At 38.5% G+C, this 48,192-nt stretch carries 36 protein-coding genes and 2 pseudogenes; 26 read left to right on the top strand and 12 right to left on the bottom strand.

The annotated features are described in order from the left end of the window. Positions 1-1,262: 1,262 nt before the first annotated feature. Positions 1,263-3,470 (bottom strand): primosomal protein N', encoded by a 2,208-nt coding sequence (locus tag ACFILW_RS07125; protein WP_375645942.1) that lies wholly within the window; start codon positions 3,468-3,470, stop codon positions 1,263-1,265. A gap of 886 nt (positions 3,471-4,356) precedes the next feature. Between ACFILW_RS07125 and fsa the strand changes: the two genes are divergently transcribed. Beyond that, entirely contained in the window at positions 4,357-5,010 is a 654-nt protein-coding gene (fsa, locus tag ACFILW_RS07120; RefSeq protein WP_375685424.1) for a fructose-6-phosphate aldolase, read from the top strand. Here fsa and lptE read toward each other — a convergent pair. After that, the gene (gene lptE / locus ACFILW_RS07115) at positions 5,007-5,615 is read right to left on the bottom strand and encodes an LPS assembly lipoprotein LptE (RefSeq protein ID WP_375622525.1); all 609 of its coding nucleotides are present in this window, start codon (positions 5,613-5,615) and stop codon (positions 5,007-5,009) included. The genes fsa and lptE overlap by 4 nt on opposite strands. Continuing rightward, positions 5,602-8,244 carry a leucine--tRNA ligase gene (gene leuS / locus ACFILW_RS07110; RefSeq protein ID WP_375685425.1) on the bottom strand — a complete coding sequence of 881 codons (2,643 nt, stop codon included), beginning with the start codon at positions 8,242-8,244 and terminating at the stop codon, positions 5,602-5,604. Before leuS ends, lptE begins: the two co-directional genes overlap by 14 nt. 166 nt (positions 8,245-8,410) lie before the next feature. On the opposite strand from leuS, the gene ACFILW_RS07105 reads away from it, so the two are divergent. From ACFILW_RS07105 to ACFILW_RS07080, 6 genes are all read left to right on the top strand, one after another. Continuing rightward, a complete protein-coding gene (locus tag ACFILW_RS07105) occupies positions 8,411-9,100 on the top strand; it encodes a YggS family pyridoxal phosphate-dependent enzyme (protein ID WP_375666211.1) in 690 nt (229 codons plus the stop codon). Between the two features lie 1,192 nt (positions 9,101-10,292). After that, positions 10,293-10,469, top strand: a complete 177-nt coding sequence (locus ACFILW_RS07100; protein ID WP_375622521.1) for a hypothetical protein — start codon at positions 10,293-10,295, stop codon at positions 10,467-10,469. 1,135 nt (positions 10,470-11,604) lie between these two features. Next, positions 11,605-13,548: an acetate--CoA ligase gene (gene acs / locus ACFILW_RS07095; RefSeq protein ID WP_375685423.1), complete on the top strand. Its 1,944-nt coding sequence runs from the start codon at positions 11,605-11,607 to the stop codon at positions 13,546-13,548. A 534-nt stretch (positions 13,549-14,082) separates the two neighbouring features. Then, positions 14,083-14,742, top strand: a complete 660-nt coding sequence (ftsE, locus tag ACFILW_RS07090; protein WP_273723097.1) for a cell division ATP-binding protein FtsE — start codon at positions 14,083-14,085, stop codon at positions 14,740-14,742. Continuing rightward, positions 14,735-15,688 carry a cell division protein FtsX gene (locus ACFILW_RS07085; protein WP_375622516.1) on the top strand — a complete coding sequence of 318 codons (954 nt, stop codon included), beginning with the start codon at positions 14,735-14,737 and terminating at the stop codon, positions 15,686-15,688. Before ftsE ends, ACFILW_RS07085 begins: the two co-directional genes overlap by 8 nt. 4 nt (positions 15,689-15,692) lie before the next feature. Further along, on the top strand, positions 15,693-16,358 hold the full coding sequence (locus ACFILW_RS07080; protein WP_375622514.1) for a YdcF family protein: 666 nt from the start codon (positions 15,693-15,695) through the stop codon (positions 16,356-16,358). Between the two features lie 1,342 nt (positions 16,359-17,700). On the opposite strand, the gene ACFILW_RS07075 is transcribed toward ACFILW_RS07080, so the two are convergent. Beyond that, positions 17,701-22,659, bottom strand: a complete 4,959-nt coding sequence (locus ACFILW_RS07075; protein ID WP_375685422.1) for a DEAD/DEAH box helicase — start codon at positions 22,657-22,659, stop codon at positions 17,701-17,703. Positions 22,660-23,391: 732 nt separating this feature from the next. Between ACFILW_RS07075 and ACFILW_RS07070 the strand changes: the two are divergent. Next, positions 23,392-23,602: pseudogene (locus ACFILW_RS07070) on the top strand (integrase); the annotation flags it as partial. Between the two features lie 1,152 nt (positions 23,603-24,754). On the opposite strand, the gene ACFILW_RS07065 reads toward ACFILW_RS07070, so the two are convergent. The 7 genes and pseudogenes from ACFILW_RS07065 to ACFILW_RS07035 all read right to left on the bottom strand — a co-directional run bounded on the left by ACFILW_RS07065 (position 24,755) and on the right by ACFILW_RS07035 (position 34,498). Continuing rightward, complete coding sequence (locus ACFILW_RS07065) at positions 24,755-26,743, bottom strand: MacB family efflux pump subunit (RefSeq protein ID WP_375622508.1); 1,989 nt, start codon at positions 26,741-26,743, stop codon at positions 24,755-24,757. Between the two features lie 3 nt (positions 26,744-26,746). Further along, positions 26,747-27,973, bottom strand: a complete 1,227-nt coding sequence (locus ACFILW_RS07060; RefSeq protein ID WP_375622506.1) for an efflux RND transporter periplasmic adaptor subunit — start codon at positions 27,971-27,973, stop codon at positions 26,747-26,749. Next, positions 27,970-29,451, bottom strand: coding sequence for an efflux transporter outer membrane subunit (locus tag ACFILW_RS07055; protein ID WP_375622504.1), 1,482 nt, complete (start codon positions 29,449-29,451; stop codon positions 27,970-27,972). Before ACFILW_RS07055 ends, ACFILW_RS07060 begins: the two co-directional genes overlap by 4 nt. Positions 29,452-29,512: 61 nt before the next feature. Continuing rightward, positions 29,513-30,328, bottom strand: a complete 816-nt coding sequence (locus ACFILW_RS07050) for an exodeoxyribonuclease III (protein ID WP_375622502.1) — start codon at positions 30,326-30,328, stop codon at positions 29,513-29,515. A gap of 33 nt (positions 30,329-30,361) precedes the next feature. Further along, the gene (locus tag ACFILW_RS07045) at positions 30,362-30,970 is read right to left on the bottom strand and encodes an outer membrane lipoprotein carrier protein LolA (protein WP_375622500.1); all 609 of its coding nucleotides are present in this window, start codon (positions 30,968-30,970) and stop codon (positions 30,362-30,364) included. Between the two features lie 157 nt (positions 30,971-31,127). Beyond that, positions 31,128-31,343 (bottom strand): annotated as a pseudogene (locus ACFILW_RS07040) (DNA translocase FtsK); the annotation flags it as partial. A 707-nt stretch (positions 31,344-32,050) separates the two neighbouring features. After that, on the bottom strand, positions 32,051-34,498 hold the full coding sequence (locus ACFILW_RS07035; protein WP_375685421.1) for a DNA translocase FtsK 4TM domain-containing protein: 2,448 nt from the start codon (positions 34,496-34,498) through the stop codon (positions 32,051-32,053). A 731-nt stretch (positions 34,499-35,229) separates the two neighbouring features. On the opposite strand from ACFILW_RS07035, the gene ACFILW_RS07030 reads away from it, so the two are divergent. Further along, the gene (locus ACFILW_RS07030) at positions 35,230-36,507 is read left to right on the top strand and encodes a ubiquinone biosynthesis hydroxylase (protein ID WP_375622496.1); all 1,278 of its coding nucleotides are present in this window, start codon (positions 35,230-35,232) and stop codon (positions 36,505-36,507) included. 1,564 nt (positions 36,508-38,071) lie between these two features. Here ACFILW_RS07030 and ACFILW_RS07025 read toward each other — a convergent pair. Beyond that, entirely contained in the window at positions 38,072-38,359 is a 288-nt protein-coding gene (locus ACFILW_RS07025; protein ID WP_015857007.1) for an H-NS family nucleoid-associated regulatory protein, read from the bottom strand. Positions 38,360-38,487: 128 nt separating this feature from the next. Between ACFILW_RS07025 and ACFILW_RS07020 the strand changes: the two genes are divergently transcribed. From ACFILW_RS07020 to ACFILW_RS06940, 17 genes are all read left to right on the top strand, one after another. After that, positions 38,488-39,102 (top strand): hypothetical protein, encoded by a 615-nt coding sequence (locus ACFILW_RS07020; RefSeq protein ID WP_375622494.1) that lies wholly within the window; start codon positions 38,488-38,490, stop codon positions 39,100-39,102. Then, entirely contained in the window at positions 39,102-39,725 is a 624-nt protein-coding gene (locus ACFILW_RS07015) for a TrwN protein (protein WP_375645950.1), read from the top strand. The genes ACFILW_RS07020 and ACFILW_RS07015 overlap by 1 nt, the downstream gene beginning before the upstream one ends. Before the next feature lie 124 nt (positions 39,726-39,849). Further along, on the top strand, positions 39,850-40,149 hold the full coding sequence (gene korA / locus ACFILW_RS07010) for a KorA family transcriptional regulator (RefSeq protein WP_015857010.1): 300 nt from the start codon (positions 39,850-39,852) through the stop codon (positions 40,147-40,149). Continuing rightward, positions 40,112-40,423: a VirB2 family type IV secretion system major pilin TrwL gene (trwL, locus tag ACFILW_RS07005; RefSeq protein WP_375685420.1), complete on the top strand. Its 312-nt coding sequence runs from the start codon at positions 40,112-40,114 to the stop codon at positions 40,421-40,423. The genes korA and trwL (ACFILW_RS07005) overlap by 38 nt, the downstream gene beginning before the upstream one ends. A gap of 73 nt (positions 40,424-40,496) precedes the next feature. Then, the gene (gene trwL / locus ACFILW_RS07000) at positions 40,497-40,808 is read left to right on the top strand and encodes a VirB2 family type IV secretion system major pilin TrwL (protein WP_375685419.1); all 312 of its coding nucleotides are present in this window, start codon (positions 40,497-40,499) and stop codon (positions 40,806-40,808) included. Positions 40,809-40,889: 81 nt separating this feature from the next. Then, positions 40,890-41,207 carry a VirB2 family type IV secretion system major pilin TrwL gene (gene trwL, locus ACFILW_RS06995; protein WP_375685418.1) on the top strand — a complete coding sequence of 106 codons (318 nt, stop codon included), beginning with the start codon at positions 40,890-40,892 and terminating at the stop codon, positions 41,205-41,207. A 73-nt stretch (positions 41,208-41,280) separates the two neighbouring features. Next, a complete protein-coding gene (gene trwL / locus ACFILW_RS06990) occupies positions 41,281-41,607 on the top strand; it encodes a VirB2 family type IV secretion system major pilin TrwL (RefSeq protein WP_375685417.1) in 327 nt (108 codons plus the stop codon). A gap of 57 nt (positions 41,608-41,664) precedes the next feature. Further along, positions 41,665-41,988, top strand: a complete 324-nt coding sequence (gene trwL, locus ACFILW_RS06985) for a VirB2 family type IV secretion system major pilin TrwL (RefSeq protein ID WP_375685416.1) — start codon at positions 41,665-41,667, stop codon at positions 41,986-41,988. Between the two features lie 56 nt (positions 41,989-42,044). After that, positions 42,045-42,365: a VirB2 family type IV secretion system major pilin TrwL gene (gene trwL / locus ACFILW_RS06980; protein ID WP_375685415.1), complete on the top strand. Its 321-nt coding sequence runs from the start codon at positions 42,045-42,047 to the stop codon at positions 42,363-42,365. Between the two features lie 52 nt (positions 42,366-42,417). Further along, positions 42,418-42,732: a VirB2 family type IV secretion system major pilin TrwL gene (gene trwL, locus ACFILW_RS06975; RefSeq protein WP_375685414.1), complete on the top strand. Its 315-nt coding sequence runs from the start codon at positions 42,418-42,420 to the stop codon at positions 42,730-42,732. A gap of 126 nt (positions 42,733-42,858) precedes the next feature. Continuing rightward, the gene (gene trwL, locus ACFILW_RS06970) at positions 42,859-43,170 is read left to right on the top strand and encodes a VirB2 family type IV secretion system major pilin TrwL (protein ID WP_375685413.1); all 312 of its coding nucleotides are present in this window, start codon (positions 42,859-42,861) and stop codon (positions 43,168-43,170) included. 121 nt (positions 43,171-43,291) lie between these two features. Continuing rightward, a complete protein-coding gene (gene trwL, locus ACFILW_RS06965; RefSeq protein ID WP_375685412.1) occupies positions 43,292-43,606 on the top strand; it encodes a VirB2 family type IV secretion system major pilin TrwL in 315 nt (104 codons plus the stop codon). A gap of 125 nt (positions 43,607-43,731) precedes the next feature. Further along, positions 43,732-44,040 (top strand): conjugal transfer protein, encoded by a 309-nt coding sequence (locus ACFILW_RS06960; RefSeq protein WP_375685411.1) that lies wholly within the window; start codon positions 43,732-43,734, stop codon positions 44,038-44,040. A 12-nt stretch (positions 44,041-44,052) separates the two neighbouring features. Next, positions 44,053-44,361: a type IV secretion system protein VirB3 gene (locus tag ACFILW_RS06955; RefSeq protein ID WP_175869113.1), complete on the top strand. Its 309-nt coding sequence runs from the start codon at positions 44,053-44,055 to the stop codon at positions 44,359-44,361. Between the two features lie 2 nt (positions 44,362-44,363). Then, positions 44,364-46,835, top strand: coding sequence for a VirB4 family type IV secretion/conjugal transfer ATPase (locus ACFILW_RS06950; RefSeq protein ID WP_375685410.1), 2,472 nt, complete (start codon positions 44,364-44,366; stop codon positions 46,833-46,835). After that, positions 46,832-47,599, top strand: coding sequence for a type IV secretion system protein (locus ACFILW_RS06945; RefSeq protein WP_375685409.1), 768 nt, complete (start codon positions 46,832-46,834; stop codon positions 47,597-47,599). Before ACFILW_RS06950 ends, ACFILW_RS06945 begins: the two co-directional genes overlap by 4 nt. A gap of 191 nt (positions 47,600-47,790) precedes the next feature. Beyond that, positions 47,791-48,192 (top strand): type IV secretion system protein (locus ACFILW_RS06940; RefSeq protein WP_375685408.1); only part of this gene is annotated, 402 nt, incomplete at its 3' end.

Here is a 48,192-nt window from a genome sequence, read left to right as displayed (position 1 = left end):
GACTGCGACTGCGACTGCGACTGCGACTGCGACTGCGACTGCGACTGCGACTGCGACTGCGACTGCGACTGCGACTGCGACTGCGACTGCGACTGCGACTGCGACTGCGACTGCGACTGCGACTGCGACTGCGACTGCGACTGCGACTGCGACTGCGACTGCGACTGCGACTGCGACTGCGACTGCGACTGCGACTGCGACTGCGACTGCGACTGCGACTGCGACTGCGACTGCGACTGCGACTGCGACTGCGACTGCGACTGCGACTGCGACTGCGACTGCGACTGCGACTGCGACTGCGACTGCGACTGCGACTGAAAAAATGTATTATTTCAAACTCATAAGCAAGAAAAAATAACGGATATCCCCCTTAATATTAAGAAAAATTTGATCTTTTTTCTTCAAATACCCACGCTTTTGAAAACATTTCACCAAATATATTTCCTTTTAAAAACACTTTTAAAATATACAACTTAAATATACAACACATTGATTTATAATGATAACATATCTTTCTTCATACTGAAGTCCTCCCAACATCATTCTCTCATTTCAAGTTCTTTGATCAAAATCATTCCTTTGCTCCATTACAAGTAAGGAAGAGGGATAAAATGATTAAAGACAAAACATCTCTTATAAACGCTCTCAAGGACCAAGAGCTTTCGTAACACTCAGAGCGAAAATAATATAATGGTGCCAACCGGTATCTTTATAAAATAAAGATGGTACTCCCTAACGGCTTCTGTATTCATAAAACCTTGTACATTATATTACTCAATGATATTATTCACACGGGTAACATCATAAAATGAATTCGAGCGTGCTGAGAAATATTCACTTAAACAAGCATATATAATGTAACAATACAATGATATTCTGTTTTGGCTGCTCTGCTTTGCATGAAAAACGCAGCCCCATTAAAGAACAAGAGTAACAAAAGCTTGAAGAGCTAGGGCAGCTCCATAATTAAAAAATATTGCTATGAACGCTTTTAAAAACAAAAAAATCAAATAAAAAAGATGATAACGGTAAACACTTGTTTTTACCTTTACGCTCCAAAATGAATCTATGTTCTCATCAAAGATAAACAAAACAGATATAATATGTTCACTCTAATTTGGCATAACATCAAAACGACTCATACAGCACAAAAACATTTTATTTTCTATTACATGCTGCTGTATGAGGTTTGAACGTCAAACAACATCAAAACCACGACCTTCATTAAACCCACACCCCTTCATTGTAATATTGCACGGGTTTTAGAAAAAGCTTTGCGGATCAATATCAATTTGAACCCGAACGGAACTGGGCATTTTGGGTGTCCCGCTAAGCATGGCACGTATAAAACCTTGTATATCAAAAGAGCGCTGTCCTTGCAGCAAAAGCCGAAAACGATAACGCCCCCGAACTAAAGCCAAAGGCGCTTCTGCTGGTCCCATAACCGAGATATTTTTTTCCCGTGGCGCTGCTTGACGCAATGCGCGCGCATAATATTCTGCTTCTTGACGCTGTTGTGCAGATACGATCAAAGAGGCAAGCCGCCCATAGGGAGGCAAATGATAATGCTGCCGTGCCGCAATCTCACGTGTGTAAAAATCTTCTGGTTGACATGAAAGTAAGGCTTTGATGACCGGATGATCTGGTTGATAGGTTTGCAATAATCCTAAACTCTTCAATCCCACACGCCCTGCTCTTCCGGTAACTTGAGAAAGCAGCTGGAAGGTACGTTCACTTGCGCGTAAATCGCCATTGGCAAGACCAAGATCAGCATCAATAACGCCAACCAGAGAGAGCTTGGGAAAATGATGTCCTTTAGCGACCAACTGTGTTCCAATAATAATGTCCACATCGCCATTGGCAATGGCTTGCAATTCGCTGCGCAACTGTCCAATCCCTCCTTTGAGATCTGTTGAAAGGATCAATGATCGCGCCTGAGGAAAAAGCATTTGTGTTTCTTCGGCAATTCTTTCCACACCCGGTCCGCAAGCCACAAGATGATCTAATGTCCCGCATTCAGGACAGGCTTGAGGAAGTGGTTCATGATATCCACAATGATGACATTTCAGTTGCCCTTGCGCACGATGTTCTACCAGCCAACTTGAACAATCGGTACAATGAAAACGATGTCCGCAAATTCGGCATAAAGTCAAAGGTGCATAACCACGACGATTAAGAAAAAGAAGAGCTTGTTCGCCCTTATCAAGCGTTTGTTTTAAAGCCCTTTCAAGAGAAAAGGAAATAAAGCGCCCCTTTTGCACTCCTCCTTGGCGCATATCAACCACCCGCAACTGTGGAAGTGCAACTTCTTTAAAACGGGAAGGTAAATGCACCTTTTGATAACGCCCTTTTAAAACATTGGCTTGGCTTTCAATCGACGGTGTTGCTGAAGATAAAATAACAGGAAAATGCTCAAAAGAGCCCCGTGCAACAGCCATATCACGAGCATGATAAAAAATGCGCTCTTCTTGTTTATAAGCGCTATCATGTTCTTCATCGACAACAATCAAGCCAAGCTTAGGAAAGGGAAGAAAAAGTGCCGAACGAGCCCCCGCAACGACACGCACCCGCCCTTCTGCGACTTGCCGCCAGACGCGTTCTCTACGACGCGGTGTTAAATCGGAATGCCATTCTGCTGCCGCAGCGCCAAAGCGTGCATAAAAACGATCTAAAAACTGCTGAGTTAAAGCAATTTCCGGCAACAAAATTAAAACCTGCTTGTCCCCTTTGAAGGCTTGAGCAACCGCTTCAAAATAAACTTCTGTCTTTCCAGACCCAGTCACACCATCAAGCAAAAAAACTTGAAACTGAGAAGATAAAACACCTTCCCGCAATACTGTTGCTGCTTCATTTTGTGCTCCCTGCAACTGAGGAGGACAAAAATCAGGATCAGGCATTTCCACAAGATCAGGAGCAGGAACCATAACATCTTCGAAAACCCCTAGAGCTTTTAAACCTTCAACAACAGAAACCGAAGTTCCAGCCGCATGCGCAAGACCAGAACGTGTCCATATTTTCTCATCACGTACCAATTCCAAAATCCGTGATCGTGCTGGTGTGAGACGTTCTACATTGCCACCACAATATCGCAAACCCAGCATCTGCGCTTCCGGCTCTAAAGCAGCCGGTACAGACAAAACCAATCGTGCAACAAGACCAAAAGGTGCCATTGTATAGCGACTAACAAAACGCAAAAATGTGATCATTTCTGACTTTAATGGGGGACAATCAAAAACATGAAGAAGAAAGCGTAATTTTTCACGTGCCACATGAGCAGCCCCTTTCCCATCCGCTATTTTTTCTCCAACATCCACAACAAAACCGCAAAGTTCACGCCCCATCACCGGAACTCGAACAAAAGAACCAATATTCACTTCCATAGAAGACGGAACTTTATAACTATAAGGGTGAGCAACAGGAAGAGGAACCAATACGGATACAATCTTTTCCTCTATCATGTTTGAATTCATCTTTTTAACCAATCTACGACCTATTGAGCACCAACAGATCTACAGCTTATCTTTAAACACTCTTATAAAATTCATTGCAGGATTCAATCCCCCCGATCACAACACTTTTCTAACAAAAATTCTTTTTAACACGCATTCCATCACCAAAGTGCCAATATAAAGAACCAATCTCTTCTTCTATAGCAAAAAAACAGCGCCATCCTTCTGTGCAAATAAAGCTCATCACGCATTCAACATGATATCGTAAGTGCGTCCTTCAACAAAGCGATCCCATAGTGTGACTTCTTCCCAATGCACACTTTTATTTTTTTTACTGCCTCATATCTCAATTTATCTTCAACAAACTGATTTATAAAGATATAATCATCATTTTACATATTGTAACAAAAACCTTCAATACGAGAATTTTTTTCGTTATAAACAAATTCTTTGAGCACAGAAAAACTTCATGCATAAAACGCATATTTTCATCAACGGTGTTTTGCGACACAAAAATCCATTCACTGACACGCAACAAGAAAAACTAAATGTAAACCTCGTGAAAAAAGGAAACGTCTTATAAAAATTCTCAAATATCAAGAGCAATCACCAATGGGAAATGAGCACAGTGTATGATAATACTGGCTTATTGCCATAAGCATAAAGATATCATCAAGCAAAGATGCTAAGATACAAAGATGGTAGTGCGAAATGAATCCTACGCCTTATTACGAGCAACACCATGAAATGGACGTGAAAACAATAAGAGAGCTTTCTTTACAAAAAGTAGATACATAATTAATACCCTAGCATTTTTGTTCTTTATATTAATTCTTGCTCTTGCTTTTGCCGTCAACAATAGCGCATAACAAAAAATAGGGTAAAAGCTAAAAAGAAGAGGTTAGAGATGAAGTTTTTTGTGGATAGCGCCAATATTGAAGAAATCCAAGAGTTACAGAATTTAAGTCTTGTTGATGGTGTTACCACCAATCCCTCTCTTATCCTAAAATCAGGACGCAATATTCTTGATGTTACAAAAGAAATTTGTGCTCTCGTTAGCGGACCTGTTTCTGCTGAAGTTGCCGCAACTCAATTTGAAGACATGATGAAAGAAGCGGCTGTTTTAGCAAAGGTTGCCGACAATATTTGCATCAAGCTTCCTTTAACACTTAATGGATTAAAAGCCTGTAAAGCCCTCACAAAAGAAGGATTAAAAACAAATCTCACCCTTTGTTTTTCTGCCAATCAAGCCTTACTTGCCGCCAAAGCAGGTGCGACATTCGTTTCACCTTTTATCGGAAGACTTGATGATTGCGGAAATAATGGCAGTGAACTGCTTCATGAAATACGCACAATTTATGATAACTATAACTTTGAAACACAAATCTTAGCTGCTTCAATCCGTACCGTTAATCATGTCAAAGAAGCAGCACTAAGCGGTGCTGACGTTGCAACAGTTCCACCAACAGTCTTAAAAGCCCTAGTCAAACATCCTCTCACTGATAAAGGGTTGCAAATATTTCTCGACGACTGGAAAAAAACAGGACAAAATATTGTTTAATATCTAGACGTTGTATTGGAAAGATCTTTTGAAAGTAACAAAAAAATCTGTTCCGCCAACTCTTCCGCAACACGTTTTTTTGCATCTTCTTCTGCTTGCATCGTTGCATATTCTTGACGAAGGCGTTCAAAAGAGGCGTTCAGTGTTGCAGTTCCTTTTACAATAAGAGTATTTTTCATATCCTGCAAAGTATAAGAAGCTCTGCTCATAATAGTTCCAACAGAAGATCGTCCCTCTCTCTTTTTATCATAATCAACCTCTATCTGCATCGATTCTCTTGTAAATACGGACGTCTGCAATGCCAATCGATAAGCCGGTAGAGAAGATTTACCCCCATTCCCATACAAAAGAAACAGTAAATGATTGCGCACCATTTGACCAAAACGATCCGAAGGTTCTTCCACAACAATAGAGGCAAGCTTTTGCGCAAGCCCCAAAGAAGCTTGTCCAGAAGGATATGCAGAAGAAGAATTCCCATAAGAAGCAGCATCCATCGCCATTGAACTCTGCAATTCTTGACGGTAAAGCGGCTCAACTTTGCATCCACACAACAGTGTGAATACACCAGCTAAAACGAAAAGAATAAAACTTTTAAAGAACGACATTCACAATCCTTTTTGGAACAACAATGATTTTTTTCATAGGCTTTTCAATCAGCTGCGCCTTTACAAAGTCTAAAGCCAAAACCGCTTCTTTAATCATCGTCTCACTCGCTGTTGCTGCAACAGTCACTTCACCACGTTTTTTACCATTAATTTGCACCGGCAAAGTGTAACATTCTTCAACAATTAATGCGGGATCATAAACAGGCCAAGCAAGCGTAGACATTAAAGTTTCTTCCCCTAAAACAGCATGACATTCTTCTGCTAAATGAGGCATCATTGGTGCAATCATGGCAAGAAAAAAATCCATGGCTTGACGTAAAGAAGCTTTCATTTCATCGTCAACACTTGCTATCCTGTTTAACAACGGTGCCATAATATTCAAGAATTCATAAAGCCGTGCAATAGCCCGATTAAAAGCAAATTTTTCCAAATCATCTTCTACAGCGTGGAGCGTACGATGAGCTGCTTTTGAGAGTTCCAAAGCCGCTCCCTGATGCCCTGCACAAGGGGATATATCCTTTAAAACAGAAGCACTCAAAGCCACATGGCGCCAAACACGCTGGACAAAGCGATGAGCCCCTTCAACACCAGATTCTGTCCAGATAACATCCCTCTCAGGAGGAGAATCTGACAACACAAACCAGCGCACAGTATCAGCACCATAAGATGCAATAATATCATCAGGATCAACGACATTCTTTTTTGATTTAGACATTTTTTCAATCAAACCAATCGTCACTTCACTTTGATCGGTTAATTTATAAGCTTGACGCTTTCCATCTTTTTCAACAATCGAAATTTCTGCTGGAGAAACCCAACCCTGTTCATCCCGATAGGTTTCATGCACCACCATCCCTTGGGTAAAAAGCCCCTTAAAAGGCTCATCGACCGTCACATAACCTAGCAATTTCATGGCACGCATAAAAAAGCGCGCATAAAGAAGATGCAAAATCGCGTGCTCAATTCCACCAATATATTGTTGCACCGGCAACCATTCAGCTGTTGCTTGTTTGTCAACCGGTTCCTGCGCAAAAGGAGCCGTAAAGCGTGCATAATACCAAGAAGAGTCAACAAATGTATCCATGGTATCGGTTTCACGTTTGGCAGGTTGACCACAGATCGGGCAAGCAACATTCTGCCATGTTTCATGCCGTGCAAGAGGGTTGCCCGGTTGATCAAAAGTAATATCCTCAGGTAATACAACCGGCAAATCAGCACGTGGAACAGGGACAACCCCACAAGTTGTACAATGGATCATGGGAATGGGGCACCCCCAATAACGTTGCCGCGAAATCCCCCAATCACGCAAACGAAATTGCACTGTTTTTTTCCCTTGCGGTTGCCCATTGAGCATTTGTTTTTCAAGCCTTTTCGCTGCCTCTTCAAAGGCTTGTTGGGGTGTTAAACCATCCAAAAATCTAGAATTAATCATCACCCCATCACCAACATAAGGGGTTTCAGGTGTGACAAAATCTTCTTTCTCAACTCCTAAAGGCAAAACCACTGGTTTTATTGGAAGGTCATATTTACGTGCAAAATCAAAATCTCTCTGATCATGGGCCGGACAACCAAACACAACCCCTGTTCCATAGTCCATAAGCACAAAATTAGCGATATAAACGGGAATATGCATCGTTGAATCAAAAGGATGCACCGCTAAAAGAGGAGTGAGAAACCCTTGTTTTTCAGCCGTTTCAAGTGCTGCTGTTGTCGTTCCACCACACCGACAATTTTCGATAAAAGCACTCAACGCTTTGTCTTTTTTTGCCAAAGCTTGTGCAATAGGATGATCAACAGACAGAGCCAAAAAGGAGGCACCAAAAAGTGTATCAGGGCGCGTTGAATAACAAACAACCTCATCAAATTTCTCACAAACATCATCAGTATCACCTATCGACTTTAAAGCCCAACGAATCAGCAAACCTTGTGATTTTCCAATCCAATTTTTTTGCATGGTGCGAACTTTTTCAGGCCACTGTTCAAGCTCTTCAAGCCCAGTCAAGAGATCTTCACTAAAGTCGCTAATTTTGAAAAACCACTGGGTTAATTCCCGCTGTTCAACCAACGCACCAGAACGCCATCCCCGTCCATCAACCACCTGTTCATTGGCCAAAACAGTATGATCAACGGGGTCCCAATTCACCTTAGCCACTTTACGCGCAACCAACCCCTTTTGATAAAAATCAAGAAACAGCATTTGCTGGCGGTGGTAATATTCCACATCACAAGTCGCAAATTCCCGAGTCCAATCTATCGAGAGCCCTAATTGTTTTAATTGCCCCCGCATCACTGCAATATTTTGATAAGTCCAAGTTTTAGGGTGCACTTTATTTTGCATAGCAGCATTTTCAGCCGGCATCCCAAAAGCGTCCCACCCCATGGGATGAAGCACATTAAACCCCTTGGCGCGTTTATAGCGTGCAACCACATCCCCCATGGCATAATTGCGCACATGCCCCATGTGAATGCGCCCAGAAGGATAAGGAAACATCTCTAAAACATAATATTTTTCACGAGCATCTTCTTGGACAGTCTGAAAAATTTTCTTTTCATCCCAAATTTCTTGCCATTTTTTTTCTCTCGCCCGTGGATTATAGCGTTCGCCTATCTTATAATGCTCAATCGTCATTCCCATTATACTCTTTTAATAAAACTGAACCAAAAAACTTGTTTTATTATGCTTGACCATGGATTAACCTCATCGTCAACATTTTCGTGAAATATTTCCCTAAGTATTTTATAAAACTTTTAAAAAAACGACCAACTCTTGAACAAAAACGGTAAAGCACAAAAACATGAATACACAAACACCCTTTGATACCCCTTCCATTGAAGCATGGCAAAACCTTCAAAAAGACATTGCTGAAACATGTCAAGAGTTACAACGCCCTGTAGAAGAAATTGAACTTATCGCTGTTTCAAAAACTGTTTCTGCTGTTGATATACGCCCCATTTTACAAGCAGGGCAACGTCTTTTTGCAGAAAACCGCGTACAAGAAGCGGCACAAAAATGGCTCGGGTTACGTCAACAATTTGAAAATATTAAACTCCATCTCATCGGTCCCCTACAATCAAATAAAGCCGCTGAAGCTGTAAAGATTTTTGATGTCATTCAAACGGTTGATCGTGAAAAAATAGCCAAAGTTTTGATGGAAGAAATGCAAAAGCAAAAAAGGCATCTTCCCTGCTATGTTCAAGTCAACACTGGGTTAGAACCGCAAAAAAGTGGTGTTGCACCCCAAGAAGTGATCCCTTTTGTTTCTCTATGCAAAAACAATTATGGACTTGATATCATCGGTCTTATGGGCATCCCCCCTGTCGACGAAAACCCCGGCCCCTATTTCGCATTGTTAGCAAAGCTGGCAAAACAAGCCGGTCTTCCAAAGCTTTCCATGGGCATGTCCAATGACTTCAAAACAGCCTTACAGTTTGGCTCTAATGTCCTTCGCATTGGCTCTGCTTTATTTGGAAAACGCCCTGTGTAAAGCAATTTCCCCTCATATAAATTCATTCCCCCCTTCATATAAATTCCCATTGAAGATTCTACGAACAAGACCAAAACAGCAGAAATGAGAAAAAATATTTCCTTCAATATCAACAAAAGAGCAATTCTAGCAAAAAAGATTCTAGCCCCTCTTTCATCCTGTTAGCAAAATTAGCAAAAAAGCTGGTTTCTCAAATTTCTCACCGGCACATCCACAACACATACAATAACTTCAAATTAGCATTGCAATTTGGCTCTCATATTCTCGCACATTGGCTCTACTTTACTCCCCTCTGACCGCCTCTCCAGCAAAAGCAACATAAAAAATAAATCCTTATATAAAGGCAAAATGATAAGAGGAGCGTTGCGCATGAATGAAAAAACTGTCGCAAAATCACTAATAGCAAAAGAATATTGAATAAGATCATCGCAATGATTTCCATTGAAAATCATGAATTCTCTTAACTTCTCCAACACGCGTACACAATTTCCCCACATGCCAATGGCATAAAGCAGACAAAAAGAGGCTTATGGTTATAATACAGTAACAAAACTCTTTCATGTAAGTCACTTGAGCAAAATAAACATCTCAAATACCCAATAGAGCACCAAGAACCGCGCTAAACAACATGATAGCAATCTATAAGGTCAACGATAGCATAGAGGCTTTCTATGCTCTACAAAGCGTAAAATACGGTCAATATCTGCTTGAAAAATAAAAGAACGAACCCCGTGCATGTAGGCATAACACATACACACAAAACAATAGCAACAAAGCAGATTTCAATAACGATATTCCTTTGTCGTTCTCTTAAACAAAGAGAAAAACTTCAACTTTTCATATACGCAATTTTTCTAAATTTAAACTTTAATTAAGAAAAAACAGGAGATATTTCTTACATATTTAAAATATTGCAAATAATATTATTATCTTTTTAAGAATAAAATTTCATACATACATACCATATATATGATTTATACAGTATTTTTATTGTTATTTTTTAAAATTTATCTTTTACGCTGATATAAAATACATAATAGCCATTTGAAATGTATCATTATGATACTACTTTTAATATAGATAATTAAGGAGAATTAATAGGTCATATAGCGACAAGTCCTTCTTTTGGTCATTCGCACAATTCAAGACCTACTCATGAAATGCATGTAGCGTTAGTGGTTTTGCTAATAACATGTTTTCACACTCCACTCAACTAGCAACTGAGAGAGGACTAACAGGTGCAGCAGGAGGGTATCTGTTTGGAGGACTACAAGGTGCTCTTACAGGTGGAGCTGTAGGTTTTGGAGGGGGACTCATTGGAGGTGCTCTTTATGGCTTTGGACAATCAGCTTGGAATTGTTGGTTCTAATTTATAGAGAATAGCTACAAAGATATCTCTGAAATTAGTAGTTTTGTAAATATATTTGAAAGAATATACCAAAGTTAAATATCTACATCTATGGATAAAATATTTTTCAGGGATATCTATTGCGGATCACCTCTTATAATCAGGATTTTGTTATAATGAATATTCTTTATGAAATCATAAGACTGTTTTGCATTCTCATTGTCGTTATCCCTATATATGCTATTGGTTTAAAAAAAATTGGTGGCTACAGTTGGAAACTATCTATAAAAATAGCCTTATTGTCAGTTATTGTGTTTTTTATTTTTGATAGTTTGTGTAGATACTTCGGTTTATATTAATATTTATCGGATGAGTTTCGAGTATACTGAACAAATTTTTTCATAAGTATTTATTAATCTCATTACTATAACTAGGATTTTGTTATAATGGATATTCATTATGAAATTGTAAGAATGTTTTGCATGTTAATTATAATTACTCCTATAATTGCCATTTCTTTTAAAATATTCAATGGCGTAGGTTGGAGATTGTCTATTATAATGGCATTATCGTCATTTATTATGTTCTTTATTTCTAATTTTTTGCGTAGATATTTCGGTTTATATTAATCTTTATTGAATGAGTTGCGAGCACGCTGAATAAAGTAGCAACGATACTATTAATGAGTGGTTATGATTTATAATGACAGATTTTACTCATAAAATTATTGAATCGCTTATAGTAACATTTTTTTTGGTTTAATATATCTTTTTTATTATAAGTTTATTTATTATAGTTGGAAAGATTATCTAAAAAAATCATTATTAATAAGCTCAATATTCTTTCTTATGAGTCTTTTCTTTAACGATATTGGTTTATATCAACTTTTGAGAAATATTTTATAATAGACATTTTTTAAATGTCTTAGTGTGTTTATAAAAAGCTCTATACCGCAATAGGTTTTGCTATATTTGAGTATCCTAAAAACATAGAATACCCTCTTTAATATCATCACATCAGATTTTAAAAATTGACTATTCTAATCTTTGTCATTTAGTCTAACCTCACAATGAAAAGCTTTTGGGAAAACTCTGCCACAAATATCACCATACAAAAATACAGCGGCAGATTTTCAAAACAATAAAAAGAGGGAAGCATGACTGAAAAAATTTATCCAATATCAGAAGAGATCAAAAAAAATACTTTACTCGACGAGGAAACTTATCAACAGTGGTATCGAGAAAGCATCGATGATCCAGAAAGCTTCTGGGCCAAACATGGTCAACGCATTGAATGGTTTAAAGCTTTTACAAAAGTAAAAAACACTTCTTTTAACGGAGATGTCTCCATTCAATGGTACGAAGATGGGATAACAAATGTTGCCTATAATTGCATTGATCGCCACCTGAAAACCCATGGAGACAAAATCGCGCTTATTTGGGAAGGAGATAATCCTTATCATGATAAAAAAATAACCTATAACGAGCTTTATGAACATGTTTGTCGTTTTGCCAATCTTTTGAAAAGTCGTGGCATTAAGAAAGGCGATAAAGTAACCATTTATCTTCCTATGATTCCCGAAGCAGCCTATGCTATGCTCGCCTGCGCCCGCATTGGTGCTGTTCATTCGGTTATTTTTGCTGGCTTTTCTGCTGAAGCAATAGCAGGACGCCTTGTCGATTGTGAATCAACCTTCATTATTACCGCTGATCAAGGCTTGCGTGGCGGCAAACGGATCAACTTAAAAGACAATGTTGATCATGCTATTGAGATAGCAGCGCGCCAAAACGTGCATGTGGACCAAGTCATGGTTATACAGCGAACTTGTGGACCCATTCAATGGGTAGAGGGGCGTGATTTTTGGTACCACGAAGAGATAGCTCATGCCAAAACAGCTTGTCCACCAGAACCAATGAATGCTGAAGATCCACTTTTTATTCTTTATACTTCAGGCTCAACAGGCAAACCCAAAGGTGTTTTGCATACCACAGCAGGCTATCTTGTTTTTGCCTCGATGACTCACCAATATGTTTTTGATTACCACCCCGATGAAGTTTACTGGTGTACGGCTGATATTGGTTGGATAACCGGTCATTCTTACTTGGTTTATGGACCTTTATGCAATGGTGCGACCACTTTAATGTTTGAAGGCACACCAACCTTTCCTGACAAAGGCAGATTCTGGGAAATTGTCGACAAGCATCAAGTCAATACACTCTACACCGCACCAACAGCTATCCGCGCCTTAATGGGAGCAGGAAATGCGTTTGTTGAACACTCAAACAGAACATCGTTGCGTCTCTTAGGCACGGTAGGAGAACCGATTAATCCAGAAGCATGGGAATGGTTTTATCATACAGTTGGAAATGGCCGTTGTCCGATTCTCGATACATGGTGGCAAACGGAAACAGGAGGGCATATGATCACGCCCTTGCCCGGTGCAACACCCCTCAAAGCAGGATCGGCCACACGTCCTTTTTTTGGTGTTCAACCCCAAATTGTTGATGCCCAAGGCAATGTTTTAGAAGGTGAAGCAGAAGGCAATCTTTGTATCAGTGATTCATGGCCTGGACAAATGCGCACACTTTATAAGGATCATGAACGCTTTATTCAAACTTATTTTTCCTCCTATAAAGGAAAATATTTTTCAGGCGATAGCTGTAGGCGCGATAGCGACGGTTATTACTGGATCACAGGACGAGTTGATGACATTCTCAATGTCTCGGGGCACAGATTAGGAACCGCTGAAATTGAATCAGCTCTTGTTTCTCATCCCGCTGTATCAGAAGCAGCTATTGTGGGTTACCCGCATCCCATTAAAGGACAAGGAATTTATAGTTTTGTGACTCTCATGGAAGGAACAGAGCCAAGTGAAGAATTGCAAAAAGACCTTATCAAGCATGTGAGACAAGAAATAGGCTCTATTGCCATATTGGATAAAATTCAGTTTGCTCCGCAGCTTCCCAAAACACGATCAGGGAAAATTATGAGACGTATTTTACGAAAAATCGCTGAAAACGATTTTGATACTCTCGGAGATATTTCAACCCTTGCTGAACCACAAGTTGTTGAAGATCTGATTGCCAACCGACAAAACTAAAAAACAGGACGGAATACAACATACGGTGGTTTTTGTTTTTCTGCTAAAATTATCTCAGCATTATTACGAAAACCACCGAGGAGAATAAAAAACAAAACAATTCATGAAAAGCTCAATCATTCTAACAACAAACGCTTTTCTTCATGACAGGTAAGAAATAATTTAAGCAAAAACCTCAGGATTGGGATGCGAACAAGAATAAGAAAGTAAGATAAAAAGAGCAACATAGCTTTTTAAAATCACCCAATGTCCACTCAATGCAAAAAAAGCCTCTGAGTAAGAAGGAAAAATAGTTCTGATGTTTATGCTAGAATCCCTTTGAAATTCCTGCTAAAATCATAAATAAGGCTAAAAAAAGAAAGTATAAGTGATAATATTCTTGAGCAAAAATATTTATCTATAACGAGGGTGTATAAAAAATATTGAAAACCATGAAATCTAAAATAAACAAGCTTACAACAAAAATCTAAAGCAATGAAAGTAAGAGTTTTTAGAATAAATGATGCAATATAAAATCAGGAGTAATAATAAAAAGTGATTCATTTTGAAAATGTCGGCCTACGCTATGGAATGGGCCCTGAGGTCCTTCGTGATATTAGCTTTCATATTCCTCCTGGATCATTTCAATTTCTCACAGGTGCCTCTGGAGCAGGGAAAACGTCGCTGATGCGTCTTATGTTTTTGGCACTCAAACCCACCCGCGGTCATATTGATCTCTTTGGAACAGACACAGCATTGCTCAAACGACAAGAGCTCCCTGCGCTGCGACAACGTATCGGTGTGGTTTTTCAAGATTTTCGTTTACTCGACCACATGACCACTTATGAAAATGTCTCCTTACCTTTACGCATTAAAGGACAAGAAGAAGCAACCTATCGCAGTGAAGTGGAAGATCTTCTCTGTTGGGTAGGTCTTGGAGATCATATTCATGTTTTACCACCGGTTCTTTCCGGTGGAGAAAAACAAAGGGTAGCCATAGCACGCGCACTCATTGATCAACCCGAAATCCTCCTTGCGGATGAACCAACAGGGAATGTCGATCCGCCCTTGGCAAAACGCCTCCTCCGTTTGTTTATTGAATTAAATCGTTTTGGAACAGCTGTTATCATTGCCACCCATGATATAGCCTTAATGGAACAAGTTGCAGCACGGCGTATGCTTCTCCATAACGGACGGATGACGATTCATGAATAAATCTTTCCCCATTTTTATAAGCAATAAAAAAAACACAACAGCGATTATTCCCAGTGGTAATATTTCTGGAAAAGCACTCGTTGCCGTGATTGCTATTATGACATTTCTCTCAAGTCTCACCTTAATCGGTGTTGATTTAGTCCACCGTGCGGCCAAAAATTGGAGCAGTCAAATTAGCTATGAAGCAACAATACAAATACGCCCCATTGACAATGTTGATATCAACAAAGCACTCCGTGATGCCGTACAATTGGTTAAAACATTTTCTGGTGTACAAGATGCAAAAATTGTTGACCAAAAAGCCACAGAAAAGTTACTGGAACCATGGCTTGGAACAGGTTTTAATATCAATGAACTACCTCTTCCCCGCCTTATCATTGTCACTCTAAAAGAGGATACAGAAATCAATTTTGCAGCTATTAATCACGCCATTAAAACCCAAATTCCAGGAGGTCAATTTGATGATCATCGTGTTTGGGTTCATCGTTTTGCAACCATGGCACACACCACTGTTTTCATTGGTTTTTCAATTTTAGCATTGGTTCTAGGCTCTCTTATTCTTACCATCATTTTTGCCACCCGCAATGCATTGGCAGAAAATGCACATATTATCAATGTCTTATATTTCCTTGGTACTGAAACTCTTTTCATTGCGCGCCAATTTGACTGGCATTTTTTTAAAACTGCGCTGCGTGGTGCTTTATATGGTGGTCTTACAAGCATATTTCTGTTTTCAGCCTTTTGCTTCTGGACGAATTATAACTTGGGAAGAGTAGAAGCCAGCCAAGTAACAGCTTTGTTTGGACATCTTTCCATCAGTTCTATCCCTTATGGAAAAATCATTCTCCTTATTATTTTCGTTTCTTTTCTCACCACCCTTACAAACCGCATGACTATTTTAGCGCAACTGAAAAAAATCGATCAATGTGAAAACGGTTTATTTTAATTTTATGACTCACAACACTTTCAACTCATTGACGCAAAACAATTTAGAACGCCCTCTTCCAAAACGGGCACACTATCGTTGGTCTATGCACTTCTTATTTCGTTATTTTCCACCGACAACCCTTACTCTTGCAATCACTGTTTTCATTTTCTGGGGTGGTTTCATTGTTTTTTCTGAAAAAACCGAACGTCTCTATCCCCCAACCCCTCTTCCCAAAGCCGATGCAATCATTGTGCTTACAGGCGGAGAAAACCGAATAGAGGCAGGACTTTATCTCTTACAAAAGGGGCTTGGTTCACGTCTCCTCATCAGTGGTGTAAACACCACAACCAATCTGAAGGGCTTTATGCATAACATGCATATTACCCCACGGCTTATCTCCTGTTGTATTGACATCGGGCATCAAGCGACTAACACCAGAGGAAATGCTAAAGAAAGCGCCGATTGGATCAAAAAACACCACTATAAAACCCTTTATATCGTCACCCATGATTACCATGTGTGGCGCTCGATGCGAGAACTTAAATATTTAATGCCTGATATCCATTTCATTGCCTATCCTGTTAAAAAGAACAATGCTGAAAGCGCAATACAACAGATCAATCAAATCCGCATTCTTATATTCCAATATATTAAAACGCTCCAAGTCTATATCAGAACCGCATTCTAATCTTTATCCTTCTGACTTTTTAAAAACCTTACCACCCACGAACCGCTTCATACCCTTCCACACGAGTTGCCTCTATAAAATCTCGACAGAGCTTACCCTCATACAACACAGAGTACCCCACAATACATGTATCACTGTATTGCACATTCACCCAAGACATCTCTTACATCCCAAACATATCTCACAGCGCGGATCTGTACATACCATCTCAATATATAAGCTCTTGTAAATAGAGTGCCCAGACAGCCATAAGATCTCCAGACTTGTCATAAAAATTTATTGATACCACCCTCTTTACCCTTCATAAAAAATGCAAACCGCCTCACCCTATATTTTGCCACCCCCCAAGTATTACGATAGCTCTTAAACCTCTTGGGATGATTGGTAAGAGGCATGCATTACGCCTTTCTTAAACACGAACATACCAACCTCGTATGACATGCAAAAAAATAATTTTAATAGATTTAAAATAAGAAAATTTATAATACTTAGATTTCTCATTCAACAGAGAGAAGATTAAACTATCATTATAAGTCAATATATTAGTAACAATCTCTTATTCTAAAAAGCATCTTCTTAAGAGCATTTTAGATCACAGACAGGAATAAGCTCAAAACGCACACCGCTACAAATACCCCACGTTTTTTATCGCAATCTTTTTTGAAATCATTTCGCTCTCTAAGATCACTTTTTGTCTGGTTTCCTCCCCAAAAAAGAACGAAAATTTTTAAACTCTATTGATCTGTAAACAATAATAACTCAGCTTCTTGTCTAACGCGTTCTCCCTGCTCACTTCAATATCAGAACACCTCAAAAGACAGATTTCATGAGAATTGTCATTTCCTCTCAACATCTCAAAAGGCGACGATTCTTATTAGCAACGATTTGTAAACAATCCACTTTCTCTGGACATGTTCCTCTCAGCTTCCCCATTTATATGGTTTACTCACATAAAGCTCGATAAGAAAACCCTGCCTGAGAATATTCATCACTGCCGCTAAAGCTCATGCGTCATAATTTTAGCGACCTCACTGCCTAAGGTGCTTTATCACATACAATATATTGATTTATAATGAAATTTATTACGCTACAACTTGAATGAGAGCTCTCAATATCATCAGACTCTCTCATTTCAAATCTGTTCTCTATTGAATCAATCAAAACCATTTTCTTGCACATCACATAGGACTTGCACATCACAAAGGAAGAGAGCCTGCGCAGCGTAAAACTGTACAAGAAAGACATGCCTCTTATGAACCGTTTCAAGTGCCAAGGGCTGTCACAATACCCACGAGCTGGCAAGGTGTGTGATAGTGCCAATTTGTGACGACTCAACACTTTTTTACCGCACAATGGATAACTTAACCTTTTCAGTTTCTCTCACTTCCAATTTTGGCAGGTTGCGCACAATTTTCATTGTTTCCAAGCTTACAGTAATAACCCGCTGAAACAATTCCAATGGATAAGCTGGATTACCCACCGTTTCAACAGCATAGCGATTGGCATCATTAACAAGTCCGCTCGCTTTATCCGTTTTGACAACCTGCCGTTCCATAACCCATTCAAGAGCAGACCTGCCACTCACCACATACTCATAAGCCTCAAGAGGAATATTCTGCATCGTGATATGCGCATTATAAACCACGGTGCTTTTGTCAATAGCACCACGCTTACCAGCAAATTTCATTGCTTCAACACGATAAAAACTCTTCTCATCAGAAATCACCCAAGTTCTTGGATCACCCTGTTTATAGGTAACGGGATAGGGTTCAACCTCTTCATAATTCATATGCAAATCACCAAGCTTTCGCCCCGCTGTAACAAAAGCCCAAAAATCCTCTACCTTTTTAACTGTTGGGATACGTGGCAATTCTTTAGACAGATTATGCGCATAACGCGCACGATAATCTTCAGAATGCAAAATCCCATAAACATAATAAAACAAATCATCCTTTGTTATCATTTCGCCAGGATAAGCTGCCTTAAAATAAGCCAACCCTTCATCCGTGAGTGCATCACGCCGCTCTAAACCAGTTTCTTTGCTTTCCTCTGCAAAATTTGCAAACAAATGAACCTGATCCCCCTCCTTATTTTTCAAGGATACAATATCTTCATAAACATACCTTGGAAAACATTGACTAGCAGTCATTACATTAAGATCAGGTATGTCTTTAGTCATTAGGATAGAAAAATCACTTACTCCTATCCCTGTAATTTGCATCACCTTGTTTTCAAATGTTTTTTCTAAAGGAAAGATACGCGACATTTGGTAAATCATTTCATTAAAAGCACGATTATAATAGAGCCACTGTCGTGCAAAAGGACGGTATGAACTCTGAATAAGGCACGTCTCTTTAAGTTCAAAAACCTTTCCTTTAGCTAATTGTTGTTTAAGTGCACGGCTCCAACTAATCTTTTTGGCATCCGTGTTAACAAAACCGTTCACAGCATTCGCACGCGCCTTGCGATCAGCGTGAGTGTAGGCATTATTAAAACGCTCTACTTCACTGTTATAAAAAGTAATCATATTATTCATATTATTGGCTAGAGCTTCACAACTGAAATTATATGTCCAAGCATCACGACCAGTTTGTATACCACGAGAAAAATTTTCAAAAAGCCTTTTATCACTGCCCTTCTTATCACCTAAGGCTAGAAATTTTTCAAAATCATTGTTGCGCTGATCCAGCCAATCACCATGCTCATCTGGTGTAATTATCTGCCAGCCATGTTCACGCTTAATGCCGCCAACACTACCCAACCGCTGAAGTGCACATAGTTTCTCTTTTGTCGTGAGATTATCACCAATATCGTAATAGTGAATTTTACAATGTTCCGTAACATTTGGATTTTTAACAAATAGTGTCACAGCGATTCCTGTCATGCTTCCACTGCCGAAAACATTTTGTCCTTCTTGAGCAGCTCCTCTGCTCATCATATTTTTGCGAATATCTCCCCGTAAATTGAAAATATAAATGCTGGAAAATTCCTCACACAACTCTTTTCGTAAACCACTCATAGAACATCCATTGATAAAACCTGCATTTGTTACAAAGCCAATAACACCACAGTCTTTGATGCGATCACTTGCCCAGCGAATGGCACGAATATAACTGTCATAAAGTCCATTAACATTGCTTGCTTTAGATTGAGCGGCATAGGTTTCACGAATGCGACAATCCAATTTAGGATAGGCAATATTTTGTGCATTGTCGTTTTCACTTTTTTGCCCAGAAGAATAAGGGGGATTACCAACAATAACACGAATATCCAATTCCTTTTGGCGTGAACGACGAGTGCTGTTATCCACCAGCAAATCACTGATCAGGTCTTTTTCTTGCTCATAAAGCTGAAATGTATCGGTTAAACAAATTCCCTCGAACGGAACATAATCGCCCCCCATCAGACCATGATAGGTCATCTCAATATTAATGGCTGCAATATAATAGGCTAAAAGCATAATTTCATTGGCATGAATTTCACGAGAAAATTTGTGCTTCACTTCTTCTGGCTTTATCAAACCCGATTGTAAAAGCCGTGTGATAAAAGTCCCCGTTCCTGTAAAGGGATCCATGATGTGCACACCAGATGAACCAAGCGTTTGCCCAAATTCTTGCTCTAAGACATCATTGACAGAGTGCAAAATAAAATCCACAACCTCGACGGGGGTATAAACAATGCCTAGTTTTTCTACAGTGCGTGGAAAAGCATAACGAAAAAACTTATCATAAAGCTCTACAATCAACCTCTGTTTTGCTTTTGGATCCGTAATGCCACTGGCTCGTAATTTTACACTTGCATAAAATTTCTCGAGATCTTTGGATTCCTTATCAAGATTTGCCTCATCAAGTACATCAAGCATACGCTGCATAGCACGCGAGACAGGGTTCTCCCGTGTGAACTGATAGCCTTCAAACAACACCTGAAAGACAGGACGCGTGATAATATGCTGTGCCAACATCTCAATCGCATCAGCCTCTGTAATCGCATCATTTAAATCATCACGCAGTTCTGCCACAAACCTGTCAAAGGCTTGACGTGCCTCAGTATTTGGCTCTGCCAGAATACCTGTTAAGCGCATGATATGATTCTTAGCAATTTCAGCAATATTGCGCGCCCAATCTTCCCAATAATCACGTGTCCCACATTTCTTGACGATCTTTGCCAAAATCGCACGAGAAAGTTCATCCACTGGGAAAGAAAGCTCCTCGTTTACCTGCTCTGTAAGAAAGTAATCATGCTCCAGACTTCCAATGCCCAATCGTGCGGGTTGTGAGCGAACCGGAAAATTGTCTACAACAGCAGTAACAGCCTTTAACTCAGTGCTCTGTGTGACACCAATAATCTCAATCACATTGCTAATATCTTGCCCGAGAGATGCCTTATTAATCGTCGCATCGAAACGATCATCATGCGCACGCAAAGCATTTAAAATTTGCCAGATAACCCGATATTTATCATTATTGTTCAAAGCCTGTTCCACTGGAATCCCAGAGGGAATACCAATTGGCAAAATGACATATCCCATCTTTTTGCCCTCAGAGCGACGCATCACCCGCCCAACCGCTTGCACAACATCAATCTGGCTTTTGCGTGGATTTAAAAACATGATCGCATCAAGAGCCGGAACATCCACCCCCTCAGACAAACACCGAGCATTGGTCAAAATACGACAAACATCCTCACCACTATCAGCTTTCAGCCAGTCAAGTAATGCACCACGATCCTTCGCATTGAAAGTGCCATCAACATGCTCAATTTCACACTTCAGAAAATGCTCATTTTCTGTATCCTCTTTCGTATAATCAAGATATTCTCTAACAACCGCAGAAAATTCATTACACACCAATTTAGAACTTTGAATAGTTTTACAAAACGCTAAAGCACGATGCATAGGATATAAATCCGTACCAACATCAGCCTTCATATTTTGTTTTGTCAACGCCTTATAACAGCCAATAATCTTCGTTGCATCATCAAGAACAAGCTCAGAATCGCTATCACTAAGGCGCTTCTGAACAGCGGAACTGACCAATTTTTCGTCCATTGCTAAGACAATAACCTTATAATCTGTTAAAAGATCATTTTGTACTGCCCATGAAAACCCCCGATAAAAAAGTGTTTTACCAAAAAGCTTTTCATCATCCATCGAAGCAAGAACGGCATTGGCTTCATTCGCGCGACTTTTTGCGTTATCACCAAAAATACGTGGTGTCGCTGTCATATAAAGGCGCTTCTTGGCACAAATAACATCATTGGAATGCACCTTAACAAAATTGGATTCATCCTCGCCCACCAGCGTTGCCCCTGTTGTACGGTGCGCTTCATCACAAATGATAAGATCAAATGTTGGCAAACCATAGTTTTTCTGAGCTTCCGCAACCACCTGAATGGATTGATAGGTTGCAAACACTACGGTCATCTTATCTGCAACACTCTTCGCCACCTGTTCTGCAAGTTTAGCAGCATTAGTTGTCGCCGGAAAAGCAAGATCAAACACATCAATTTCAGCAACATCATCACTATTTTTACGACGCTTTCCCACTTGTGTATCGGAACAAACAGCAAAAGATCTCAATCCGATCCCTGCATCCGTTGTCCATTCACGCACCGTCTGTGACATCAGCGCCAAAGAAGGAACAAGAAACAAAACAAACTTGCCTTCACCCGCCAAATCCTCAGCAATTTTAAGACTGGTAAATGTCTTACCAGTACCACAAGCCATAATAAGCTTCCCCCGATCTGCTTGAGCAAGCCCAGCACGCACATCACGCAATGCTTCCAATTGATGTGGACGCAGCTTCTTTTTATCCTCCAAAACAACTTTGCCTTTAGCTGCAAAAGTTTCCCAACGGATCGGACTTTGTTGTATATCGGAAAGATTAATCCGTATAACAGGAATATCCTGCCCCCGTATCATTGTTTCAGCGTTATCACTCCAAGCACTTTCAGTACTATCTATAATCACACGCCGCTTGAACGGAGCTTTCCCTGATGCCGAAATAAAACTATCAATATCTGCTTTTCTAATCCGATAGGCTGCATCATAAAATTTACATTGGATTGCTGCAAATCCCTCTTCATCACGAAGCTTTGCCACAAGATCAATACCAGTATCCCGACCATCCCAAGCATTTTCACGAGCCCAATCTTTAAAGGTTTGAACCCTTTCATACTGATCAAACTGAAGAGGATCATGTGTCAGATAAGCAAGAGCAAAACGCTCAAAATACGTACCTTTGTCTCGTTCAGTACGCGCTTTATCACGATAGGTCTGTAAAAGCGATTGTAGCGTCGTCATGCTTTTCTCCCTATTAAAAACATCTTCAATTATCGAATCTAGACCTATTCATTAATGCCTCTTGTTCTACCCAAAAAACTTAAAAAAAGCTTAAAATTGCTTGATTTTAAGACATTTCTTCTATGCTTAATTAAATCAACAAGAGAGAATCTGTTGATCCTTTTGAGTATCCCCCAAATCATATGATGCATTTATTGATGTCTATATCCCTATGGAAATAAACGGTAAGGCGAGATGATTTTGAAAATATTTTTTGCCTTTTGTTAAGAATACAAAATAAAGTGCGCAATAATTTTAAGATTTAGCTTAAGAATGAGAGGGGGAAAATGGATAGGACACCTGCGAACACACAAGACACCAAGGAAGAAACTTCACACACAAAACAGCGCATTTTACAAGCGATAATGCATATAATTTTACTATAATACGCAAAATATTAGTCATGATATTCAAATTTTTGATTTTTGAAATATTTCTTTGTCTTTTGTTCTTCCGTAGACTAATTATTCGCTTCTTATACTTTATAGCGGGTGGTTTTAGAATTCTTTTTTATATGTACAATATATTGATTTATAATGATAATATAGCGTTATTCATATTGAATTAGAACTCTGAATAACGTAAGATTCTCTCATTTCAAATCTGTTTATCTTGAATCAATCAAAACCACCCGCTTGCACATCACAAGCGGGATGAGTGTGTGGAGAAAAACTGTACAAGAAATGACTAAAAATGGCTCTTATGGACCGTCTTAATGCAAGGTCTATCGCAACACCCACGAGCTAGCAAATATAATGATAGTGCCGGCTTATTACTTCATAAGCGTAAAGATGGAGGTGCTCAATAGATTTACCATGAACAGCGTCGCAAAATAGGCTTGGATACCTTGAGAAAGGTTTCTTTAAAACAAGAGTGTCAATGTGCAACACAATGGCGCTCTGTATCGAACTTGTAGCAGAAGGGAGAACACCATACCAACTAGACATACCATTGCTCATCACTAGCGCCATTATGTTCTTTAGCAGCATAACTGCAGCTTGGTATTACGATGCTCTTACTTCATCTCACACCTGCTGAATATGAGCTTATTCTTTTTCAATAAATGAAAGCCCTCTTCATTCATACATCATTCAAAATAAGAAGCTATCCGCCTCTCAAACTTTTTGTTGTCCTCACCAAACTCATGAAATCAAACCCGCATCTCACGGAATTAATTCTTAAGATCGCGCCCCCCCTACCGAGTATCTGACGGCATCCTTACCCTAGAAACTCAAATGGCTTGTTTATCCTTCAGCTCCAAAATCATGAAATAAGGCAGAAAAAAGCGATGCCTTAAACAAAATATTCTAAAGAAAGCTAAGTTACTCGCATAAAGGAACAGAAAACGGCTGTATCTTAGGTCACATTTTAAAACCTGAGCATGATCATTATTTATTTGCATAAACCTAAACACCTATAATTTGCACCACCCTCTGCAAAACTAAAAGTGAGAAATCCTCATAACCTCTTTTCCAAAAATCTTAAAAAGACTAAACGAAACCTCTTAAACTGCTCAGCTATCTCGATACCAGTTCATTTTTTTTGGAAGAATGGAGGTTTAAGCTGTTTTTGGCATCAACCTTCTTTTTTGTTCTTTTGTTTATTAGCAGATATACTATTCACTTCCCCCGCCTCTTTTTAGGTTAAATCTTAAAAATCGTCGCGCAGTATATTTCATTTGTCCTCCTCTTCACATCTCAAAAGACGAGAATTTTTAACAAAATTCAGTCTGCAAGCAATCTCATTCTAACAGGTTCTATTTAATTTCTCCTTAATAGGATTTACTTCCACAAGACTCGAACAGAAAGATTTAAAATATTCATCATGCATTCTCAAAACATTTAATGCCTCAAGAAGGCTTATATGCCTACCATATCTCACATGATGTGGTGCGCTATAAAACGCTCACCTCTAGTGGTACGCTCCACTTAACAAACAAAACGTTTTCTAAAATAGAGCAGCCAATAATGCTAAACTTTTCTCATCCATGTTTCGCTTATAAACGCTTCATCCAAGTGGAAAGCATCACGAACAAACATGACCCAATTGATAACGTCTAATCGCGTGAAAGAGCGACAACAGGGTCAAGCCGTGAAGCTTGCCGAGCTGGAGAAAAGCCAAAACATATCCCAATGAGGGTTGAAAAAGTAAGAGACATAATGATCGATTCAAGTGTATAAACCAAATGGATAGGTGCCTTAAACAGAAGAAATAAGCCACCGATAGAAAGCCCAAGCAAGATCCCCAAACCACCACCAATCACACAAACCAAAATCGCTTCAATAAGAAATTGCTGTAAAATATCACTTTGCCGTGCACCCACTGCCATACGCACGCCGATTTCATTGATCCGCTCAGAAACAGTGACCAACATAATATTCATCACCCCAATCCCCCCCACAATCAGGGAAATAGCTGCAATTGAAGAAATTAAAAGTGTTAAAATATTTGTACTCTCCATAACACGTTCACGGAAAAATTCAGAATTTCTAATAAAAAAATCCTCCCCGCCATGCCGCATAATGAGGAAACGTTTTACCATGGTCTCCGCTAAATGTGAATCAATATCATCAGCAATCCTAACAATAATTGCACGAACTTCTGTTGTGCCAAGAAAACGTGTCTGCACTGTTGTATAGGGCAAATAAAGCTGTAAGGTATTTGATATATCTCCACTTGCATTATTTTGCGAATCAACAACACCAATAATACGCGCAGGAACATTCCCCACATGTACCACCTTTCCAAGGGGGCTTTCATGGCTATGGGGGAAAAGAACAGACAATGCTTCTTTCTCGATCACGAGATCAACCGCCCGATCACGTACACTTTTTTGATCAAAAAACTGTCCTTTGAAAACTTTGAGCCCCTGTGTCTGAAAAAATTGTTCTCCCACCCCCGCAATGACGGCATTGACTTCAACTGCACCAAAACGCACTTTCGAGCTTGCTGAAATCTGTGGTGTTACACCAGAAACATAAGGTAATCCAGACAAGGCTTCTGCATCAGCTTCAACCAAACTGGTTATTTTTTCTGCTTGTGGATCAGAAAAACTTTTCCCAGGAAAGATTGTCAAGGTATTAGAGCCCAAACTTTTAAAATTTTCCAGAATTTTCTCTCGTGTACCATTCCCTAAAGCTACCATAGCAATAATCGCCCCAATACCGATAATCACTCCAAGCATTGTTAGAAAAGTCCGCATGCGATGTGCATTCATTGCCAACAGAGCCATCACAAACGCCTCACGGAATCGCTCAACAAAAGAACGAAAAAAGCCCAGTTTTTGTTGGCCTTTTAGATTTTGTTGTTCCTGAAGAGATTTTTTACCAACTTTTGTTTTTGCAACCCTTGACCGCTTATCGGCAATAATTTCCCCATCACTGATTTCGATAATACGCTCTGCTCTTTCAGCCACCTGCATATCATGGGTTACAATGATAATAGTACGCCCTTCTTGATGAAGTTCATCCAAAATATGCAATACTTCTTGCCCACTCTTTTTGTCCAATGCACCAGTTGGTTCATCTGCAAGAATGACCTCCGCATTATTCATGAGCGCCCGAGCAATAGAAACACGTTGTTGCTGACCACCGGAAAGCTGATTTGGACGATGATTTATCCGATCACCCATGCCCAAACGCGTTAAAAGATCCTGTGCACGCTTTTTTCTTGCTTCCACGGCACATCCCGCATAAATAGCCGGAATTTCAACATTACCAAGAGCTGTTAATTCATTCAACAAATGGTAGCGCTGAAAAATAAAGCCAAAATGATTACGTCGCAAAGCGGACAACTCATCCGCAGAAAGAGAAGCTGTTTCTTTACCAGAGATCCAATAACGGCCAGAAGTTGGACGATCAAGACAGCCTAAAATATTCATCAAAGTAGATTTACCTGAACCAGAAGAACCTACAATTGCTACCATTTCACCACGTTTAATGGTAAGGTTAATGTTGTGCAAAACGGTAACAAACGTTTCTCCCGCAGGAAATTTTCGCACAATATTTTCCAAGACGAAGACAGCATCTTCTTGATTTGTGTTCATACTTTAACTCTCGTCTTCGCTATGCATGTTAGAAGACTCTGGCATCACTCCATCAGATGAATTGGTGATGACGACATCACCCTCGTTAAGTCCTGAAATAATCTCTGCCATAACCTTATTATTCAACCCAACGCTCACCTGTTTAGTAACCACTTTATTTTCCCCCACCAAAACAGAAACCCATGCTTTACGCTCTCTTGTCTCATCGCGTAAAGCATCACTTGGAACCAACAAGACATTCTGCGCGCGCCCTAAGATAATATGAACTTGAGCAGTCATATAGGTTCGCAAAAAATTGTCCGCATTATCAACATGTAAAATTCCATTGTAATAGATAGCCGATGATATTAAAGCACTAGAACCACCCACCATACCAGGATTAATACTCACATCAGCACGAATTTCTTCAGGAGCCGGCTCTACTTTTTCTAAAACGCCTTCATAACGACGCTGTGAATTACCTAAAACTGTAAAATAAAGTGGTTGTCCAGCTCGGACTTTAAGAACATCAGCTTCTGAGATTTGCGCCTTGATCGTCATCTTTGATAAATCACCCAAAATAACAATTGTTGGCGCCGACTGAACCGCATTCACATTCTGCCCTTCTTCCACAACTGTTGCCAAAACTGTTCCCGCTAAAGGGGCAGTGATGCGTGTATAACCTAAATTAACCTCTGCACTCTCCACATCAATTTGTGCTTGCACAATCTGCTGACGAAGTTGTTCAATTTGCGCCTCACGTATTTTCACCTGTGTCGCAACTTCATCGAAATTCGCCCGTGAAACCGCACGTGTTTCGATCATTTTTTTCTGACGTTCTAAATTTTTCTGAGCAAGAGAAAAATAGGCTTCTTGTTCTACCAAACTCGCATAATAATGTGATAATGCTGCTTTTTTTCTTTTTAAATCATTTTCCTGATCTGTAGGATCAATTTCTGCCAAGAGATCGCCTTCTTTCACCACACTCCCAGGGGAAACACGCATTGACACCACACGCCCTGTTGCACGCGCACCAACAGCCACCAACCGGTAAGGACGTACAAGACCTGAAGCTAAAACACTTTCCTCAATATCCCCACGCTTCACCACCGCTGTTATATAAGTTGGAGTAGATGTTCCAAAAAAAACAGAACGTAACCATAACAACGAGAAAATGAGAAATATAACAGTTAAAAAGAAGGAAAGTTTTTTGTGTTTTGTAATGAAATTTTTGAGTAAGTTTTTTTTCATTTCCCTACCTTTGCACGCGAACGAGGTGCATTATCAACAACTTCTGGACGCGATACATCAACAACGCCATCCCAGCCTCCCCCCAATGCTTTCATCAACGTGATATATTGCGTAACCAAAGAAACACGGCTATCTTTAAGCGCCATTTGTGCAGAATAATAAGAGCGATCAGCATTTAACAATTCAAGAAAACTAGTATTTCCATTCTCAAAAAGACTCCGTGAAAGTTTTAAGGAATGAAGAGAAGCTTTATTCGCAACGATTAGCTTTTCTAAGCGTTGATGTTCCTTCGTTAATCTTACAAGCGCATTTTCTACATCTTCTAAAGCCTCCAACACAGCAGCTCGATAAGTAATAAAAGCTTGATCACGCTGCGCGCGCGCTACCGCAATAGAAGCCTCGACCTGACCTCCATTAAAAAGAGGAAAACGAAGACCAGGTCCAAAAGACCAGCCAATCGTTGAATTTTTCCATAATTGATCAATTGCCGTTGCTGCTGTCGAAATATTACCTGTTAAAGTAAGTGATGGATAACGATCTGCTTCACGTTGACCAATCCGTGCTGTCGCTTGCGCATATTGACGCTCTGCCCGTCGTAAATCCGGACGTGTTAACAAAATATCGGCTGGAATTCCTGCTGGTATCGGCCAGTGTGGTTGTGGAATCTTTGCATGCTTAGCATTTTTTTGTAAAAGATCTTTCAATGCCGTAGGCACACGACCAGTTAAGACAGAAAGGCGATGAACGCTCATTGCTAAATTTGCTTCCATCTGTGATATATCTGCTTCTGTATTTGCCATTTGTGCTTGCGCATTTGAAACATCAAGCTCTGAAACATCACCAGCTTTTAATCTAGTGCGCATCAGTTCATAAGTTTTACGTTGTGATACAGCAATTTGCCGCACAATCAACAACTTTTGTTGCCAACCACGCATTTGCACATAATTTGTTGCCACATCTCCAAGTAATGTCACCATGGTAGCGCGCATATCTTCCACAGCCGCATCAAGGCCATAACGCGCTGCTTCAACCGCACGTTTATGCCCACCAAAAAAATCCAGCTCCCAGCTTGCATCAAAACCACTACTATACTGGTTTAACAATGCATCAGACTGTCCAGAACGACTACGGGTTCCTGAAATTGAATTGGATACATTTGGTAAAAGAGTTCCCACAACCTGCCCTAACCCCGCACGCGCCTCACGTACCCGAGCTTTGGCAACAGCGACATTATTATTTCCAGAAATCGCGTAATCCATTAATGCATCTAGAACAGGATCATTCAAACGCCGCCACCAACCGGCAAGCGCAACCGGCTGCCCTGCAGTCTGTGCAGATTTTTCTCCCCAAACTGCTGGAACACGAAAAGATGTTTTCTGGTAATTAGGACCAACCATACATCCTGACAAAAGCAAACACAACAAGACACTAGAAAATAATCCACGAGAAGCGCCCCATTTAAGATTTCTGATATACATCCAGTCTTCCGCATTCTTTCAGAATCATTATTTAATATTAATACTTTATTTACCTCTTATTTCAAACTTGACGTGAAAAATCAAATACAGTTTGCACAGGAATATGATCTGAAGGACGGTCCCATCCGCGCGCATCACGAAAAATAGAAAGATCTACAACAAAAGGGGCTAAATCTTGAGAAGACCAAACATGATCAAGCCGCCGCCCATAATCGGTAAATGCCCAATCGCGAGCACGATAACTCCACCATGTGTAAAGCTTGGTAGGAACAGGAATATGCAACCGCATCAGATCAACCCATCCACCTTGACAACACAAATCCTGTAAACGCTCGGTTTCAATGGGAGTATGGCTTACAACCTTCAACAATTGCTGATGAGACCAAACATCCTCTGCCAAAGGAGCAATATTTAAATCTCCCACCAAAAGAGAAGAAAGACCATCGCCTTGATCCGCACGAATGGAGGACATTTCTTCTAAAAAATCAAGCTTATGACGAAATTTTTCATTCACATCAGCATCAGGGATATCTCCCCCAGCAGGAACATAAAAATTATGAATCCGCAAACTTCTCCCATGGGCTTCCACAATAACTGAGATATAACGGCAATCTTGGTTTTGACAAAAAAAACGTTTTTCTACCTTTTTAAAAGGCAAACGAGAAACAATAGCCACCCCGTTATAAGATTTTTGTCCACTCAATGCGATATGCTTATAACCCGCTGCTTCAAAAGCCTCCACTGGAAATAAAGCATCTGGACATTTTGTTTCCTGTAGACACAAAATATCTGCGGAAAAGAGTTCCAAATACTGAAAAACTTGTGCAAGACGCAAACGAATAGAATTAATATTCCAAGTCGCAATACGAAAGAACATTTGTTTTAATCCAAATAACGTAACACTCTTTCTTCATTTTTTCGAAGGAAGCGTGAACATCCCATTAGCGAACCGGACGTCTGTCCGAACATTCATAACCTGCACAGTAGTTTCCAAATTTTGTTGGTCAACAATTGTCCACTGCCGCAAAGCAGAGCCTTTAGAATCAAAAACCATCCTTATTTGCCCTGCCCCAATCGTTTTATCACGCAGAACAATCGTTACAGCCCCTGGATCTTCACGAAATGCCAACAAGCGCCCAGAAGATACATCAATTTTATCATCCAACAAAAACTTCATTGGCGTTTGCGAAAGTTGTGAAAAGTTCCAAGTATTCAAAGCCCGATTGTTAATACCCACAAATTGGCCATCTGCAATAATTTGTAAAGGTATTTTTTTGTAAATGAAACGAATTTTCCCTGGGCGCTCTAAATAAAATGTCCCCTGAGACATTTTTCCCTTTGGACTAAACTGAATAAAATCACCTGTCATTGTTTTGATTGCCGCAAAGTGATTCACAACATTTTGCGCCTTTATCACTTTATTAGATGCTTGCGAAAAAACAGGAAAAGTAAAACACCAAAAGATAATAATTCCCACCAACCCAAAGACTCTTCTTTGCAGTAAAAAAGACGTTTTCATAAAAAATGCTCCCAAGCAATACTTAATTGACTTTATAATTCATAACTTAAGTAATCAACGATGAATAAATACCTTTCTTTATAAGATAAAGATATTGTTTGAAAAAACTATCAAAAGATTTTTAAGAGTATTCTTCTTCGACAGTCTCCAAAACTTTTCACTTACCCATATCATTTGCTGGACTAATGATGCCTTCTTCTTCCATCCTTTCAATCAATGTTGCGGCACGGTTATAACCAATGCCTAAACGACATTGAATATAAGAAGTTGAAGCCTTACGATCACGAAGCACAATAGCAACAGCTTGACAATAGAGATCATCTGCTAAAGAAACATCCCTCTTTATTTCTTGCGGTATCGTTTCCAAATAATCAGTCTGCGTTTAAGTTTCCGAAAGCATCCAAATTTCCTGCTTTTCTAAACGCATAATATATTCTTTTCCACCCCTAATCTATGAAGCAACATAAATTATAGTCAAGACATAATGGATTAAGGACTAAACATATTACTCGCAAACCTGAAAGCTCTTTTAAGTATCAAAAATACTTTTTTGACTTCCTTCTCACCCAAAAGAATAAAAATTTTCACCAGAACCGCTCTGTAAACAGTTTGGAGTTTAGCAAATTTCACTTAACTTCCCACCCAATATAATTCATTTATATTAAGAATCGACAGATCAGCCTTGCCCTAAATATTGAGAGCGCACTTAAAAAGACACTTAAATACCAAACCTTACATGCTTTTACCCCCCTCTACACTCGCAATGACATTATTTTATACCAAGATATTGATTTATAATAATTTATCTTTTTAACTTAAATCATAACGCCAAATACAATAAGATTCTCTCATCACATACTCTCTCATATTGAATCAATTCAAATCATTTGCTTGCACGTTACAAGCAAGGTTGGTGTATGGATAAAAGTTATATAAGATAAAGAATCCCTTACAAGAAGTCTCAAGTACCAAAGAGCTATCGCAAATTGAGAGCTGGTATATGAAAATGCAGACTTTCTACGATACAATAGGATAAACACTTGTTTTACAAGGTATTATAAAAAACAACTATCAAGATTTTCAAAAGCGTTCTTCTTCAGCCGGCACTAAAATTTCTCGTTTCCCTGCGTGATTTGCTGGACTAATGATACCTTCTTCTTCCATCCTCTCAATCAATGTCGCAGCACGGTTATAACCAATGCCTAAACGGCGTTGAATATAAGAGGTCGAGGCCTTACGATCACGAAGCACAATAGCAACAGCTTGACTATAGGGATCATCTTCTGAAGGAGAAGATAAAGAAACATCAGCACCATCCTCTTCAACTTCTTGCGTAATTGTTTCTAAATAATCAGGTCGTGCTTGCGCTTTGAGATGCGCAACAACCTGCTCCACTTCATCATCCGCAACAAAAGGCCCATGCACACGCTGAATACGTCCTCCTCCCATCATAAAGAGCATATCTCCTTGTCCCAATAATTGCTCGGCCCCCTGTTCGCCTAAAATTGTTCGACTATCGATTTTTGAACTCACAGAAAAAGAAATACGTGTAGGAAAATTGGCTTTAATCGTCCCAGTAATAACATCGACGGAAGGACGCTGTGTCGCCATAATTACATGGATACCGGCAGCACGTGCCATTTGTGCTAAACGTTGAACCGCACCTTCAATATCTTTACCAGCAACCATCATCAAATCAGCCATTTCATCAATAATAACAACAATATATGGCATAGGACTAAAATCAAGTGTTTCCGTTTCATAAAGAGGCTCACCAGTCTCATGATCAAATCCAACTTGAATTGTCCGCACCATTGTCTCTCCCTGACTTGCAGCTTCCCTAAGACGTGCATTAAACCCATCAATATTACGAACGCCTAGTTTTGACATTTTACTATAGCGCTCTTCCATTTCACGAACAGCCCACTTTAAAGCAATCACGGCTTTTTTAGGATCTGTCACCACGGGTGTTAGTAAATGGGGAATGCCATCATAAACCGAAAGCTCAAGCATTTTCGGGTCCACCATAATGAGACGACATTGTTCAGGTGTCATACGATAAAGCAATGATAAAATCATTGTATTGATAGCAACAGACTTTCCCGATCCTGTTGTACCAGCAACCAAAAGATGGGGCATTTTTGCTAAATCTGCAACAACAGCTTCCCCCCCGATTGTCTTACCCAAAGCAAGTCCTAGCTTGGCTTTGCTGTCAATAAATTCTTGCGCCTGCAACATTTCTCGTAAATAAACCATCTCACGATTTGCATTAGGCAATTCTATTCCAATAACATTACGTCCTGGAACCACCGCAACACGCGCTGAAATAGCACGCATCGAGCGTGCAATATCATCTGCCAAACCAATGATACGGGAAGACTTAATGCCTGCAGCCGGTTCAAATTCATACAAAGTTACTACCGGTCCAGGACAAGCATCTATAATTTTTCCTTTGACCCCAAAATCTAACAAAACCCCTTCAAGTTCCTGAGAATTTGCTCTTAAAACAGCAGGAGAAAGTTTTGCATCCCTAACAGACGGTGGTGGAACCGAAAGATAATCTACAAGAGGAAGAACAAAACCACCCTTTGAAGAAGCTGTTAAAGACTTTCGATTTTTACTAGGAGAAACATAGGTTTTATTTTGATTTTGATTTTCCTTATACTTTACTTTTTCACCCAAAAAAGTTGGCTCAATCCGATCAAATGGCTTTCCTTGCCCTTTACTCTGAAAACGCCTTTTGAAATTGAATAAACGAAAAAAACGCGCTTGTAAAAAATAAAAAAGATGCAAAAGAGCGCCACAAGTTGTCGCAAAAAAACCATGATTTTTACGATCCTCCTCTGCGGCATATTCCGTATCTTCTTCCAACTCAAAGACTGGATTAATGATTTCGTCTTTTGGAATGCTTTTTTCTTTTCTTTTCTTTGTTCGACGCCGCCATATCACATTGCCAGCAAAAGCAGCGGTGAAAAAACCTAAAAGAATAAAAACAACACTGAAAAACACCGTGTAAGGAGGAGAAAGAAAAAGAGGAAAGACTGAAGAAACAACACTTAAAACTTTATCTCCTAAAACCCCTCCCAATCCCATTGGCAATGGCCAATAAGTAAAAGAAGCAACAGGAGACATAAGGGCAAAAGCAATTAAAAACCAAATCGTTGATAGCACCCATAAAAAAAAGCGCAAAGTCAAATTGTAGATATTCTTTTGCGCCAACAAGAGAAAAGACCAAAATAACGGTGGCAACAAAACAGAAAGACTTGCCAAGCCAAAAAACTGCATAATAAAATCTGAAAAAACTGCCCCCATCCACCCCATAAGGTTTGTAACCTCATTTGTACTTGCATGGGTTAAAGATGGGTCCGCAACATTCCACGTCGCCAAAGCAAACACACAAAAAATAATAAAGCCCAAAAGCCCAAGCCCAATAAATACCCCTATCTGACGTAAAAACATCTCAATAAGACGCGAACCTTGAGAATTTCGCACTTCTAATGAATCATAAGGAGAAGAACTTCGGTGCATCTATCAATTCCAAATACAAAACTTTCATATTTTAAAGAGTTATAACTCCCTCTCTCTCTTAAAAAGGATAAGGCTTAAACTCTGTGCCGATTTGTAAACAAATAGCCTGTAAACAATCCGACTTCTTATCTAGCGCGTTCTACCTTCTAACCACTTCATATCATTCATATACCACCACCCTAAGAGACAATCCTTCATAAGGCGCACAAAAGCTCTCCCTGAATATTTATCAAACGATCAACCAAAAAACACCTCATGTGTAAAATGTTACATGGGTGCTATAAGCACCTTCCTAAACAGATGATGTTTTTTACGCTACATCATGATAACGGCAAAATATGAATACTGTTTTAACCATCACGAATGACCACAATTTTTTATCTATCATACTAACGAAATGTCCCCCTTCAGGACAGGCATACTGAAGTAACTCACACAACTTAAAAAATACATGACCATCTTTGTTTATTTTTAGTTTTCTTTTTTATCAACCAAGTGTAAAAAGAATTGAAGAAGATATTCAAAAAAGCTTATCCGATAAATCTGTAAGATGAATCACATAAATGATTAAGCAGAAAAACTCTGAAAAACCAATCTGTCATCAGATTGGCGCCAAAAAGAAACCTCGTTTTTGTAAAGCAGAGAGAAAAGTAAAAGTTAAGATATTTTAGGCAATGTAAAAAGATATTCTTTTTAAAAGAAAGCAAACTGTAAACAATGGAAGAAGTATTGTGTGTTCTAATCGCAATAAAGACGTACAACCCAATAAAAAAATTAAATCTCATAAAACTAAACAATGTGATCTGCTCATTGCCGGAGGGGCAGCTGTCGGTTTAACCTTAGCGATAGCACTCAAGCAAACAGCCCCTAATCTGAAAATAAAAATCGTTGATGCTGCTCCACAAGGAGATCCCCCTGCTTCTAACATACGAACCATTGCCCTTGCTGCTGCTTCTATTCGTATGTTAAAACAATTACAATGTTGGGAACCTATAAAACCCTATGCGCAACCCATTCATTCAATGATCATCACAGATACAAACACAAGTGATCCTGTCAAACCCACTCTTTTAACCTTTGAAGGCGACATTAACCCGGGTGAACCCTTTGCTGCTATGGTAGAGCATAGAGAACTCATCAACACTTTAAAAAAACGTGTCAAAGATCTCAATATCCCTGTTATTGCAAACACGCGTGTCATTGATTTTCATCAAGAAGACCAACATACAACCGTCACTTTAAATAATGAAGAGGTTTGGCAAACAAAATTGCTGATTGCAGCTGACGGAGCCCATTCGAAATTACGCCAAAAAGCAGGTCTTAAAAACTTTTCTCATCCCTATAAACAAACAGCAATCATCTGCACAGTTGAACATGAAAAACCCCATAATGGTCAAGCAATTCAACATTTTTTACCTGCTGGTCCTTTTGCTCTTCTCCCTCTCAAAGGCAACCGATCCGCTATTGTGTGGAATGAAGATCATAGAACTGCGCAATATTATCTTAAAGCTGATGCACTTATTTTTGAAACAGAACTCGAAAGACGCATTGGCCATCGATTAGGTAAACTCTCTTGGGATGGCGAACGTCAAGCTTTTCCTTTGAGCCTTTCTTTAACACGTCAATGCATTAAACCACGTTTTGCTCTTGTTGGCGATGCCGCCCATACCATCCACCCCATTGCAGGACAAGGACTCAATTTAGGATTACGCGATAGCGCTGCGCTGGCTGAAGTGATTATTGAAACAGCACGACTAGGTCTTGATATTGGCTCCCTCATAGCTTTAGAGCGCTATCAAAGCTGGAGACGTTTTGAAATTGTCCGTATGGCTTTAAGCAATGATTGGCTTAATAAACTCTTTTCTAATGATAACCTTCTTTTAAGGATGCTCCGCGATACCGGCCTTGGAATCATTAATCAAGCACCAAAAATAAAAAAATACTTCATTCAAGAAGCTGCCGGACTCACTCCAAATGCCCCACGTCTTCTACACGGCTTCCCACTTTAAACAAAAATTCATACTATTTTATAACCTTTGCCTCCCTCCTTCAAAGAACAAAAAATTCCTATCTCATCTAATCTGTTTGCAAACCGGATTCCTGTCGAGTAATTTTCTCTTGCCTTCCTCCCCCCATATTTCACTCCACATAAGACTCGACAAGCAAGCTACATTTTAAGAATACTCACCATACACTGAAAAAAACATTTAATGTCTCAAAGAGGTTGCCTTATATCACCACACCTTTAAAGGAGCCATTTCACAGCATAATAAAATAAACAAGACATTTTAGCACACAACACTTTTCTTTATAAATAATAAATTCCTTGTTCTCATACTGAGTGAGAAATCTAAAGATCATAAAATACCCTTATTTCAAATCTCTCTACATGTTGAAGCAATCAAAATCATTCGCTTGCACATCACAAGCGAAAGTGTCGTATAAATAAAAACAATTAAACAAAGCGACAAAAGCCTCCCCCTCTCGAGAACTAAGGACTTTAGCAACATTGGAGGCGAGTAAAGTGTGTAATGGCACAGACTCACTTTTTATTGAAGCAAAAATGGTGGTGTACAATGGACTTTATATGCTCATAGAGACTTTTACGTTATACTATTCACGAGAAGCGCTATAAAATAAGCTTAGTTGCATTGAAAAATTTTTCTTAAAAAAGCGCGTAAATTGGAAACACAAATGCATTCCGTTTGGGACATTTTGTTTCTCAGACAAACCCTTTAATTTATTGTGGAATACCACACAATTTTAGAAAAAATATTCCGATATATAACAAAGTGTTCCGCACTCTATACCATCACACACAATTGTAAACCTGCATACCCCCCCTATTTCACACCATAAAAGAAGATAAACCGCAATAGAAATGATCCAATCCTTTTATTTTCAAATACACTCTTTATTCATTATTCATAAACGCTCATATAATGAATTTTAATCACAAACGCTCAGAAATATGTCATAAATTTAAAACCCATGACAGCCATAGAAATTTTCCATTTTTCTACACACTCACTCATCCCAATGAACGATAAATAAAGCAAATGCCTCATATATAATCTTACAGAAAAAAGACCAAACAAAATCTATAACATCAGGCTTGTTCTACAGAACAGTATTTCAAAAATATAAGTATGCTAATTTATTAACATATTAATTGATAAAATTATCATTTTACATATTGAGTTAAAATCCCTATGCAATAAATTATTCTCATTTCGACCATTTTTGTAAATAATCAATAAAACTCTTTATTTACATAGACTAAAAAGAGCAACGTTAATGAAACGATAAAAAGAAGTAAAATACCCCCCTCTCTCACATGCCAAAAGCAATTACAATATTTCAACCTGGCATCATCATTATGCTTGCCAGATTATGCCAACAAGACCTTTTGCATTTAAATAAATTTGTTCACGCTCCCTATTGTTGTATTTGGTAACTCAATACTTTAATATATTTGTTCAGTATGTTTATACAATCAAATTACCCAAAAGAGCATACTTCTTGCATTTACATTCCTTAGTATTCCCTTATCTTGTAAATATCGCACACGTATTACGTTACTTCGAGTTCATCAAGTGTATACCCATTCTCCAACCACTCTTTAATCCACTTAGGTCTACGTCCACGCCCATTCCATAATTCCCATTGGTTATTGGGATTTCTATAATGGCGCTCTTTGCTCACAAGATCAGCGATATCAATTCCATGGGCATTAGCAATTTCAAGAATTTTTCGTCGCGCATTTTGCTTTTCCTTTGCTTGCCGTTTTTTTAATTCCACATCGATTTGTGTACGCATCTCTTGTAGCTCATCAAAATTCATATTTTTGAGATCATTCACCTTAATTACTCCCCTTGCAAAAAAGAATTTCTTTTTGCCATATTTTAAACACAATTATAGACAACTTTTGCCCATTTATTATCGAAATTAAAATTACGATACATATATCACTTTGACGGAGATGTGCTTTGAGCCACAAAGAACTGTTTATTGGTATATCAATTACCACCACTGCATCTTTTTTCAGTTCAATTGCAGGAACTACTAAATGCAGTGCTCAAACACCATCACACCTCTCTGACTCTCATGAATCAGTAGTCAAAAGTAAATATAAATCGTCACTCTATAAGTTATGGCAATACGCAACAAAGAACAAGCCCTCTCTGTATAATGATAGTGTAGTTCATTATGACAATAAAATCTCCCCTCATACACAACGGCTTTTTACTTCGTATAAATTTTTTTTGAAAAGATTTTTGCAACGAGAGAATTATATAAAACAAGCAGCTTCAACACAGTATCAAAGATTATTATTTTTAAAAAGCAGCGTCTTTTTTCGTGATTCCAATAATATTGGTTGGCGTAATGTGCTCTATTTTATTCCACACTTTTATCGTGTTGGTTGGATATTCGCATATATTAGAAATATTCTTAAAAGAGAACAAAGCAATAATCACAAGGAATATTCTAAGCTAAACAATCTCATTCTGCAAATTTATAAAATCAAAAGACAACGAGAAAAAGCACCACAAAGCATTAGCATTTGTATTAATAAAATTCTTCATAATAAGGTGTATTGCTAATGATTGTTCCAGATTTTACATTTTTTGCTGCTGCATACATATCCAATACGCCCCCCATAACATTTTCAGTTACTGCCGAACAAGAAGCGCGGGACAATGTTTATGTAACAGATGATAAAGATAACTTCTTCTATCAATCATCTCAGCTTAAGGAAACAATTGCAACAGCTGAACAGAGTGAACATAATTTTAACATAATTTTAGGGCAAATAGATGTTGGAAATGTGAAATTGTTTTCTCTTTTTGATGCATTTGATTTTTGCAGAAATCTTACAGCTGTACAAAGTGCTTTAACTTACTGCTATGAACAAACAACATCAAAGTGCATCTTTGAAAAAGCGACTTTGCAGTCTGTGCTGAATTTTTACAATACAGAAAACTCAAACCACACCCGTATGCAAAAAGTTACTTCATATATTGGAGTAAATGCTGCTGTACGAGGAAATGAAGACTTGCAGGAGCCTGTAAAGCTTAAAAAAGAAGAACCAGAACAGACAACTAAAGTAGATTCTCTTCCTCTTTCTTCAAAAGGAGAAGAAGATGCATTTACACATAAAGAAAGTAGCGCCCGCGATGCTTTTTCAGCTGAAGATTTTTCTTCATCGAGAAGATCGCTAGAGTGACGACTGATATTTTCACGAAACCCCAGAATTTTGATAGGATATTATAATGAAAGGTAGATAAGAAAATGTTAAAGCTCTAATTAGTAAGATTGAACAAAATCTCTTCTAATTGAGGGCAAAGATAATGAAAATGATAGAACAAAACAGCGTTGATATAGCATTTAGTCAAAAAGCAGCACGTGAAATTACAGTCGTGATGCTTTCAGAAAGGGAATGGTATTTCACGTTTATTTCCGACGATCCAATCACCGGAAAGCCAAATAAATATACGTTACTTACACAAAGAGGAAAACTAAGAACTTGGGCTGATCCAAAATATCTTTTTAAGTTTCTTCATGAACGAGGGGTCATTTGTGGGAGTTTTAATCTTAATCAGGATAAAGAACATGAAACAATTAAATATTCTTCACACAACAGCTCGTAATAAAACTGCTGCATTTTCTGCAGCTTTAACCGTATTTTTTATGACCAATCCTGTGTATGCTCAAAAATTAACAACTGCAAAAACTGCTTTAGAAAAACTCCGTGATGACTTAAAGCTACTTATCCCTATCGCTGCTGCTGTTATACTTTTGTGCTTAGCAATTGCTTATGCAGGGCGCTACATCGGAAAAGATACATTCGTACGGTGGGCAATCGGGGTCGTTATCGCTGGTTCAGCAGCTGAACTTGCTAAAATGTTGTTCCAAGGCCCATGAAAATGACTATTAAAGTCATGCAGTATAAAATGTCTTTTTATTCTAAAGAAAAATCTAAATTGAGATAAATAATATGAAACAATCAAAAATTCCTCAAACAATAATTCGAAATAAAATTACTAAAACCTCTGCAGCCTTAACTGTATTTTTTATGGCCAATCCTGTGTTAGCCCAAGCAGTAGTTTTAACTCCTGCAAAAACTGCTTTAGAGGCACTCCAAACAGACTTGAAGGTGATTATTCCTATTGCTGCTGCTGTTATACTTTTGTGCTTAGCAATTGCTTATGCAGGGCGCTATATCGGAAAAGATACATTTGTACGATGGGGAATCGGGGTCGTTATCGCTGGTTCAGCAGCTGAACTTGCTAAAATGCTATTCCCGTAACCGTAATGAGAATGATTATTAAAGTCATGCAGTATAAAATGTCTTTTTATTCTAAAGAGAAATCTAAATTGAGATAAAAATATGAAAAAATCAAATATCCTTCAAAGAATAATTCATAATAAAACTATTAAAAACTCTGTAGCTTTAGCTGTATTTTTTATGGCCAATCCTGTGTTAGCCCAAGCAGCAGTTTTAAAGCCTGCAAATGACGCTTTAACAGCACTCCAAACAGACTTGAAAACGATTATCCCTCTTGCTGCTGCCGTAATACTCTTGTGCTTAGCAATTGGTTATGCAGGTCGCTACATCGGAAAAGATACATTTGTACGATGGGGAATCGGGGTCGTTATCGCTGGTTCAGCAGCTGAACTTGCTAACATGTTGTTCAAAGGCCCATGAAAATGACTATTAAAGTCATGCTGTATAAAATATCTTTTTATTCTAAATAGAAATCTAAATTGAGACAATCAATATGAGACAATCGAAAATTCTTCAAACAATAATCTGGAATAAAGATACTAAAACCTCTGCAGCTTTAACTGTATTTTTTATGATACATCCCGTATGGGCCCAAGCACAAGGTTTAGATCCTGCAAAAAAAGCTTTAGAAGGACTCCAAAAAGATCTTATTGATAACATTATTCCTGTTGCTGCTGCTGTTATACTTTTGTGTTTAGCAATTGGTTACGCAGGACGCTACATTGAAAGGGATACGTTTATACGATGGGCAATCGGTGTTATCATCGCTGGATCAGCAACCCAACTTGCGAGCTTGTTATTTAAAGGTACAGTTAATTAAAATTTAAAGATGACAACTATAATACAAACTGTTATTTAAAATCTTAATGAGAGAAATATGCAAAAACTAATTAGTTTCCAATCAAAGAACAATAACAAAATCATCACATTTTCTGCAGCTTTAACTGTATTTTTTATGATACATCCCGTATGGGCCCAATCAAAAGGTTTAGAACCTGCAAAAAAAGCTTTAGACGAACTCCAAAAAGATCTTACTAATAATATTATTCCTGTTGCTTCTGCTGTGATTCTTTTATGCTTAGCAATTGGTTATGCTGGACGCTACATCGGAAAAGATACATTTATACGATGGGCAATCGGCGTTGTCATCGCTGGCTCAGCAACCCAACTGGCTCAGCTGTTATTCAAAGGTACAATTTAAAATTAAAGATGACAACTATAATACAAACTGTTATTTAAAATTTTAATGAGAGAAATATGCAAAAGTTAGTTAGCTTAAAATCGGAAAATAATAACAGAATTGCTGTAATTTCTGCAACTATAACTGCGTTTTTTATGGCCAATCCTGTGTATGCTCAAGCACAATTAAATAATGCGAAAACTGCTTTAGAGGCTTTACGGGACGACCTCATTAGCAACATTATTCCTATTGCCGCTGCTGTTATACTTTTGTGCCTAGCAATTGGTTACGCAGGACGTTACATTGAAAGGGATACATTTATACGATGGGCAGTTGGTGTTATTATCGCTGGCTCAGCAGTCCAACTTTCTAAGCTGTTATTCACAGGTACAGTTTAAAATTAACTATAGCAACATATAAAAATATTATTTAAACCTTAATGAGAGAAATATGCAAAAGTTAGTTAGCTTCAAATCGGAAAATAATAACAGAATTGCTGCAATTTCTGCAACTATAACTGCGTTTTTTATAACGCATCCCGCATATGCAAAAATAGAGAATGCTAGTAAAGCTTTAAAGGCTTTACAGGACGACCTCATTAAAAACATCATTCCTGTTGCTGCTGCTGTTATACTTTTGTGCTTAGCAATTGGTTACGCAGGACGTTACATTGAAAGGGATACATTCATACGATGGGCAGTTGGTGTTATTATCGCTGGCTCAGCAACCCAACTTGCTACAATGCTATTTACAGGTAAACCATAAATTAGTATAATACAAAATGTTTTTATAATTGAGGGTTCTTATATCTAATAATTATAAACATATAAAATACCACATGTTTTACAATAATAAATATAAAGTAATAAGATCATTAATTAAGAGTATAACATGAAACAATTCAATAATCTCCGATCAAAAAACAACAACAGAATCACAGCACTTTCTGCATCTATAAGTGTATTTTTTATAGCACATCCTGCATATGCAAAACTAAAAGCTGAAGATGCTTTAAATGCTCTAAAAAAAGATCTTATTGAGAACATTATTCCTATTGCCGCTGCTGTTATACTTTTGTGCTTAGCAATTGGTTACGCAGGACGTTACATTGAAAGGGATACATTTATACGATGGGCAGTTGGTGTTATCATCGCTGGATCAGCAACCCAACTTGCGAGCCTGTTATTCACAGGTCAACCATGAATTAGTATAATACATAATGTTTTTAAGATAAAAGTGCATCTAAATTATTAACATAATAAAATGCTATTCCGTTTATAATAGTCAATACAAAGCATTTATAAGAACTTAATAAGGGTACGGTATGCAAAAACTAATCAATCTTCAATCAAAAAATAACAACAGAATCATCGTAATTTCTGCAACTATAACTGCGTTTTTTACAACACATCCCGCATATGCAAAAATAGAGAATGCTAGTAAAGCTTTAGAAGCTCTAAAAAAAGATCTTATTGATCACATTATTCCTGTTGCTGCTGCTGTTATACTTTTGTGTTTAGCAATTGGTTACGCAGGACGTTACATTGAAAGGGATACATTTATACGATGGGCAGTTGGTGTTATCATCGCTGGATCAGCAACCCAACTTGCTACAATGCTATTTACAGGTAAGCCATGAATAAGTATAATACGTAATGTTTTTAATATTCGTCAATTATAGATTTTTACCAGTAATAATGTCGTTCATACTACGAAAAAAGGAATATTATTTATAGCAACTTTAATTAAAAGGGGATAAAAGATATGAAACAATTAAATACGCTTCAATCAAAAATATGTAAGATTAGTGCTATTGTTGTCACTTCAGTTATGTTATTAATAACTCAATCTGCATACGCTCAGACGGAAACAAAGAGTTTGGATGTTTTCATAGGGATGCAATATGGATTAAGTATAATTATTCCTATCGTTGCTGTTATCCTTCTTTTATTACTTTTGCTTATTTATATATTTCGCATCATCGCAAGAGCTACATTTATGCGATGGGCATTCAGTATCATTATTGCTGGTGCAGCTTTCTATATTAGCCACATATTATTTCACCTCCAGTGATGAGAACATTCCATGAAATCGCAAGAAAAAAAAGAATTCCCCCTATTCAAGGGAGCAACACGTGTTCCAACGATATGGGGTGTCCCCATGATGCCATTTATCGTTATGGTTATGGGGGTCGCTGTTATTGCTATGACAGTAAGTATCTTTTTGTGGATTATGGCACCTCCATTATGGTTCATTATGGTGCAAATTACTAAAAACGATGACAAGGCGTTTCGTATCTGGTGGTTATGGATCGATACTAAGTTTCGCAATCGCAACAAAGGTTTTTGGGGCGCATCAAGTTATAGTCCCTCTGATTATAGTAAAAGGAGATAAACATGACAGCTGTTGAAAGCAGCAAACGCCTTGCATCAGAGACACCTGTAAGCCTGTTTCTGCCTTATTCACATCATATTACAGATACGATTATTTCTACTAAAAATGCGGAATATTTGTCAATTTGGAAAATTGACGGGCGTTCGCATCAAAGCGCTTCAGAAGAAGATATTTTTCAATGGATAAAAGAGCTTAACAATACTCTACGGGGTCTTGCGTCGGCCAATTTATCATTTTGGACGCATATTGTGCGCCGCCGTGTTTATGAATATCCTGATTCAACATTTGATCAAATGTTTTGCTATCAACTTGATGAAAAATATCGGCAAAGTTTTACTGGTTATAATTTGATGGTCAATGATTTATATCTGACTGTCATTTTTCAACCGATAGCGGATAAAATTATGTCGTTCTTTTCTAAACATGAACGTGAAACGCTTGATCAAAAAAAGATGCGACAAGACACATGTATAAAAGAACTCAATGACATCAATCGTACTTTAGGCCAGTCTTTAAACCGTTACGGTGCAGAACTTCTTGGTGCTTATGAAAAAAATGGGCATGTTTATTCTTCTGCACTTGAGTTCCTTGGAATGCTTATCAATGGTGAATATCGCCCCATGCCAATTTGCCATGACCGTTTTGCTGACTACATGTCTATCAATCGACCTTTTTTCTCAAAATGGGGTGCTCTTGGTGAACTGCGAACAACCAGTGGAATGCGTCGATTTGGAATGCTGGAAATTAAAGAATATGATGCAACAACCAAACCAGGACAATTAAATGTTTTGTTGGAAAGTGACTTCGAGTTCGTATTGACGCAGAGCTTTTCGGTGCTCTCCCGACATGCTGCTAAAGATTATTTACAACGGCATCAGCGTAATCTGATTGATGCAAGAGATGTGGCAACGAGCCAAATTGAACAAATTGACGAAGCACTAAACCAGCTTATCAGTGGGCATTTTGTCATGGGAGAACATCACTGCACATTGACTATCTATGGTGATACAATACAACAAGTTCGCGACCATATGGCCAAAGCGAGTGCAGCATTATTAGACGTTGCGTTACTACCCAAACCTGTAGACTTGGCGATAGAGGCTGGCTATTGGGCACAACTTCCTGGCAATTGGAAATGGAGACCACGTCCTGCTCCGATTACATCATTGAACTTTTTATCATTTTCATCTTTTCATAATTTCATGTCAGGAAAACCCACTGGCAACCCATGGGGACCAGCTGTCACAATTCTTAAAACAACCAGTAAAACACCACTTTATTTCAATTTTCATGCCTCCAAACTTGAAGAAGACTCGACAGATAAACGTTTACTTGGTAATACCGCACTTATCGGACAATCTGGTTCCGGTAAAACCGTGTTACTCGGCTTTTTGTTAGCACAAGCACAAAAATTTAAGCCGACAACTGTTGTTTTTGATAAAGATCGTGGCATGGAAATTGCCATTCGGGCGATGGGTGGAAAATATTTAACATTTAAGCCAGGCAGGAGAAGTGGTTTCAATCCTTTCCAACTCCCACCTACACAAGAAAATCTGATTTTTCTGAAACAATTTGTTAAAAAATTAGCAGAAGCTGGTGGTGAGGTTACGCATCACGACGAGGAAGAAATTAATAAAGCGGTTATGTCTGTTATGAGCAGTAACATTGACCAATCACTTCGTCGTTTGTCCTTTCTGATACAATTTTTACCAAATCCACGTTTAAGTGACTATAATACTCATCCATCTGTTCATGCTCGCTTACTAAAATGGTGTGAAGGTGGTGATTATGGATGGTTATTTGATAATCCTCATGATGCTCTTGATCTCTCAACACATCAAGTTTACGGCTTTGATATCACAGAATTTTTAGATAATGTTGAAACTCGCACTCCAGTGATGATGTATTTGCTTTACCGCACAGAAGGCATGATTAGCGGACAGCGATTTATGTATATCTTTGATGAGTTTTGGAAACCTTTGCAAGATCCGTACTTTGAGGATTTAGCGAAAAATAAACAAAAGACGATCCGTAAACAAAATGGTATTTTTGTTTATGCAACACAAGAGCCTAGCGATGCCTTGGAAAGTAATATTGCTAAAACACTCATTCAACAGTGTGCAACTTACATTTTTCTAGCCAACCCCAAAGCAAACTATGAAGATTATACAAAAGGCTTTAAACTAACAGATACCGAATTTGAACTCGTTAAAGGACTTGGTGAGTTTAGTCGCCAATTCCTCATTAAGCAGGGTGATCAATCTGCGCTTGCAGAACTGAATCTTGGTAAATTCCATCTGACTCGCGATGGAAGAAACATCGAACACGACTTTAGTGACGAGCTCTTGGTGTTATCAGGTACACCTGATAATGCAGAGTTAGCCGAAAGCATTATCGCGGAAGTTGGTGATGATCCAGCAATATGGTTACCAATTTTCTTACAGCACGCAAAAAATGACAGGAGGGAAACATGAAAAAAAAGGTCATTTCAATAGTAGTTGTAATAACTTTAGGGATTCCAAACCCAGCAATGGCTTGGGTTTGGGGCGCTGGAGCGGCAGATTTGGGAGCATCAATTCCAACGACATGGCCCAATTTTTTTGGAGGTTCATCTTCAAATACATCAAAGACTAAAAAAACTCCACAACAAAAGAAAGCTCTATCTGATGCCCAATTTCTCGATACACTAAAAAAACAACTTGAGGAAACAAAAAAGATACGCGAATCTATAACGGGAAGCCAAAAATTCGATATTAAAAACCTTAAAAGTGCACAAACAGATCACAGCAGTTTTTTTCTCAAAAATCCAGAGAATCTCTACAATAGAAATAAAACTTCTGCTCTATCTACATCACTTGAAAATATTTTAAAAGAAGAAGAAATTCCTATCTCTGTCCATGAATCTAGCAGTTTTATCAACAAGCGTAGCCAATATGCAGCCGTCACTGATAAAGCCGTAAGTTTAAAGACTTTCGAAGAAGCAAACAATCGTTTTCAGCAAATTGAAGAACTATTAAACGAAATCAAGACAACAAAAGATCTAAAAAGTATTGCTGAGTTACAAGCATATATAATTGGAATGCTCGCTAAGCTACAAAATGAAACAGCAAAACTACAAATGGTCGCACATTTACGCAACGCTGAACATGCACTTATCAAACAGCAGAAGGACAAACATAACATAAAAATTTTAAATAGTAAAAACACGAAAATGCCTACCATAAGATTTATTAGATAAAGCTTTTTGTAACAATATTTCGTTGTATTATTTTTCTTGTATGCTCGTAAAAAGCAAAAGTTAATGCATAATATTCAGTTATCTCTCATAAACTGAAAAGGTCTACGAAATTTAATTCCATCCTAAAAAAATCAACGAAAAATGCTTAAAAATCATATAAAAAGTTGAAAATTCGTTAAAGAGGAATTGCCATGGACTTTACAGTGTTCACGCAACTTTTCACTAAAATTGATCAGATAACAAAAACATATGTCACGGATATTTCCTCAAAAACAATAGCTACAATTACACCCTTTGTTTTAATCGGTCTCACAATCGCCTTCATCATCTATGGTTGGCTCATCATTCGTGGCGCTATAGATATGCCTCTCTCCGGATTTGTAAATCGTTTCCTACGGATAAGTATTATTACTTCAATAGCTCTTACCACAGGACTTTATCAGAGTGAAATTGCGGATTTGATAACACAAATGCCCTATGAGTTATCAAAAGCACTCATAACAAATCCACTCAATGATACACAATTAATGAATTTACTGGACACAACAGCAACCAAAGGATTTCAATATGCAGGCCGTCTTTTCGAAGAAACC

The sequence above is a fragment of the Bartonella sp. TT110JLCBS genome (assembly GCF_042193405.1).
Lineage (GTDB): Bacteria > Pseudomonadota > Alphaproteobacteria > Rhizobiales > Rhizobiaceae > Bartonella.
This window is presented reverse-complemented; position numbering and strand designations above follow the sequence as displayed.

Bases quoted from the DNA above. Each gene is read 5' to 3' on its own strand.
- ACFILW_RS06955 (WP_175869113.1), top strand. From the start codon at position 44,053: ATGAAATCGCAAGAAAAAAAAGAATTCCCCCTATTCAAGGGAGCAACA.
- ACFILW_RS07055 (WP_375622504.1), bottom strand. From the start codon at position 29,451: ATGTATATCAGAAATCTTAAATGGGGCGCTTCTCGTGGATTATTTTCT.
- ACFILW_RS07075 (WP_375685422.1), bottom strand. From the start codon at position 22,659: ATGACGACGCTACAATCGCTTTTACAGACCTATCGTGATAAAGCGCGT.
- trwL (WP_375685417.1), top strand. From the start codon at position 41,281: ATGAGACAATCGAAAATTCTTCAAACAATAATCTGGAATAAAGATACT.
- trwL (WP_375685413.1), top strand. From the start codon at position 42,859: ATGAAACAATTCAATAATCTCCGATCAAAAAACAACAACAGAATCACA.
- trwL (WP_375685418.1), top strand. From the start codon at position 40,890: ATGAAAAAATCAAATATCCTTCAAAGAATAATTCATAATAAAACTATT.
- ACFILW_RS06960 (WP_375685411.1), top strand. From the start codon at position 43,732: ATGAAACAATTAAATACGCTTCAATCAAAAATATGTAAGATTAGTGCT.
- ACFILW_RS07100 (WP_375622521.1), top strand. From the start codon at position 10,293: ATGTTTTCACACTCCACTCAACTAGCAACTGAGAGAGGACTAACAGGT.
- ACFILW_RS07085 (WP_375622516.1), top strand. From the start codon at position 14,735: ATGAATAAATCTTTCCCCATTTTTATAAGCAATAAAAAAAACACAACA.
- ACFILW_RS06950 (WP_375685410.1), top strand. From the start codon at position 44,364: ATGACAGCTGTTGAAAGCAGCAAACGCCTTGCATCAGAGACACCTGTA.
- trwL (WP_375685412.1), top strand. From the start codon at position 43,292: ATGCAAAAACTAATCAATCTTCAATCAAAAAATAACAACAGAATCATC.
- ACFILW_RS07060 (WP_375622506.1), bottom strand. From the start codon at position 27,973: ATGAAAAAAAACTTACTCAAAAATTTCATTACAAAACACAAAAAACTT.
- trwL (WP_375685419.1), top strand. From the start codon at position 40,497: ATGAAACAATCAAAAATTCCTCAAACAATAATTCGAAATAAAATTACT.
- ACFILW_RS07015 (WP_375645950.1), top strand. From the start codon at position 39,102: ATGATTGTTCCAGATTTTACATTTTTTGCTGCTGCATACATATCCAAT.
- ACFILW_RS06945 (WP_375685409.1), top strand. From the start codon at position 46,832: ATGAAAAAAAAGGTCATTTCAATAGTAGTTGTAATAACTTTAGGGATT.
- ACFILW_RS07035 (WP_375685421.1), bottom strand. From the start codon at position 34,498: ATGCACCGAAGTTCTTCTCCTTATGATTCATTAGAAGTGCGAAATTCT.
- trwL (WP_375685420.1), top strand. From the start codon at position 40,112: ATGAAACAATTAAATATTCTTCACACAACAGCTCGTAATAAAACTGCT.
- ACFILW_RS07125 (WP_375645942.1), bottom strand. From the start codon at position 3,470: ATGAATTCAAACATGATAGAGGAAAAGATTGTATCCGTATTGGTTCCT.
- leuS (WP_375685425.1), bottom strand. From the start codon at position 8,244: ATGACGATTGAGCATTATAAGATAGGCGAACGCTATAATCCACGGGCG.
- ACFILW_RS07045 (WP_375622500.1), bottom strand. From the start codon at position 30,970: ATGAAAACGTCTTTTTTACTGCAAAGAAGAGTCTTTGGGTTGGTGGGA.
- ACFILW_RS07105 (WP_375666211.1), top strand. From the start codon at position 8,411: ATGAATACACAAACACCCTTTGATACCCCTTCCATTGAAGCATGGCAA.
- ACFILW_RS07065 (WP_375622508.1), bottom strand. From the start codon at position 26,743: ATGAACACAAATCAAGAAGATGCTGTCTTCGTCTTGGAAAATATTGTG.
- ACFILW_RS07050 (WP_375622502.1), bottom strand. From the start codon at position 30,328: ATGTTCTTTCGTATTGCGACTTGGAATATTAATTCTATTCGTTTGCGT.
- trwL (WP_375685416.1), top strand. From the start codon at position 41,665: ATGCAAAAACTAATTAGTTTCCAATCAAAGAACAATAACAAAATCATC.
- korA (WP_015857010.1), top strand. From the start codon at position 39,850: ATGAAAATGATAGAACAAAACAGCGTTGATATAGCATTTAGTCAAAAA.
- acs (WP_375685423.1), top strand. From the start codon at position 11,605: ATGACTGAAAAAATTTATCCAATATCAGAAGAGATCAAAAAAAATACT.
- trwL (WP_375685415.1), top strand. From the start codon at position 42,045: ATGCAAAAGTTAGTTAGCTTAAAATCGGAAAATAATAACAGAATTGCT.
- lptE (WP_375622525.1), bottom strand. From the start codon at position 5,615: ATGTCGTTCTTTAAAAGTTTTATTCTTTTCGTTTTAGCTGGTGTATTC.
- ACFILW_RS07080 (WP_375622514.1), top strand. From the start codon at position 15,693: ATGACTCACAACACTTTCAACTCATTGACGCAAAACAATTTAGAACGC.
- trwL (WP_375685414.1), top strand. From the start codon at position 42,418: ATGCAAAAGTTAGTTAGCTTCAAATCGGAAAATAATAACAGAATTGCT.
- fsa (WP_375685424.1), top strand. From the start codon at position 4,357: ATGAAGTTTTTTGTGGATAGCGCCAATATTGAAGAAATCCAAGAGTTA.